Origin of the sequence: Pseudoalteromonas shioyasakiensis, assembly GCF_022398475.1 — a bacterium.
Taxonomy (GTDB): Bacteria; Pseudomonadota; Gammaproteobacteria; order Enterobacterales; family Alteromonadaceae; genus Pseudoalteromonas.
On record NZ_JAKEVM010000007.1, the window covers coordinates 1 to 57671 of the forward strand.

Below are 57671 nucleotides of genomic sequence, written 5' to 3' on the forward strand. Positions count from 1 at the left end.
AATCCCACTTAATCCCACTTGGGCTAATCTTATGGCGTGAGGCCCGAAGGTCCCCCACTTTGGTCCGTAGACATCATGCGGTATTAGCAGTCGTTTCCAACTGTTGTCCCCCACCATAAGGCATATTCCCAAGCATTACTCACCCGTCCGCCGCTCGTCAGCAGAGTAGCAAGCTACTCTCTGTTACCGCTCGACTTGCATGTGTTAGGCCTGCCGCCAGCGTTCAATCTGAGCCATGATCAAACTCTTCAATTAAAAGCTTTTTGAAACCGAAGTTTCGTGCTCAATGAATTCTGTATAAATTGACTATATAGTCACTCATAAGAAATTGAGACTCTAAATTTGTTTGCGTCATCTAGCGAACTAGAATCTGCTGTTAGAACTCAATCTGTACGAGTGCCCACACAGATGATTGCTTTATATTGTTAAAGAACGTTGCGACGATGTCGCTAGGGATGCGTATAATACATCCTTAATTTTTCGAGTCAATACTTAATTTCAAACTTTCTTTCGATTATTTGAAACCGAAGTTTTACTTAACTCTCTGCTACGTTGTTCAGCGCCTTTCGTTGCTGCCCGCCGTGTCAGTGGGGTCGCATTATAGGGAGATGGATTTTTTACGCAAGCACTTTTTTCAATAAAATTTAAAAAAACGTACTGTTCGCTCAGCTTTTGAACTAAACGCCCTAAAACTGGGTGTTTTGCAGTCAATTTAGGCCTGTTTTGGTGTATTTATTTGCTTCGCTGTTACACTAGACTGAGCGCATTTTAAAATTAAAAGGTGAATTTATGACTATCCGTTCTTATAAAGGGATCACTCCGACATACGATAATAGTGTTTATATTGATGAGTCATCGGTTTTAGTGGGTGATATTACGCTTGGTAAAGATTCAAGTGTTTGGCCTCTTGTTGCTGCGCGAGGTGATGTTAACTATATACGTATTGGTGAACGTACGAACATTCAAGATGGCAGTGTTTTACATTTAACTCGTGCCTCTAAGTCAAACCCCGATGGCTACCCTCTTATTATTGGTGATGATGTCACTGTTGGTCATAAAGTTATGCTACACGGCTGCCAACTTGGTAATCGTATACTTGTTGGTATGGGCGCAATAGTAATGGATAACGCAATTGTTGAAGATGATGTGATCATTGGTGGTGGTTCACTGGTACCACCTAACAAGCGTTTAGAGTCTGGTTACCTCTATGTAGGAAGCCCTGTTAAACAGGCTCGCCCTTTAACAGAGCAAGAGCGCGCCTTTTTAAAAATCTCTGCTGATAATTATGTTCAGCTTAAAGATGAATACTTAGCTGAGGGCTAAAACACTTCGGTTAATTCAATTTGTCCTGCCGAGTTATACTGCTCATCTTCGATCAGTTGCTCGGCGAGTTCTTCGTAATCGAAACGATAAGATTCAAAGTAATTTACTGCACTGCTTTGATCTGCAAAATCATACTTGCTGGTATTAATAACACACTCCACCATCAAGCCACTTACTTGTGCGAAGAATACCAACTGCTTTTCTTCAGGCTTAAATTCGAGTCTGTCTATAAATTGAATAGCTTGATTCACGCAATTTCTCCTGCTTTAAGCGCGATAACAACGGGAATAATTTCTGGCATTTTATTGCGCCATACAAAATAAGCTTGTGCTGCTTGGCCAACTAGCATGCCACAACCATCGAGTGTTAAACATGTTGTGTTAATCGACTTAACCCAACTAATAAATGCGGTATCGTCATTAGCGTAAAACATATCGTAAGCGCACTGACACGTAGCAACATGGTCTTCAGCTATACCCGGCAGGTCTCCAGTTACACTACTTGAGGTTGAATTAATCACCACATCATAGTTGTTTGCTGGGATATCATTTAAAGCAAAGCCCTGTACATCTATTTCACCATTAAAATGACTCGCTAGCGCCTTTGCTTTTTCGGCGGTACGGTTGGCTATTGTTAAGCTTTCGATATGCTCATTCAATAATGGCTGAATGACACCTCGCGCTGCACCACCGGCGCCAATAAGAAGAACTCGCTGCCCTTTTAAGGTGACATTATTAGCTAAAAGATCTTTAACAAGTCCTACACCATCGGTGTTATCACCCAGTAGGCTGCCATCTTCAAGCTGTTTAATAGTATTTACGGCTCCGGCAATTTTCGCTTGCTCTGTTAGTTCATCGACCATAGCAAACGCTTGCTCTTTAAACGGCAAAGTGACATTAGCCCCTTTACCACCAGCAGCGAAAAACTCAGCGACAGTTTTTTCAAATGCATCTGTTGGTGCTAAAATGGCGCTGTATTGTATTTGCTCGTTTAATGATGCAGCAAATTGTGCGTGTATTGCGGGTGATTTCGAATGTTTTATTGGATTTCCAAAAACCGCGTATTTGTCCATAGTGAAGCAACCTCTTCGCCCTGTAGAGCTTTATTAATATTATGATTAAACGACTTTTTTCTAAATCGAAACCAACGCCTGAAACACCTACCCCAGAAAAAACACCTTACGAAATTATTGGCGGTGAAGCAGGAGCTCGAGCAATTGCAAATCGATTTTACGACATAATGGCCACAGATGAATACGCCAAACCATTATATGATATGCATCCGCAGCCTTTAGATAGAATTCGCCAAGTCTTCTTTGAGTTTTTATCTGGCTGGCTGGGCGGCCCTGACCTATTCGTTGAAAAATATGGTCACCCAATGCTAAGAAAGCGTCACATGCCTTTCCCTATTGATCAAGACCTACGTGACCAATGGATGCATTGTATGAATAAAACGCTTGATATCGAGATTGATAACCCACTACTTCGCGAAGGGTTAAGACAGTCGTTATCGCAACTCGCCAGCCATATGATCAATCAAAACTAACTAAGCTTTGCGCTATATCAATGTACGCTTTTTCTAAATAAAGATAATAAATTTTCCTTAATTTAGAAAAAGCGTCGTCGAATGAAGTCTATCCAATTTAAAATTTATGCTTTGTTAGCACTAACAGGCGTATTGGTATTATTTGCCAGTATATTTAGTAGTGCCCAGCAACAACATGAATTAGCAAGAGATACCGTTGAAAGTAACATAAAACTGCTTGCCGATAATTACTTTGATTCTATTAATACCATGATGCTGACAGGCACTATGGCTAATCGTGAAATTCTAAGTACTAAATTAAGAAGCCACCCTAATATTGAAGACGCTCATATCATACGTAGTCCAATCGTTAATAAAATTTATGGGCCTGGAAATGCCAACCAAGTTGTGACTAACGATGCTGAGCGAAAAGCACTAACAGGCACTGAAGCACTATTTATTGATAATCAAAAAAGTACGATGACTTATCTAAAGCCTATGTTTGCTCGCAGTGATTATAAAGGAACAAACTGCTTAGGCTGCCATCAAGCACAAGAAGGCGATGTGTTAGGTGTAGTAAAAATTAGTTATTCGTTGGCTGATATTGAGCAAGAAGTATCGCAAAACACCTTAATGAACACGCTACTATTAGCGGCTATTTTCATTTCGGCTTTCTCACTACTAGCAGTGATGTTTAGAAAAATTTTCATCAAACGCTTAAAAGTCATTAGCCATACCATGCACTTGGCAACCACCAATAAAGATTTAAGCCTCACGGTAGATGACAGTAATAATGACGAGCTTAGCTCTCTTGCCACCAGCTTTAATCACATGATTGGTGCGTTTAAAGATAATATTGCTCAAGTTTCTCATTCTTCTAAGGTATTGATCCACTCTGCCGAAAGCATTTATGCCTCAGCGGATGCAACCGAGCAAGCGATCTTAAAGCAAAAGCAAGGGACAGATTCGGTCGCTGCCGCCATCAATGAACTAGAAAGCTCATCAAGCGAAGTTAAAAACACCACCCATTTTGCATCTGAAAAGTCAGAGCACAGTAATCAACTTGCACAACAAAGCTTACATGTTGCTGAGCACACTGAGCAAAGTATTAATCAACTTGCGGCAGATGTTAGAGCAGCTGCCGAGCAAGTAAGTCAACTGCAAACCCAAACGTTAGATGTTGGTAAAGTACTCGAGGTGATCAGTAGCATTGCCGAACAAACAAACTTACTTGCACTTAATGCTGCGATTGAGGCGGCTCGTGCTGGTGAAGCTGGCCGAGGCTTTGCTGTGGTAGCCGATGAAGTACGTACTTTAGCGACCCGCACCCATGACTCAACCGACGAAATTCGCCGCACTATCGACAAGCTACAAAGTGAAGCGGCACAAACCGTTAATACGATGAATAATTCTTGCGAAGAAGCAGACGAAAGAGCTGTGCAAGTTAAGCAAGTAGCTAAAGCATTACGTGATATTTCTTCACAAATGAGTGAGATAAACCAACTTAACGTGCAAATTGCTGATGCCACTGAACAGCAAAACCTCGCGGCTGAAGAAATTAACCAAAGCGTTATCGCGATTAGTGACAATGCCGAGCACTCATTAGTCGACGCCCATGAAAACCAAAAAGTCAGTGAAGAGCTGTTGTCGTTAGCTCGTTCACTTGATGAGCAAGTAAGACGCTTTAAATTAAGCTAAATTGCGCGCTTTTCGTGCAACTGCTAGAGTTGTTATATGTATTTCATAGTAAATAAGGATGTTTAAATGAAATTTTTAACAACTCTTTTAGTCTGTATTGGGATTATTGCAGCGTTACTATTTACCTATCAACACAGCGTGAATGAATCTGCGGATCAAATAAGCACTGTTAATGAATATATACATCGTGATGATATTCAGCAGATTGCTCAATCTCTTCTCAGCCAAGATAAAACCTCACAAAGCGATAAGTATGAACAAAGTATTGTTGGTGGTTTTGATAAGCTTATTCAGCACCCTGAATATTTTGAGGTGAAACTTGATTTCTATGCCTGTGATATCAGTCAATGCTTAACACAGGTTAGCGCACCTATTGATACAACACCTGATAAGCTAAAAATATTAAAAGCAGAAGTGCTATTTAGTGTCTTGGCAGAGCTGCCTAGCAGTGACAGTGTTGCCACCCTCGTAGAGGGTGACAACGCAATGTTGGTTCGAGTGTTTTCAATACTTGATTAAAGCTGCCATTGACGTGCAACTAAATCAGATTCTTTGCTATTTAACCAATCTTGCGGGCGTAAATAGTACTGATACAACTTAGCCTCAGGGCTATCTGCAGCAGGTACATAGTTATATTCCCAACGAGCTAATGGTGGCATCGACATCAAAATTGATTCAGTACGTCCACCTGTTTGTAAGCCAAATAATGTGCCGCGGTCCCAAACAAGATTAAACTCAACATAACGACCACGACGATACAATTGAAAGTCGCGTTGCTGTTCGGTTGTTGGCGTGTCTTTACGGCGCTCAATTATAGGAAGGTAAGCATCTAAATAGCCATTTCCTACCGCCTGCATAAAGGCAAAGCTTTGTTCAAAGCCAAGCTCATTTAAATCATCAAAGAATAAGCCACCAACACCACGTGTTTCACTGCGGTGTTTTAGAAAAAAGTAATCATCACACCAGTTTTTATATTTATCGTAAACCTCTGCACCGAATGGCTGACATAAATCGCTAGCCACCTGATGCCAATGTTGTACATCTTCAAAAACAGGGTAATAAGGGGTTAAATCAAAACCACCACCAAACCACCAAATTGGCTCTTCGCCTTCTTTTTCGGCAATGAAAAAACGCACATTGGCATGGCTAGTTGGAATATGTGGATTATTAGGGTGGATCACTAATGACACACCACATGCATGAAAACTACGACCAGCGAGCTCTGGACGATGCGCTGTTGCTGATGCTGGCATTGAAGCACCAAATACATGCGAGTAGTTTACCCCACCCTGTTCGATGACATTACCACCTTGGATAACACGAGTACGGCCACCGCCGCCTTCTGCACGCTGCCAATTATCTTCAACAAATTTTGCTTTGCCGTCAGCATTTTCAAGGCCCTGACAAATTGTATCTTGTAAGGCCATTAAATAGGTTTTAACTTGTTCGAGTAGCTCGCTTTGCATGTTTATCCTCTAAATACTTTACCGGTCGCTGCGTCTTTGATCACACTTGGTTGGCTGTTGCCACCTAACGGCTCATCAACATAAAAATCTACCGTGTCTGAAAATTCGCTTTTCGCTTGTGCGATAGTCATTACCGTTTCTTGACCGGTTAAGTTTGCACTTGTTGACACCAACGGCTTACCAAATTGCTGACACAGGGCTTTTACCGTTGGATGATCAGTAACACGTACCGCAATAGTATCAAACTGGCCTGTTAGCCACTTTGGAGTTTCTTTTGCTGCTGGCATCACCCAAGTGATAGCACCTGGCCATTGTGAAAAGATATCAGCTCGTTTATCCATCGGGATTTTGGCATCATCTACATACTTTAATAACTGGCCATAATTGTCAGCAATTAAAATTAAGCCTTTTTCTACAGGGCGTTGTTTGATGGCTAAAAGCTTTTCAACCGCAGCTTGGTTATCAGGATCGCAACCAAGACCAAAAACAGCTTCGGTTGGGTAAACGATTACACCGCCTTGCTGCAAAGCGTCAATTGCATTGGCTGGTTGTGCAACAGGATCAGACAAAGAAACTCTCCTAAATAAACAAATTACAAGTGCATTAAGATTCGACTAACTTATGCATACACGACTTCTGCGGGCATTGTAACACAACACCTGAGGCAGTTTTCTTTTCGGTCATAATTGGCCACTGGCAGGCCGGGCACTCGGTCGGCACAGGTTTGTGGTTAAGGGTATATTTACAGCGCGGATAGCCATCACAAGAATAAAAGGTTTTGCCAAACTTATTACTACGCGCAACCAACTGGCCTTTTTTGCATTTAGGACAAGCAGGTAATTGAGGGGCATCGTCAGGCTCTTCATCATGAGCAATATAGTGGCACTCAGGATAGCCAGTACACCCAATAAACATACCGTAGCGGCCATTTTTAATTACTAATGGCTTACCACACTCTGGGCAGGCACTGTCTTCGAGTACTTTTATTTGTTGGCTATCGTGATGAGCTAATGGGCGGATAAAGTCACACTTTGGGTAACTGGCACAGCCTAAGAACGGCCCTGACTTTGAGTTGCGCATAACCAATTCAGAACCGCATTTAGGGCAAACCTCATACTCTTTTTCGAGTGCATGTTTATCTGCAGAAAAAAGAGAATGGTCGATTTTACTCATAAGATTCCTGTGGGGTTGGCTAATTTTCGCCTAATATACCCAAACTCAACAAAGATACAAGCAAAGTCTACTTAGTGTAATACATCAGCTGGCTCGTCAAATATTAAGTCTTCCATTTGTGCGTAAGCTTGCTCTGACCCCGGTACATTAAATAACACCATTAGCACCACCCACTTTAGGTCTTCCAAAGAAATAAATGGTTTATCTAGAGCACAAAGTCTATCTATAACCATTTCGCGGGTTACAGTGTTAATTACACCTATTTGCTCGATAAACATTAAAAAACCGCGACACTCAACACTTAACATTTGGCATTCACTATCAGTGTAAATACGCATAGCATGTTGTGGTTGGGCATTAAGGTACGGGTAGATATCGCTTTGTTGTAAGTCAGCAAGTTGCTCTAGCCAATCAAGGGCTTTGTAGATTTCAGGTTTATTGAAGCCAGCACGAACCAACTCATCGGTAAGTTCGTTCTCTTCAGTAAAGATTTCAGCTTCACTATGGATATAGTTTTCAAAAAGATACATGAGGATGTCAAACATGTTTATGTCCTCCAAGTCTTATATAACCATCTAGTACTCGTTCGATTTTATCTGCGAGCTCTAGGTCGAGTAACCGAGCTTGTACTTCGTCTACAGGTAATTGGCTGCGCTGTGTTATTTGATCAACACTTGTTACCTCATACCCTATACTTTTAAACACTGGGCAGTCGGGTTCATCTGCAATAGGCTGTTCTATACTATATAGACTGTTTTCACAGAAAAAGCTCACTTCATCAAGAATATCAGTAATATTTTCTGTCAATTTAGCGCCTTGCTTAATTAAAAAATGGCTTGCCTCTGAAAGTGGGCTTTTTATTGAACCTGGCACGGCAAACACCTCTTTATTTTGCTCAAGTGCATAGCGTACGGTAACCAATGAGCCACTTTTAATTTGCGCTTCGACAATCAATACACCTAATGACAATCCAGAGATAATACGGTTTCGGCGCGGGAAATTAGCGGCATTAGCAGCCGTTCCCGGTAAGAACTCAGAAACCAACAAGCCCCGCTCAGCAACCTGTTTAATGAGTAAGCGATGACGTTTTGGATAAGCTATATCGATACCCGTACCAAGTACGGCAATGGTGTTTCCTGACCCTGCTAATGCGCCTTTATGGGCTGCACCATCAATACCCATAGCCATGCCTGATGTCACCGTCATGCCAACAGCAGAAAGTTGATGGGCAAACTCAGCAGCTACTTCAAGCCCTGTCGGTGTGGCATTACGACTACCGACAATTGCTATTTGCGGTGACAGTAATAGTTCTGTGTTACCTAAACAAAATAATAAGATAGGTGCATTGGCTATTTGCTTGAGTAAGGGCGGATAGCTGCTATCAAAGTAGCTTATGACTTTGATTTTAAGTCTTGCTATTAACTCTTGGTAGTGGGCTACTAACTGCCAGTCAGTATTCACTAAGTTATCGGCTTGGCTTTGTGATAAGCCCAGCTGCTGAAGCTCTAAACTAGATAGCTTAAATAGCTCATCCAGTTGCTGTTTTTGACTTAATGCAATAAGGCTTTTTATTCCAAGCCCTTTACATAAATAAAAGGCAAGCCAATGGGATAGCTTGCCTGAAACCTGTGCCATGCTCCCTCCTTAGAGCGCCCAAATTGTGAGTTAGTTTATAACTGCATAATCTCCAACTCGGATCGGGTGCTGATTCTTCACAATCAATGCGTAGCTAACGTTGTCATATACCTTAAACACCATTAACTCACCGACTTTTTCCTTTGGCATGTGCCATACATTGCTGTCTTCATCGCTTTCAATTCCTAACACATCATTTGCATCAGTCATGAATTTCTCAAGACTGTTAGAATCTTCGCGGTAACGCGGACCATTGCGGCCGTCATACACTTCAGGTGATTGACGCTGAATATCAAGTACAAAACCTGGTTTCACTTGGTCGGAACCTAAGTTTAGTACAACAATGTCCATGGTACTAAATTCACGCATTTCATTAGCTGCGGCGATAATAGTGCCATCTAAAGTAGCTTCAGGGCGTTTCATAGTGAAATAGGCTGGCAACATTTGCCCTTCCATCGCCGGCATTAAAAAGTCATGCGGCTTAATTTCTTGTTTTACCAGTTCAACTTTAACTGAGGCAGGTACGCCGTTTTCTACGTCACCGCTTCTAAATGCGCGAACAATCGCCACTAATTCCGCTTTATTCGCTAGTACTTCATTGGTATTTGGATCAACAAGATCATTGCCTTTACGGTATACGCCATAAGCTTCGTTAAGTGTTAAGTCACCTTTAACGTAAAGCGTATGGCCCATAGTATTCATTTTGGTATTAACACTGGCACCCAAAATATATGGTTTTTGTGCAATAACATCGGCGCTAATCGCTTGCTCATAACTCAAATATGGGCGCAGCAACTCCAAAGGCAACGTCGGCACTGCTTGCTTGCCTTTTGGTGTAATTCGCCCTTCTGGCGAGAGTTTTTTATAACGCGCATTTTTAACTAAACGAGGATTTCCGTCTTTATCGTAAATTAAAGTGAGCGCATCACCCGGGTATATTAAATGCGGATTCGCAATTTGCGGGTTCATTTGCCATAAATCAGGCCATTGCCAAGGTTCATCAAGATACACGCCCGAGATATCCCAAAGCGTATCGCCTTTTTTGACAACATATTGTTTTGGTGCATCTTTTTTAATTGTTAAAACATCAGCAGCTACCGGAAAAGCACAGCTAATGGCTAACAAAGCCGCAACTAGTGGGTATCTCATTTGGCTTCCTTGAGTTGTTTTTAGATTATTATCGACCAAAACCTGTTAAAGGTGAACACGAATGGCTAAAATAAGAGCATACAATACCCTAAATGAATCACAAGTGTAAAAGGTAACTATGGCTAGGTTAGAAGTTTTGAGATTTCCGGATGAGCGTTTACGTACAATCGCGAAAGAAGTACCAGAAGTAAACGATGAAGTTCGTCAAATCGTCAAAGACATGCTTGAAACTATGTATGACGAAAACGGTATCGGCTTAGCAGCGACGCAAGTAGATATCCACCAGCGAATTGTGGTGATCGACGTATCTGAAGAGCGCGACCAACCGTTAGTGTTAATCAACCCAGAAATCACCAAAAAAGATGGTTCAACTGTGAGTGAAGAAGGCTGTTTATCTGTTCCTTACTCATACGCAAAAGTTGACCGCGCAGAAACAGTTACTGTTAAAGCGCTTAATGAAAACGGTGAAGAATTCAGCCTTGACGCTGACGAGCTATTAGCAATTTGTATTCAGCATGAGCTTGATCACCTTAAAGGCACCCTATTTATTGATTATCTATCGCCTTTAAAGCGCCAACGTATCCGTAAAAAGCTTGAGAAAGAAGCTAAGCTGGCTGCTAAATCATAAGTTAATCAATAGGAATATCTGTGACACAACCATTACGCATTATTTTTGCTGGTACGCCGGATTTCGCTGCGCGCCATTTACAAGCACTGATTGACTCAGAGCACGACGTTGTTGGTGTATATAGCCAACCTGATCGCCCAGCGGGCCGAGGTAAAAAGCTAAAAGCCAGTGAAGTTAAAGAACTGGCACTTGCTCATGATTTACCTGTATTTCAACCGCAATCACTAAAATCAGATGAAGCGCTTGCAGAGCTTACCAGCCTGAACGCCGATATTATGATTGTGGTGGCGTACGGCTTACTGTTACCAAAAGCGATTTTAGAAGCACCGCGCTTAGGCTGCTTAAACGTGCATGGCTCTATTTTACCGCGCTGGCGTGGTGCTGCACCGATCCAACGTGCTATTTGGGCTGGTGACAATGAAACCGGTGTAACAATAATGCAAATGGATGAAGGCTTAGATACCGGCGATATGCTGCATATCAGCCGTTGCCCGATTGATAGCACAGAAACCAGTAGCTCTTTATACGATAAATTAGCTGCACTTGGTCCTGATGCACTGATCAGTACAATCAATCGTCTTGCTGCAGGTGAAATCACCCCAGAAAAGCAAGATGACGCACAAGCAAATTACGCCAAGAAGCTATCAAAAGACGAAGCCAATATTGATTGGTCAATGGATGCTGCGCAAATTGAGCGTAATATCCGTGCCTTTAATCCATGGCCTGTTTGCTTTACTGAAATGGCAGGACAAACGGTAAAAATTTGGCAAGCCGAAGTTGTATCGCAAACTGCACAAGCCGGTAAAATCATTGCTGCTGATAAGCAAGGTATTACCGTTGGCTGTGGGCAAGATGCACTTAAAATCACCCTTCTTCAACCACAAGGTAAAAAACCAATGGCTGTTACTGACTTTTTAAATGGTCGCAGTGATTGGGTTGAACCTGGCTCAGTATTAGGTCAAAGCAATGAGTAATGTAAGAGCACTTGCTGCTGAAACCCTCTATAACGTGGTCGATAAAGGTGCATCGCTAAATCAAGAACTACCTTTTGCAAGCCAAGGATTATCGCCGAAAGATAAAGCCCTACTACAACAAATTTGCTACGGTGTGCTGCGCTATTTACCTAGCCTAGAAAATTATTGTCAGCAACTTTTAGATCAACCACTAAAAGGTAAGCGCCGTATTTTTCAGTTCTTGTTGTATGTGGGTATTTACCAACTTCAACACATGCGTGTACCGCCTCATGCAGCAATCAGCGAAACGGTTAATGCGCTTCAGCAAATGCGCGCACTGGGTTTAAAAGGCCTGATTAACGCTATTTTACGCAGTTTCCAACGTGAACAAGTTGAGCTTGAAGAAAAAGCAAAGCAAATTCCTGTTTGCAAATTTAACCACCCAGGTTGGTTTATCAAACAAGTTACTGCAGCTTACCCTGATAACTGGCAAGAAATTCTTGAAGCGAATCAGCTACAAGCACCTATGTGGTTACGTGTAAACCAAGCGCAATACAGCACCCAAGAATACAGCGAAATGCTTAAAGCAAATGATATTGAGCATACCCTTAATGCTGATTTTCCTGATGGTATTAAACTAGCTAAACCATGTGATGTATACGCATTACCAGAATTTGATACCGGAGCCTGCTCAGTTCAAGATGCAGCGGCACAATTAGCTGCACGCTTTTTAGATCCTCAAAATGATGATGTCATTTTAGATGCGTGTGCAGCGCCAGGTGGTAAAACGTGCCATATCCTAGAGCTTGCTGACGCCGACGTATTAGCACTTGATAGCGACAGCGAGCGCCTAGAACGCGTTAAACAAAACTTAGTGCGTATTGGTTTAGCTGCCGATTTACAATGTGCCGATGCTTCACAACCGCATATCTGGTGGGATGAGCAGCAATTTGACCGTATTTTGCTTGATGTGCCTTGTTCAGCAACAGGCGTAATCCGCCGTCACCCTGACATTAAATGGTTACGTCGTGCATCTGATATTGAAGATCTGGCTAATTTACAAGGCGATATCCTAAATAGCATCTGGCCTCTACTTAAGCCTGGTGGTACGTTAGTTTATGCGACCTGCTCTGTATTACCGCAAGAGAACCAACAACAAGTTGCCAAGTTCCTTGCCAATAATCCAAGTGCTGAACACATACCTTTGCATGAAAACGACACCCCTACTTTACCTGGCCTGCAATTATTGCCTGGTGAAAGTGACGGTTTCTATTATGCAAAGCTAGTTAAAAAACACTAATAAGAACAAGCTATGAAAATAATCATACTCGGTGCCGGACAAGTTGGTGGCACACTGGCAGAAAACCTCGTTGGTGAGCAAAATGAGATCACCGTTGTCGATATCGACGGTAACCGTTTGCGAGAGCTACAAGATAAGTACGACTTACAAGGTGTTACTGGCCACAGTGCGCATCCCGATGTATTGCGTCGCGCAGGCGCAGAAGACGCCGATATGATTATTGCCGTGACCAGTTCAGATGAAGTGAACATGGTTGCTTGCCAAGTTGCTTATAGTATTTTTAACACACCAACCAAAATTGCCCGTATTCGCTCAGAGCAATACTTAAAGTACCGTGAAAAGCTATTTCATAACGACGACTTACCTGTTGACCACTACATTGCTCCTGAAGCGCTGGTAACTAAGTATATTCGTCGCTTAATCGACTATCCGGGTGCTTTGCAGGTATTACAATTTGCCGATGGCATGTTATCGCTGGTTGCGGTGAAAGCCTATTACGGTGGTTTGCTGGTGGGTTATGCACTTTCAGCCTTGAAAGAGCACATCCCGAATGTCGAAACCCGTGTCGCGGCTATTTATCGTCAAGGTAAAGCGATTAAACCGCTTGGCACAACGGTTATCGAAGCGGACGATGAAGTGTTCTTTATCGCTGCAACAAAGCATATTCGAGCAGTCATGAATGAGCTTCAAAAGCTCGAACGTTCTTACAAAAAGATCATGATTGCTGGTGGTGGTAATATCGGTGCGGGCCTTGCGCGTTCACTTGAGAAAAACCACAGCGTGAAGCTGCTTGAGCGCAATAAAGAGCGCGCAGCACAGCTCTCAGAAATGCTTGATAACACCGTGGTATTTTGTGGCGATGCCTCTGATCAAGAGCTGCTATCTGAAGAACATATTGAACAAGTGGATGTATTCATCGCAGTGACTAACGACGATGAAGCAAACATTATGTCTGCGATGCTGGCAAAGCGTATGGGCGCACAAAAAACCATGGTGCTTATTCAGCGTGGCGCTTATGTTGACCTAGTACAAGGCGGTGAGATTGATATTGCTATTTCGCCTCAGCAAGCCACTATTTCAGCGCTGTTAACACACGTACGTCGTGGTGACATCGTTAATGTTTATTCGTTACGTAAGGGTGCAGCAGAAGCCATTGAGGCTGTCGCTCACGGTGATGAGCATACTTCTAAAGTTGTTGGCCGCGCAATTGCTGATATTAAGCTACCAGCAGGAACAACCATTGGTGCAATTGTGCGTAACGATGATGTATTGATTGCCCATGACGATACAGTTATTCAGTCGGGTGACCATGTAATCATGTTCTTGATTGATAAAAAGCACATTACGGTTGTTGAAAAGCTGTTCCAAGTAAGCGCTATCTTCTTGTAAAAAGTTTATAAACGAAAAAAGCAGCCATGACAGCTGCTTTACGACTCTTGAAGTGAAAGTACCTAACTTTTCTAAAAGATTCTATTGAATTTGAGCGAACTCTTCTTTTGAAAGTTCGCCATTACCATCGCTATCTAGCTCTGGAAATAGCTTTTCAAGCTGCATATTTGCAGACGCTTCTTCTTTGCTGATCACACCATCACCGTCGGTATCGAATGTTGAAAAGCTTACGCCTTGTGCAAAGGCTGCTGATGATGTTGCTAGTGCTAAAATTGCGATTGTTGTGCTTAACTGTTTCATAATAACTACCTTGAATTTGAAAAGAGTGAAATCCGTTTCTGAGATCCCTGTTTAGTGGAAATTGGTATAACTACGTATTAATTCAGTTATTCGGCTTCAGAGAACTCTGCTTCAGTAAGAACGCCGTCGCCATTCACGTCTAATGTTTTAAACTGCGACATAATTTTTGCGTCAACGGCTGCTTCACTTTTGCTAACCACGCCGTTACCGTCTACGTCTAGAGTGTCAAAATCAGTTGCTGCAAAAGCTGCTGAAGAAGATGCAAGTGCGATTAAAGCTAATGTTTTGTTTACTGTTTTCATAATCATATTCCTTCAATTTTAAGAGTGTTAGCTGATCACACTTCCAGTGTTGTCCTTTGTCATGGATTCCCTTATCCATTTAGGCTGTCTTTGGCAGCTCAGAACTAATCAGCTAAATAAACTGGTTTTGCTTAATCACATTAAGCTTTTGAAAATTCTTGTTTCGATAACTCACCGTTACCGTCAGTGTCTAATTCACTGAATTTGCTCATTAGCTCTGCATCTACCGATGCTTCGCTTTGGCTGATAACACCATTGCCATCAACATCTAGAGTATCGAAATCACTCATCGCAAATGCTGCTGATGAAGATACAAGTGCCATAAGTGCTAGTGTTTTATTTACTGTGTTCATAATGTCATTCCTTCAAAATGTGTTGTCTTGAGTTAGAAGTCCTTTTCAGTGTGTCCTTACAATGAAATTAAGCTTTTGAGTACTCTTGTTTAGACAGCTCACCGTTGCCGTCTGTATCAAGCTCTTTAAATTGGCTCATTAACGTTTCGCTTACTGATGCTTCGCTTTTGCTGATAGCGCCATCGCCATTAACATCCAGTGTGTCAAAGTCAGCGGCAAACGCTGCTGATGAAGTTGCAAGAGCTACAAGTGCTAAAGTTTTGTGTAACGTTTTCATAATCACTATTCCTTCAATGTTGTCTCAACTGTGATAAAGGATATGTTCCTGAATCAGTTTTTCTCTGTGTTCGCTAAGACTATTTCAACTTCGATGCCAAAGTTAAAAAGAACAATAAAATCAATGCATTAAACTATAACATCGATAATTAGGGGGAAATAACGCTATTTGTTTGTTGCTGTTTTGCAACAAGCTCGGTGGTTGGTTTTTTGTCACCTTTAAAATCAATAAGTTACAAAGATTAAAATGGAGACAATAGCGATTAACTCGGATTAGAAAACAGAAAAATTAGAAATTTGAAAATAAACTCTATCTGAACAACAAAACTTGAAGAAAAAAATCGAAATTAATTTAATTGATAACATATTGATTTAATTGGTTATTTAAATTTATTTATAAATTAATTTTAATATTTATAGGGCTAAATCGGTGAAAATAGCCATTTTGTTGCAAAATGGCGAATTGGTATTAGATATCCAACACAGAAAGGTCAATTAAGTGCTCTTTCATAAACGCTTTCATTTCATCTTCACTCGTATCAAGCTGTACACCGAACATAAAACCGCCTGCTCTTTTGCGCACGCTACATACTGTGCCATTAAACTCACGTTTACTAAGTGTGATTTGGCAGCTTTGCCCTTTAAAAGCGCTTAAGTCCTCCTTGCTATTAAGATCAAACTGCACGCCTGTGAGTGAAATATCTTTGATAAGCCCTGCCAGTTTTTGCTCTGCAATGATTAAGTTTGCAGGGAATAACGTAGGTATACGCGCTTCACTACGTAAGCTATAAAGCTGCACTTGCTTAGGAAACTCGAGAAAAATTAAACGGTGAGGATGCGATGCCAAGGCGCTTATTTGCTGACGAAAAGCAATTACTTGCCCACCACCCGCTTCAAGTACCGCGCGTATAACGACCATCACCCCATCTTTGATGAAATCACTACCATTTGCTAAACGCTTTGCTGATGGGTAATTGATAATGATGTACTGATCATTCATCAAACCAATAAATTCTGTTTTTACGCGTTTACTGTCGGTTGGTGTAGTAATTTCAACATCTACCAAACTACCCGCAGGGATACAGGTTAGCTTTTCAAGATTACGTTGTTTTTGAGTTTTTGGCACAGTAATGCCTCCACTTCTAGATAATCACCTTACTTTGATTAGCCTCGCCAGAAGGTTGGCGTAAATAACACTAATAGGGTGAATATTTCTAAACGACCAAATACCATTGCAATAGTAAGTAGCCATTTTGCCGTATCAGAAATCGCTCCGTAATGAGCAGCGACTTCACCTAAACCTGGGCCTAAGTTATTTAAGCAAGCAGCTGTTGCTGAGAATGCACTGATGTTATCCATGCCGGTGCCCATCAGCGCCAACATAATAATGACAAACACCAAAGCATACGCAGAGAAAAAGCCCCAAACAGCTTCTACAACTTTATCTGGGAGTGCTTTTCGGCCTAATTTAATTGAATAAATAGCCCTTGGATGCACAAGACGATTGAGCTCACGAATACCTTGTAAATAAAGTAAGAACACCCGCACGACCTTCATACCACCACCGGTAGAGCCGGCACAGCCGCCAATAAAACTTGAGAAAATAAGTAAAATAGGTAAGAACAGCGGCCATGCTGAGAAGTTGTCTGTCGCAAAGCCCGCGGTAGTACTCATTGATACCGCTTGGAACATAGCTTGATCGAGAGTCTCATCACCATCAGCATAAATATTATTTGAAGACAGTACAGTAAAACAGACAATGACCAATGCTAATTGAATCAATAAGAACACTTTAAATTCAGGGTCGCGTAAATAAACACGAATATTGCGTGAAGCTACCGCCGCATAATGCAGCGAGAAGTTAATGGCTGCGATCAGCAAAAACACTACGCAAATAAAGTTAATTAATGGGCTATCAAACTGCCCCATTGATGCATCGTAGGTAGAGAAGCCGCCTATCGCAATCGTAGAGAACGCATGACAGATTGCATCAAACCAATCCATTCCTGCAGCCCAATAAGCAAGCGTACAGGCTATCGTCAGCGATACATAGATATACCAAAGATGCTTTGCGGTATCGGCAATACGCGGTGTCATTTTTGAGTCTTTAACCGGACCTGGTGTTTCTGCACGGTATAGCTGCATACCACCGACCCCTAGCATAGGCAGTACCGCGACTGCTAGTACGATGATCCCCATACCACCTAGCCATTGCAGTTGCTGGCGATAAAAGAGGACTGATTTAGGTAGGTATTCTATGCCCGTAAGTACGGTAGCCCCTGTGGTTGTCAGCCCTGAAAAGGCCTCAAATACGGAGTCAGCTAAGGAAAGATTAGGCTCTTGTAAGAACACTAAAGGCACCGCAGCGAAGGTACCTAGTACCAACCAGAACAAGACTACAATCAAGAAGCCTTCACGGGCTTTAAGATCACCATGCTCATGACGGTTTGGATAATAAGCTGCTAAACCAATAACAACACTAAAAATGAAAGCGAGAACGAATGGCACACCACCACCGTCTTTGTAGATCAAAGACACCAGTGCCGGTGGCACCATAGTGATACTAAATAACGCCACCAGCTGGCCGAGAATTTTTATTATGGTACGAAATTGCATCTAGGCGTATCGCTTTCTTATTAAATGTTTAGCTAATACAGTTTATTGTCTTACAGCCTTAATTGTAAGTAAACGGAATGTATTATTTTTACATTTCAAATTTTTCTGACTTTTAGGCTAACTCCGCCATGAGTCAATTCATGGATATCATCAATCGCTTGCTCTGCCTGACGGCTATCGATTTCAATTTGCCATGTGATGTTCTCTGCAAATTGTTTTTCGATATTAAGCACCTGATACTGATTTTTTAATAACTGCTCAATTGCACCTTGTACGCTGTAATCACTTTGGCCAACCAGCTCAACACTCGGTACCTTGGTAATGGTTTTAAGCTCTCGCATGGCATTATTTAAACTACCGCCATAGGCGCGAACTAGCCCACCTGTACCAAGCTTGATGCCCCCGAAATAACGGGTTACCACCGCTGTAATTTCACCAATACCAGAGCCTGTTAATACATTAAGCATTGGCTTACCTGCTGTACCATTGGGCTCACCATCATCAGAAAAGCCATACACATGACTACCACCGGGGTTACCCGCAACATGTGCCCAGCAATTATGACGAGCATCGCTGTATTTATCTTGAATTTCTTTGATAAAGGCTTTTGCTGACGCAAGATCTGGGGTGTGGGCAATATGCACAATAAAGGTGCTTTTTTTGATTTCTTCTTGGTAAAAAACCGGCTCAGCCGGATATTGGTATTCAGACATAATTGCTTATCTAAAAAAATGGGGCCTATTGGCCCCGATATTCACTAACCTTTATCGTTAATCTAAGTGTAGATCACGAGTCATGTTTTCTAGGCTATCTTCATGAACGATAATATTATCTTCAATACGGATACCGCCAAATGGCTTAAACTCTTCAACTTTTTCCCAGTTAATAAACTGTTTGTTGTCAGTTTGCGCAAGGTCACCTAATAACGAGTCGATAAAGTATAAACCAGGTTCAATAGTAAATACTTGGTTCTTTTCGATTAAGCGAGTGCAACGTAGGAACGGATGACCTTCAGGTGGTGCTTGGTGCGCACCTGTATCATCAGCCATGAAGCCACCCATATCGTGAACTTGTAAACCAAGGTGATGACCAAGACCATGCGGGAAGAACGTCGACGTAATACCACGCTCAACAATTTCAGCGGCTGGTAACTTCACAATATTAAAGTCGCTTAGTACTTGCGCTACACGCTGGTGACAATCTAAATGCAATTCACCGTATAACAAGCCAGGTTTTAATGCTTTACCTAAAGCGATTTGATGCTCAGTCATTTCTTTAATTAAATCGCTAAACTCACCTGACTTTTTAAAATCATAAGTACGTGTGATATCAGCAGCATAACCATTAAAGTTTGCACCTGCGTCAATAAGGAAAGAGTGATGCGTTTGCGGCGCTTTAGGTTCAAAATGCGTGTAATGTAAAATTGCACAGTTCTCATTTAGTGCAACGATATTGCCGTAAGGCATCTCGTTTTCACTCTGGCGGGTAGCCATAAGGTAAGCTTGCTGAATATCAAACTCTGAACCACCAGCAAAAAACGTATCACGTGCTGCTTTGTGGCCATCTACCGCGATACGGTTAGCTTGGCGTAAACACTCAAGCTCGTACTGTGTTTTATAAGCACGATGAAAATGAAGGTAGTTCATAACTGGCTCTGGGTTCATAATACTAAAGCCCAGCGCTTGCGCTACTTCTAGGTATTCACCGATATAGGCATATTTAGCTTTATCATAAGGAAGCAGTTTTTCTACCTGATCTGGCTGTACTAATAATTCAATATCAAAATACTCAGCCCAAAAATCACGTGGTTCGTCAGGTACTTTATGCCAAAAGTCGACAGGACGATAAAAAATCAGTTTCGGCTTAGATGCACCATCAACCACAATCCAACAATGTGGGTTGTCGATCACTGGTAACCAAGCTTTAAATTGCTGATTCACCTTAAACGGATAATACATGTCATCTAAAAACTGACGTTTAGCCTGACCTGAGTGAATTACTAACCCTTCTAAACCTTCACGCTCTGTAATTGTTCGAGTGCGTTGTTGCAAGGTTGCAATATGTTCGGCATATAACACCGCTAATTTATCCATAGTAAACCCATCTTTAGTAAATTTAACTTGTTAGCAGTCTATCATAGCCAGCACCATCCCCCAACTGAGGGAGGATAGTGTGACAAATCGAGTTTAACCACCCATCGACATATCAAGAATTGGCGCTAGAACATTGCCATCGCGTCCTAATCGTGTGTGATAAACCTGCCTGTAAGCAAATACATTCTTAACGTAGTTTCGTGTTTCTGTATAAGGAATTAACTCAATCCACAGTTCAGCTGGCATAGCTTGCTCTGGGATCCAACGTTTAATACGATGATAACCCGCATTATAAGAAGCCGTTGCAAGGATTTCGTTGCCGTGGTTTTTCTTTTTCAAATACTGCAAATACTCACTACCAAGGCGAATATTAGTACGAGGCTGGTATAACTGCTTTCGTGATACAGAGCTTTTATTCATATACTTAGCAGTGCTTGGTAACAACTGCATCAAACCATGGGCATTGGCATGAGAACGTGCATCGGGCGCAAAAGAACTTTCACGACGTGAAATTGCAATGCTCCAAGCAACATCAATATGGCTGCGACTGCTATATGTTGCAAATACATCTTTGAACGCAAATGGGAAACGTAAGTCGACATAGTCCCACTCTTTTAACTGCGCCAAAGTGTAGATAGTACTGTCGTACCAATCAAGTTCAGCAGCAAGCAAAGACGCGGCGAGCTTTTCTTCTTTGGTTGATGTACCCGTTAAATAATTCCACTCACGACGCGCAGATGTAAAGCGCTCAAGCTCATATAAAGCACGAGCTCGCTTAAAGCCTGGAGCATTCGCCACTTCAAGCTTTAGCTTATTACTAATATTTATCTCTTTATTATTTAAGCTAACCGGAATACCTAAGCGTGCAGATGCTAAAAAGCCGTAATAATCACGCTCTTTAGCTACTGTTTGCCAGATTTCACGAGCACGCTCGACTTCACCACGTTGGTTTAAGCTATATGCTAACCAATATTGTTGACCTAGGCTCAGGTTTTCTTTGCCTGTAAAAAACGCCACAATGCCAGACCAATCTTGTCTCTCTAACATATTGCCAAGTTGCCATTGCATTAACTTTCTAGTTTGACGGTCTTTAGGCACTTTATTTAACCAAAAGCGCGCTTGTTGGTGGCCACTTGAAGCAAGCGACAAGGCAAAGCTGTAGTAAACATCCGCTTTTTGCTCGTCTGTATAATCGAACATGGTTTCGAGCTTTTCCCAGGCACGCAGTGCAAGGTCTTTATCTCGCCATACTAGGCGCTTAACTCCATAAATCGCAATCTGCCCTTCTTTAGCTGATTTTTTCTTGTAGCGATAAAGGCCCGCTGAAGCACTCGGATCTTTGCGTACCTTTAGATATAAATCAGCTAAATATTGGTCAGCACGAGGCAGTAGTGTTTTTAAGTATGGGATTAAACTTGATGAGCCCCCTTCGGCAGCCAAGCTAATGCGCTGCCAAACCCGCTCTTCGGTCTGGTAACCTTTTTTCTTCCAAAGAGAGAACAACTTATCGCACTCTTTTGGTTGTGATTTTCCTACCACCCATAAATCAGTAACTTGATTCATGATGGCTTTTTCAGGCGCACCTAAGTCCAATTGAAAACTTAAATAAGGACAGGTCAATTCGTTATTGCTTGTTTCGCGATAGTTACGAATATAAGCCGCTTTTTTGTTGTACTTTTTTAAGTAATTTAGCCATGCCTTACGTACAGGCCACTCTAGTGGCGTGTTTTGGTAAACATTGAGGTAGTTTTCGATTTCTGTCTGGTGTTTTAAGCTCGGATTACGTTGCCAATAAGCCTTTTCGACATAAGGCTTCAAAGGGTGATCAAGCCCACTTGCTGCCTCTTTCATGTCTTGATAATCACCGTAACGCGCCTTTTTTTCTGCTTTTAAAAAAGCGTCATGTTTATCGTTGGCTTCAGCTGCAAAAAAAGGAAAAAGTAATGCGGCAGCTGTCCAACCAAGGAGTTGTTTTTTCATGATGACCTTTAACAAAAATTAAAGAATTAATAACAAAAAACTTCTCCTACACCTTAGCACCAAACCAGCTATATTTTAACCAATCGCGATAAAGCGCAGTAAATTTTTCGTTGCATTTTCATTTTAAAGCAAGCACACTGATTGAAATGCAAACTCATCGTACCAGTCTTAGTTAATAAACTAGGGAGAATAATAATGTTATATAAAAGCGATTCATTTGAAGTTGCTTTCATCAAGGACAACATCGCCGAGTTTAAGTTCTGTGCAGACGGCTCAGTAAATAAACTTTCGCAGCAAACCTTGCAAGATTGCGCTTTAGCATTAAAAGAATTGGCAACAAACTCAGATATCAAAGGCATGGTGTTCACCAGCGATAAAGATCATTTCATTATCGGTGCCGACATTTTCGAATTTTTACCTACCTTCACTAAACCTCAAGAAGAACTTGTTGCATGGATCAAAAATGCAACTGACGTTTTTGATGCAATTGAAGATTTACCTTTCCCAACGCTAAGTGCTGTAAACGGCATGGCGCTTGGCGGTGGATGTGAGTGGGCACTTGCTACCGATTACCGCGTTGCTAGCTCTAACGCTAAAATTGGCCTACCTGAAGTTAAACTAGGCATCATGCCTGGTTTTGGTGGTACAGTTCGCCTTCCGCGCCTTATTGGCGCTGATAATGCGATGACATGGATCACTACAGGTAAAGAAAACCGCGCTGCTGATGCCTTAAAAGTAGGTGCTTTTGACGCAGTAGTTAGTGCTGACAAACTTTTAGAGTCAAGTATTGCAACACTTGAGCAAGCAATTGCTGGCAAGCTAGATTGGCAAGCAAAACGACAAGTAAAATTACAGCCACTGAAAATGAACCGTGTTGAGCAAGGTATGAGCTTTGCGATGGCTGAAGGCATGGTAATGGGTCAGACAAAAGGTCACTACCCAGCACCTGTTATGGCTGTAAAAACAATCAAAGCTGCAGCAAACTGTGAACGCGCTGAAGCAATGGCGATTGAAAACGCTAACTTTGCTAAATTAGCAGCAACAAGCGAAGCTGCTGCACAAACAGGTATTTTCTTAGCTGACCAATACATTAAAGGTAAAGCGAAGAAGCAAGCTAAACACAGTGAACTTGAGATCAAACAAGCAGCTGTATTAGGCGCAGGTATTATGGGCGGCGGTATTGCATACCAGTCTGCTTATAAAGGCACACCTATTATCATGAAAGACATCAACCAAGATGCACTTGATTTAGGAATGGGCGAAGCATCTAAGCTACTTGGCAAAAAAGTACAACGTGGCCATATGGCGATGGATAAGATGGTTGCTACCTTAGGCAAGATCAAGCCAACGCTAAACGATTCAGACTTACAAAGCGCAGACATCGTTGTTGAAGCCGTAGTTGAAAACCCTAAAGTGAAGCAAGCCGTTCTTGCTGGTCTTGAAAAAGACTTACCAGCGGGCACTATCCTAACTTCAAATACCTCAACAATTCGTATTGACGAGTTAGCATCGGCACTTGAAAAACCAGAAAACTTCTGTGGTATGCACTTCTTTAACCCAGTGCCAAAAATGCCATTAGTAGAAATCATTCGTGGTGAAAAAACATCAGAAGCGACAATTAATGCGGTTGTTGATTACGCATTAAAACTTGGTAAATCACCAATCGTTGTAAACGACTGCCCTGGTTTCTTTGTAAACCGCGTACTATTCCCTTACTTTGCAGGTTTCAGCAAACTTGTTGTTGAAGGTGCTGACTTCACTAAAGTTGATAAAGTGATGGAAAATGTATTTGGTTGGCCAATGGGTCCTGCATATCTTCTTGATGTTGTAGGTATCGATACGGCTTACCACTGTACAGGTGTAATGGCTGACGGTTTCCCTGAGCGTATGGCTCGCCAAGATAAAGACCCAGTTACTGTATTTGCAAACGAAAAACGCTTTGGTCAGAAAAATGGTGCAGGTTTCTACCAGTACGCACCAGACCGTCGTGGTCGCCTGAAAAAAGCAAAAGATGCAACAGCAACTCAGTTACTAAGTGCTATCACTGATGCACCTAAAGATTTCGACAAACAAGAAATCATTGACCGTTGTATGATCCCGATGATCAACGAAGTACTACTTTGTTTACAAGAAGGTATCGTAGCGTCTCCACAAGAAGCTGACATGGCGCTAATTTACGGCATTGGTTTCCCTCCATTTAGAGGCGGTGCATTCCGTTACTTAGATCAAACTGGTTTAGCGAACTTTGTTGCGACAGCAGACAAGTACGCTCATTTAGGTGCGATTTACCAAGTATCAGATGAAACTCGCAAGTGGGCCGAAGAAGGCCGTGTATTCTATAAGGTGGAAGGATAAGAAACATGAATAATCCAGTAATCGTAGATTGTATCCGCACACCAATGGGTCGTTCAAAGAACGGCGTATTCAAAAACAAGCGTGCGGAAGATTTAAGTGCTCACTTAATGAAAGGTTTGTTAGACCGTAACCCAGCCGTTGATCCAGCATCAATTGATGATATTTACTGGGGCTGTGTACAACAAACTTTAGAGCAAGGTTTTAACATTGCTCGTAACGCATCACTACTAGCCGGTATCCCTCACTCAGTACCAGCTGTTACAGTTAACCGTTTATGTGGTTCATCAATGCAAGCATTACACGATGCAGCACGCGCTATTATGACTGGCGCTGGTGATACCTACATCATTGGTGGTGTTGAACACATGGGTCACGTACCTATGACTCACGGTAATGATTTTCACCCAGGTTTATCAACGTCTGTAGCACAAGCTGCTGGCGTAATGGGTTTAACTGCAGAATACCTTGCTACGCTGCACGGCATTAGCCGCGAGCAACAAGACGAATTTGCTTACCGTTCACACCAACGTGCACACGCAGCAACTGTTGAAGGTCGTTTCCGTCGTGAAATCCTGCCAATGGAAGGTCACGATGCAGATGGTTCTTTAATCTTAGTTGAAGACGATGAAGTAATCCGCCCAGAGACAACTGTTGAAGGCTTATCGCAACTACGCCCTGTATTCAATCCAGCATCAGGTAGCGTAACGGCAGGTACTTCTTCTGCACTTTCTGACGGCGCGTCAGCAATGCTTGTAATGAGCGAAGAGAAAGCAAAAGAACTTGGTTTACCAATTCGTGCGCGTATTAAATCAATGGCTGTTGCAGGTTGCGATCCATCAATCATGGGTTACGGCCCAGTTCCAGCTTCGCAAAAAGCACTTCAACAAGCAGGTATCACCATCGACGATATCGATGTTGCTGAGCTTAACGAAGCGTTCGCAGCACAATCTCTACCAGTGTTAAAAGACCTCGGTCTGATGGATGTGGTAGATGAGAAAGTTAACCTAAATGGTGGTGCAATTGCACTTGGTCACCCACTTGGTTGTTCTGGTTCACGTATTAGCACAACGCTTGTTCATCTAATGGAAGACAAGAACGCTAAATACGGTCTAGCAACTATGTGTATTGGTTTAGGCCAAGGTATTGCAACTGTATTTGAGCGCGTAGAATAACGAGCTCACACCAAACATCTTGGTGATAAAAAGGCGCACTGACTTGCTCAGTGCGCCTTTTTTATTTGCTTTGCTTTCGGTTATTGAAACTGGCGGCAATAGAAAGTTAAAATAGCTGCTTATTAATCGTCTCTTTCACCTAAAAGGTCAGCCATGAGTTTTGATAATCCCGATCACCAATTAGATGCACTTGGCCTACGTTGTCCAGAACCTGTTATGATGGTGCGTGGCGCAGTACGTAAAATGAAAGATGGCGAAACATTACTTATCATCGCCGATGACCCATCAACCACCCGCGATATCCCAAGCTTTTGTACTTTTATGGATCACACACTTGTGGCTAAAGATGTAGAACAAGCACCCTATCGATACTTGGTGAAGAAAGGGTTGTAACAACGAGTTTCGAGTTTCGAGTTTCGAGTTTCGAGTTTCGAGTTTCGAGTTTCGAGTTTCGAGTTTCGAGTTTCGAGTTTCGAGTTTCGAGTTTCGAGTTTCGAGTTTCGAGTTTCGAGTTAATCAATTAAAATTAAAAGTGAGCATTTATCAATATTAAACGCTCACTCGAACGGCTTAAAACTGACAGCTGAAAGCTTAAAGCTATTTCTTCGTTACTGTCACTTTTGGTTGATTACTATTGCGGTAATCAAAGCTCACGACATACACGCCTTTTGCAGCGGGTTTAAAGCTGAAATAATTGTAGATGGTATTACAGTCTGCATTGGCGGCTTGGCCTAGCACTAATGATTGCCCTGCTGGGTCCATATCACTGTAACCACAGTTATAGCCTTCGCTAAAATCTGCATCCGCTACTTTGAATTCATAAACCTTACCTGGTGTTGAAAACTTAACGTCGGTTTGGAATATGCCCGGTGCAACTTGCTCTAATTGATACTGCGGCTCGGCATCCCATAAGGTGAAATCACCACGTAAATACATAGTACGGTCAAGCTCTTTGCTAGGCAGAATATCGTCGATGCTTGGCATTTGCATTTGGCTAGAACAGGCCGTTAATAAGCCTGCTAATGCTAAAGTAATTACACGTTTCATTACTGTTCCTTTTGCTACAAAAAAGCCAGCACTGAGCTGGCTTTTATTAATTGGCTACTGCTTACTTCTGAAGTACAGAAATATCAGCAATATCTAAAAACAGACGGCTTAGTTGGCTTAATAATGCTAAACGGTTTTGTTTAACCGCTTCGTCATCGGCCATTACCATGACGTTATCGAAGAAGTTATCAACACTCTCACGGATACCCGCAAGTTGTGACAATGCTTCTTGGTAATCGCCATTTGCATATAAAGGTGCAAGCTCAGTTGCAAACTTAGCAACGTGTGACGCTAATACTTTTTCTGCGTCATCGCTTAATAGGCTCTCATTCACATCACCTTGTGTTGTGATGTCATTCTTAGCCAAGATATTGCTTACACGTTTATTTGCTGCTGCAAGCGCTTCTGCTGCGTCTAATGTACGGAAGTGACTTACTGCTTTAACACGGCGGTCGAAATCAACTGGTTTAGTTGGGCGACGTGCTAGCACTGCTTGAATGACATCAACTTCGATACCTTCATCTTGATACCATGCGCGGAAACGACCTAACATAAACTCAAACACATCTGTTGATACGTTTAGGTTCGTTAGCTTTTCACCGAATAGCGTTTGTGACTTAGCAACAAGGTCTAAGATATCTAGCGGTAATGATTTTTCAACCATGATGCGTAATGCACCGATAGCTGCACGGCGTAGTGCAAATGGGTCTTTGTCGCCTTTTGGCGCTTGACCAATACCAAAAATACCCACCAGCGTATCAAACTTATCAGCAATTGCTACCGCACAGCTGATCACATTTGTTGGTAAGTTATCACCCGCGAAGCGAGGCATATATTGTTCGTTTTGCGCTAGTGCCACTTCTTCTGCTTCACCGTCGTGACGGGCGTAATGCATACCCATTACACCTTGTACGTCGGTAAACTCCATAACCATTTCGGTCATTAAGTCTGTTTTACTTAATAAACCTGCTCGCTTAGCCAGCTCTGCATCAGCACCTAATTGCTCAGCAATATAACCGGCAAGTTCACTAATACGTTCAGATTTATCTTTCAGCGTACCAAGTTGCTTTTGGAATAAAACGGTATCTAGCGATTCTAAACGGCTCTCTAGCGTTTTCTTCTTATCTGTTTCGTAGAAGAACTGCGCATCCGCTAAACGAGGACGAACAACTTTTTCGTTACCAGCAATTACCACGCTTGGATCTTTACTTTCGATATTTGAAACAAATAGGAACTTGTTTAGTAAGTTGCCATCTTGGTCTAATAACGGGAAGTACTTTTGGTCGTCCTTCATAGTATAGATAAGCGCTTCTGAAGGAACATCTAAAAATGCTTCTTCGAATGTTGCTGTCAGCGTTACTGGCCATTCAACCAAGGATGTTACTTCTTCAAGTAAGTCTTCATCCATCGCTACTTTTGCATTTACAGCGCTAGCTGCTGCTTCAATTTGTTCGCGAATTTGTGCTTTACGCGCTTCGAAGTCAGCGACAACGTAAGCAGATTTAAGAACATCAAACACATCATCAGCGTGGTTGATTGTTACTTTTTCTGGATGATGGAAACGGTGACCTTGTAATTGGTTGCCAACTTGCTTACCAAGGATTTCACCTTCAATTAGCGTGCTACCAAATAAGATAGTCGCTGTGTGCACAGGGCGAATAAATTGTGTTTTATTTGCACCCCAACGCATTGGTTTAGGGATAGGTAATTTAGTAAGTGCTTTGTTTACAGCATCACTCATAAGTGATGTAGTTGCTTGACCTTCAACCTGTGCCTTATGTAATAACCAAGCGCCTTTATCTGTCTCAAGTGTTTGTGCATCGCTTACATCGATACCACAACTACGAGCCCAACCCATTGCTGCTTTAGTTGGATTACCATCGGCATCAAAAGCTGCTGCAACTGCAGGACCACGCTTTTCTACAACCTTGTCACTTTGCTTAGCCTCAAGTGCAGTAACACGCAAACCTAAACGACGTGGTGATGCGTACCAGTTAACGCCTTGGTGATTTAATTCTAAGCTTGCAAGCTCTGTTGCTAAGTTCTCAGCAAACGACTCAGCAAGTTTACGAAGTGCTTTCGGTGGCAACTCTTCTGTGCCAATTTCTACTAATAAATTTTCTGCTGACATGCTAATTCTTAATCCTTACAAAGCGGGAAACCAAGAGCTTCACGGGCATCATAGTAACTTTGCGCACATGCTTTAGATAAAGCACGAACACGTAAGATATAACGTTGACGTTCTGTTACTGAGATAGCGTGACGAGCGTCTAATAAGTTAAACGCATGTGAGGCTTTCATTACTTGCTCATAAGCTGGTAATGGTAAGCCTGCTTCAATTAGCTTTTCGCTTTCTTTTTCACAGTGATCGAACTGTGCAAATAAGAACTCAACATCCGCTTGTTCGAAGTTATAAGCTGACTGCTCTACTTCGTTTTGATGGAATACATCACCGTATGTCACACGACCCATAGGACCGTCTGCCCATACTAGGTCATAGATACTATCTACGCCCTGAATATACATTGCTAAACGCTCAAGACCATAAGTGATTTCACCGGTTACAGGTGAGCACTCTAAGCCACCTACTTGTTGGAAGTAAGTAAACTGAGTTACTTCCATGCCGTTTAACCAGATCTCCCAACCTAGACCCCATGCACCTAATGTAGGAGACTCCCAGTTGTCTTCTACGAAGCGAACTTCATCAGTTAGTGTATCGATACCAACGGCAGCTAAAGAGCCTAAATAGAGCTCCTGGATGTTTTCTGGTGATGGCTTTAATACTACTTGGAATTGGTAGTAATGCTGTAAACGGTTCGGGTTTTCACCATAACGACCATCAGTTGGACGGCGGCATGGTTGAACATACGCGCTCGACATTGGCTCTGGGCCAATCGACTTTAAGAAAGTTAACGGATGAAATGTCCCTGCTCCCACTTCCATATCAAGTGGTTGAGCAATCACACAGCCTTGCTGTGCCCAATAGTCCTGTAAAGCCAGGATCAAACCTTGAAAGGTTTTAACGTCATATTTTTGCATATTTGGCTTATAGTATCTGGTGCGTTTAGTCTGAAAATTGCTCTCAGTATACCTTGTGTGCAGTAAGGTTTTAAGCAGTTTGTGCTTTTTCAGCAATAAAAAAAGGAGCCTGTAGGCTCCTTTTTAATTCTTAATTTAGCGTTATACGTCTAGGTTAACTACACGTAGCGCATTCGTTTCGATGAAGTCACGACGCGGCTCAACTTGATCACCCATTAGAGTCGCGAACAATTGGTCTGCAGCTACGGCATCTTCAATTGTTACTTTCAACATACGACGAGCATCTGGGTCCATAGTGGTTTCCCAAAGCTGATCAGGGTTCATCTCACCGAGTCCTTTATAACGTTGGATATAAAGACCACGCTTCGACTCATTGATTAGCCACTCTAATGCATCCACAAAGTTATCAACAGCTAGAGTTTTCTCACCGCGTTGAACATATGCCCCTTCTTCAAGTAAGTTAGCAATGTTTACGCCTGTCGCTGCAATGCGTTTGTAGTCACGCGATGTGATGAAGTCATGGTTAAGTACATGTGCTTTATCCACACCATGCTGACGAATATTCACAACAGGATAATACATGTTGCGCTCAGTATCGTGCTCAGTACCCGCATGGAAGATAGTTGCATCTTCATCACGTGCAATTAAGTCGTCAACAAGGGTGTTAGTCCACTCTTTAACTTTTGCTTCATCTGCTAAATCAGCTTCGGTAATTTCACTTTGATAAATTAAACGTTCCATAACCGAATTTGGATATTTACGTTTTAAGCGCTCAATCACTTTAACTGTATTTTGATAGTCGTGAACAATTCTTTCTAGTTCTTCACCTTCAAGTGCAGATGCACCTTCGCTTGTATAAAGTGCAGCATTGTTTAATGCTAATGATGTTAAGTAATCAACAAGCGCTGGGTCATCTTTAATGTAGCGTTCTTGCTTACCTTTTTTCACTTTATAAAGTGGTGGCTGCGCAATATAGATAAAGCCTTTTTCTACAATCTCTGGCATTTGACGGTAGAAGAAAGTCAGTAGCAAGGTACGAATGTGAGAACCATCCACGTCCGCATCGGTCATGATAATGATACGATGATAGCGTAGCTTTTCTGGGTCATATTCATCACGACCAATACCACAACCTAATGCAGTGATTAGAGTTGCTACTTCTTGAGAAGAAAGCATCTTATCAAAGCGTGCTTTTTCAACGTTAAGAATCTTACCTTTAAGTGGCAAAATTGCTTGGTTTTTACGGTTACGACCCTGCTTAGCTGAACCACCTGCAGAGTCACCCTCCACTATGTATAGTTCAGAAAGTGCTGGATCTTTTTCTTGGCAGTCTGCCAATTTACCTGGTAAGCCAGCTAAATCCATTGCACCTTTACGGCGTGTCATTTCACGTGCTTTACGTGCTGCTTCACGAGCTCGTGCTGCATCAATAATTTTGCCAACAACTGTTTTAGCATCAACTGGGTTTTCTAATAAGAACTCTGTTAATTTTTCTGCCATTGCTTGTTCTACAGCAGACTTAACTTCACTTGATACTAGTTTGTCTTTAGTTTGTGATGAGAACTTAGGATCAGGAACTTTAACACTTACAACCGCAGTTAAGCCTTCACGAGCATCATCACCCGTTGCATTGCTTGTTGTTTTAGCTTTCTTATTAAAGCCTTCTTTTTCCATGTAGTTATTTAGCGTACGTGTTAGTGCTGCTCTAAAGCCAGCTAAGTGCGTACCACCATCACGTTGTGGAATGTTGTTTGTGAAACAGTAAATGCTTTCTTGGAAGCCATCGTTCCATTGCATTGAAACTTCTACACTAATACCGTCTTCTTCACGCTCATGGGTAAAGTGGAAAACACTTTTATGTACAGGTGTTTTGTTACGGTTTAGATATTCTACGAATGCTTGGATACCACCGTCATATTTGAAGTGGTCATTTTTAGATTCTTCGCGCTCATCAGTAAGAATGATACTTACACCAGAGTTTAAGAACGAAAGCTCACGTAAACGCTTTGCTAAAATATCGTAGTGGAAGTTAAGGTCAGTGAATGTTTCACCACTTGGCCAGAAACGTAATTCAGTACCTGTGTCTGTTGCGTCACCAATTATAGCTAATGGCGCATCTGGTACACCCATAGTATATGTTTGTTGGTGAATTTTGCCTTCACGACGAATGGTCAGTTGCAGCTTTTCAGATAGTGCATTTACTACCGAAACACCTACACCGTGTAAGCCACCAGATACTTTATAAGAGTTATCATCAAACTTACCACCAGCGTGAAGTACCGTCATGATAACTTCAGCCGCAGAAACACCTTCTTCTTCGTGAATAGATGTAGGAATACCACGACCGTTATCTCTTACAGAGACTGAACCGTCTAAGTGAATCGTTACAAAAATATCATCACAATGACCAGCTAAGGCTTCATCGATAGAGTTATCAACAACCTCAAACACCATATGGTGAAGGCCTGTACCGTCATCGGTGTCCCCTATATACATTCCTGGACGCTTTCTTACTGCGTCTAATCCTTTAAGTACTTTAATACTCGACGAATCGTAATTCTCAGACATGGTTAATCCCACTTATCTTGTTATTAGGTTGCCATGTTTCACGTGGAACATTTTTAGTTCTCGTTGCATGGGTTCCACCACAGCAGAAATACTTTCAGATAAAATTGATGAGATAAAAAGTTGCGAATCGCAATGAGTCAAAAGTTGACCCACTTTTTCTTTTGTATCTTCACCTAGTTCTGAAGGTAAGTCATCTATTAGCAATATAGATTGCTTATCTGTTTCTGACTCAATTAAGCTATTTTGCGTTACTTTTAACGCATAAAGCAAGAGCTTCAATTGACCGCGAGAAAAGGTATTTTCTACACTGTTACCAGAAACGCTAAAACTAAAATCAGCTTTATGCGGACCTTTACTTGTGAAACCTTGTTTGGCATCACGTTCAAAGCTTTGCTCAAGCGCCTCTGAGAGCGTTTCACTCTCTTTCCAGCCCGCATGAAAGTTAATTTCTAAATCGCTTACAAGCGTTAATTCTGCACACATTTTATCAAAAAACTGCTGCTTAAACCTACTTATATACGCGATTCTTAGATTATTTATTTGTTCAGCTAGTCTAACAAATTCTTTATCCCAAAACTTGATCTGTTCGAAATAATCTCTAGGTTTACTTTTTAATAAAGCATTACGTTGTTTCAGTACTTTATTAAAAGACTGCCACAAGTAAAAAAAGTCATGTTCCACGTGGAACAATCCTAAATCGAGAAATTTTCTACGCTCTTTTGGGCCACCAAAAAACAATGAGTAGCTTTCTGGAGTAATAACTTGCACCGGCACTAGTTGAGCTAATTCAGAGATTTTACGGCTCGTTTTGCCCTGAATCTTTAAAGATGTTTCACCCGCTTGGTTTTTGCTTATACCAATCGGAATAGACAAATCATGCAGCGCTTTGCGCCCATGAATCACAAACTTGTCTTGTTGATGCTGAATGATATTTTTATGTTTGGCGGTACGAAATGATTTACCGTGAGAAAGGAAATATATCGCCTCAAGGAGACTGGTTTTTCCGCTGCCATTTTCGCCATAAATAATGTTAATGCCATTAACCGGCTCAAGTGTCAGCGCCTCAATATTTCGAAAATTATTGAGGCTTAAATGACTTAAACTCATATAAGCTTATAGGCGCATCGGCATAACAACGTACATAGCTTCTTCGTCACCTGCACCTTCAATTAGCGCACTGCTATTAGAGTCTGCAAGTGTAAAGGTTACATCTTCTGTTTTTAATGTATTAAGTACATCAAGTACATAAGAAACGTTAAAGCCAATTTCAAGTTCGCCGCCTTGGTACATTACTTCAACGACCTCTTCAGCTTGTTCTTGCTCAGGGTTGTTTGCTGTAATTTTTAATAAACCTTCAGACAGGTTTAAACGTACACCACGGAATTTTTCATTCGATAAAATAGACACACGTTGGAAAGCACTGCGCAACCATTCACGATTAGCTGTAATTACTTTGTCACCACCACGCGGCAATACTCGACGATAATCAGGGAAACGACCATCAACTAGTTTACTAGTAAATGTAAACTCAGTATCAATAATACGAATATGGTTAGCACCAAATTGAATGGTTACTAGCTCATCATCAGCCACCATTAGGCGCATAATTTCTTGCACACCTTTACGTGGAATAATTAACTGACGCTGTGTATTTAAAGACTGTGGTAATTGCTTTTGTGCAATTGCCAAACGGTGGCCATCTGTAGCCACTGTTTTGATATCTGCGTTATCAACTTCAAATGACATACCGTTTAAGTAATAACGTACGTCTTGATTCGCCATAGAAAAGTGCGTGCTTTCTAAAAGTTTACGCAATTCTAAACGCGTTAGTTGAAATTCAACTTCACCATCCCACTGCTCAAGATTCGGAAAATCTTCAGCGGCCAGCGTAGTTAAAGAAAAACGGCTTTTACCACTTGTTAATAGTAACTGATGATCTTGGCTACTTAACGTTAGGTCTGAGCCATCAGGTAAACTTTTACAAATATCGAGTAACTTTTTAGCTGGTAAAGTGAGTTGCGTATCTGTGGTATCTTCACCGACAAACACACTCGCCACTAACTCAATTTCAAGATCAGTACCCGTCATCGAAAGTTGCCCGTTTTCAACAACTAACAGTACGTTCGATAAAATCGGTAAGGTGTGCTTACGCTCAATCGCACCAGACACTTGAACTAAAGGTTTTAAAAATTGCTCTCTTGATATTGTTATTTGCATAATAAAGTCGGCCTTAAGATGACAAGGTTCTTATTAAGTTTTGATAATCTTCTTTCACTTCGTGGCTTTCGTCACGTAGTGATTTAACTTTACGACAAGCGTGTAATACAGTTGTGTGATCACGACCACCAAAGGCGTCACCAATCTCAGGTAAACTGTGATTTGTAAGTTCTTTTGATAATGCCATGGCCACTTGACGTGGTCTTGCTACTGAACGGCTACGACGTTTAGATAGTAAATCTGACACACGAATACGGTAATACTCAGCAACAGTGCGTTGAATATTATCTATCGTTACCAGTTTATCTTGCAGCGCAAGTAAGTCACGTAGCGCTTCTTTTACAAAGTCGATTGAAATCGGACGACCAGTAAAGTTTGCATTAGCAATAACGCGGTTTAACGCCCCTTCTAATTCACGCACATTTGAACGCAACTTTTTAGCGATAAAAAAGGCAACTTCGTGAGGTAAATTGATTTTACTTTGCTGCGCTTTTTTCATCAAAATAGCAACGCGCGTTTCAAGTTCTGGTGGCTCAATAGCAATTGTTAAGCCCCAACCAAAACGTGATTTAAGGCGGTCTTCAACCCCTTCTATCTCTTTAGGATAGCGGTCTGAAGTTAAGATAATCTGTTGATTTCCTTCAAGTAAAGCATTGAAGGTATGAAAGAACTCTTCTTGTGAGCGTTCTTTATTAGCGAAAAATTGAATGTCATCGATCATCAATGCATCAACACTTCGGTAATAACGTTTAAATTCTTCTATGGCATTATTTTGTAGCGCTTTAACCATGTCTTGCACAAATCGCTCAGAGTGCATATAAACAATTTTCGCGTCTGGCTTATTAGCCATAATACCGTTACCAACAGCGTGTAATAAGTGAGTTTTACCTAAGCCAGTACCACCGTATATAAATACAGGGTTAAATGCTGAACCTGGGTTATCTGCAACTTGAGTCGCTGCAGCTTTTGCTAATTGGTTTGATTTACCCTCAACAAAGCTATCAAAGGTGTAATTTTCTTTAATGTTTGATTTATAGCCTGATTTTGGTGCAGGTTCGACCGCTGCTTTTTCAGGTTTTGGCTGTTGTTTTTCGGCAGTTTGTTGTGGAACAGATGCGCTTGCTTCTGTTGCAGCCGGTGCAGATGCCACTTGGGCATTTAAAATAGGTTTACTACCAACATCAAAACGTAATTCAGGTGCTTCATCACCACAAATTTCAACGAGTAGTTCATTAATACGGTTTAAATACTTTTCTCTCACCCAATCCAAAACAAAACGGTTAGGTGCATATATAGTCAACGTATCTTCGGTACTTTCTGCTTGAAGTGGTCTTACCCACATACTGAATTGCTGTGAAGGCAATTCATCTTGCAATACATATAAACAACTTTGCCAAACCGACAGATACACAGTTAAACTCCCAGAGATTTAATTTTTATTCCCGTTCATCTTTAATGATGGAAAATCAAACATTTATTGCTAATCTTTGACCAACTTTCTTGGCCCAGACCGACTATTATGAAGGTACTTTATCCACAAGTACAAGATTGATTTTTATGAAAAATATGATCTCAGCAACATAAAAGAATAAAACACTGATTTTTAAGAAAATTATTTTTTAAGTTCGAACAGTGATCATAACAAATTTACAGCCAGATCGCGATCAAATTCTACGATCGAATTGGCTTTTCCCAAGCTTTTATTCACTTTTTATACAGAGGCTGTGGAAAACTTCTTATTTATGATGATCCTATATGATCAGCTAAAAGGATCCTTTATAATTACGGCCTCTGCAGCGTTTTAATGATTGACTTTTGTTGTCTTCATCTATAATATCTCGCGCTCGCAATGGCACCTGTGCCAGGATCGCGACCTGCATAGGATGTTTTAACCTTAACCGATCGGATGGAATTGTTATGAAAAGAACTTTTCAACCTAGCGTTTTAAAACGCAAACGTACACACGGTTTCCGTGCTCGTATGGCAACAGCAAATGGCCGTAAAGTATTAGCTCGTCGTCGTGCTAAAGGCCGTAAAGTTCTTTCTGCTTAATATATAAGTGGAAGACTTTAGCTTCAGCAGGGAGTTACGTCTGTTAACTCCCTCGCATTACTCTCGAATCTTTAATGAACCAGCACGCGCTGCGACTCCTTTCTTTACCCTATTAGCTAAACGCAATGACCAAACTAATCCTCGATTAGGTCTTACGGTCGCAAAAAAACGCGTTAAAAAAGCCTGTCAACGTAATCGAATTAAACGACTTGCTCGCGAAAGTTTCCGTTTAAATCAACATAAACTCGATAACATTGATATTGTGCTTATGGTTAAAAGTGGTATTGATGAACAGTCAAACGAAGAGCTAACAAAGCAACTAAATAAATTGTGGCGAAAAATTAACGAACGCTGCAAGCCTGGTGCACCTAAACCACCACCATTTAAAAAACGCCCGAATAAATCAGCTAAATCTAATAAACAAGCCTGATAGCAATAGAATTACAGGCTTAATTAAGGTATCTTTAGCTCACCTTTTAATCATGCATTTAAAATTCTACGATGGGAATTTAAATTCATGGTATCCATTGACTAAATTAACGCAGGGGCAGACACATCATGAGGTTACTTAAACCACTTGTTGCTATTCCAAAGCGCTGTTTAGTCATGCTAATACGCGGCTATCAAAAATGGATAAGCCCATTATTAGGCCCGCATTGTCGTTTTAATCCAACCTGCTCTAGTTACGCTATTCAAGCAATTAATTTGCATGGAAGTGTAAAAGGCAGTTGGTTAGCTGTTAAACGCATATTAAAATGCCACCCTTTACATGCTGGTGGGGATGATCCCGTACCGGCAAAAAATCATATTAACCACCAACACGAGAAATAAGAGCTGTTATGGAATCGCAACGCACGTTTTTATTAATCGGCTTGATGCTTGTGTCGTTTTTATTATTTCAAGAAAGGAATAACGACTACAACGCACCAAAGGCTGATCCAAGTGCCACAACACAAACACTAGGCGCAACAACACCAGAATCTGATGACTTTATTCCAGCATCATCTGACGGTGAAGTTCCAGCTGTAACGACAGCAAAGCGCTCAGTTATTGATGTAACAACTGACGTATTCACTGTTAAAATTGACACCCGTGGTGGTGACATCATTGAAACAGACTTACTTCAGTACGAAGAAGAAAAAGGCAGTAACACACCTTACATGCTATTAGGTGAGTTCGATGGTAAGCAATACTTCTCGCAAAGTGGCTTAATTGGTTTAAATGGTCCTGACGCAACTGTTGCTGGTCGCCCTGTTTATAAAACCACACAAAAAGCATTCACTTTAACGGGTGATGAGCTACGTGTACCACTTGAGTTTACTGACAGTAAAGGTGTGACGTTTACTAAAACTTATATCTTCAAAAAAGGCGACTACGCTGTAGATTTAGAGTACACAGTAAACAACGTAACAGCTGATCCAATTCAAGTTCAGTTATACACGCAAGTAAAACGCACAGTACAAGAAAAAGGTAGCTTAGTAGATCAAAACTACTTAGGTGGCGCTTATGGCTCAGATGAAGAGAAGTATGAAAAATACAGCTTCTCAGACATGGCTGATAAAAACCTTAATATCACCACATCTGGCGGCTACATTGCATTTATTCAACACTACTTTGTAAGTGCGTGGGTACCAAAGCAAGATCAACAAAATACTCTTTACAGCAAACTTGTATCAGGTAATGCAGCAATTATTGGTGTTAAAGGTGAAGCAGTTAATGTACAAGCTGGTTCGCAAGCAACGCTTGGCTCAACTTACTATATGGGCCCGAAAGAGTCTGATGTACTAGAAGCAATTCACCCAGACTTAGACCTAACTGTAGACTACGGTTGGTTATTCTTTATCTCACAACCATTATTCGTATTACTTAAGTGGTTATACGGTATCTTAGGTAACTGGGGTCTAGCTATCATTGCAATCACGGTTATCGTTAAAACGGCAATGTACCCACTTACTAAAGCACAATACACGTCAATGGCGAAGATGCGTGCACTTCAGCCTAAAATGGCTGCCCTAAAAGAGAAGTATGGTGATGACCGTCAAAAATTCGGTCAAGCTATGATGGAAATGTACCGCAAAGAAAAAGTGAACCCTATGGGTGGCTGTTTCCCACTGTTACTACAAATGCCAATCTTCTTAGCGTTATTCTACGTATTCTTAGAGTCAACTGAGCTACGTCATGCTGAATTCGTTTTATGGTTAAATGACTTATCAGCAATGGACCCATACTACGTATTACCTGTTTTATTTGGTTTAAGTATGTTCATCACTCAAAAGCTGCAACCTATGACGGTTACTGACCCTATGCAGCAAAAAATGATGACCTTTATGCCAGTAGTATTCTCTATTTTCTTCTTATGGTTCCCATCTGGCCTAGTACTTTACTGGTTAGTATCGAACCTTATCTCAATCGCACAGATGCTAATCATCTACCGCGGTATGGAGAAAAAAGGTATTAAGGTAAGAGGCTAAACTCTTAACCCAATAAAAAAGGCGCTAACTGCGCCTTTTTTATTGCCTGGAAAAAAGCTAACCGAGAATAGGAGAATAAACTTGATTAGGCACACTGCGTTCAGTAAAGCTCAAACTTGTTGTTAGTAGCGAAGCAACTACCAAACCGATTGCAACCACCCCAGATAAACCAAGCCACTTTCCAGTCGTTGTTTTACGCTTTACCCTAAGCCAACTCATATAGATGCCAGCAGCGCTTACAAAGCTCATTAATGCACCAAATACACCCCAAATAAGCTTGGTACCAATTCCTGCAAAGTTACCAAAGTGCAGCGGATCAGCGGTGTCTTTAATTCGTGGAAGCAGGTTGAGTTCTTCCCCTTTTTGTACACCAAGAACTTCACCGGAACTTGGATTTAAATAAACCCGGTTAGCACGCAGGCGCAATAAAATATCATCGTTATAACCACGTACTTCAATAGGCTGATCCACTTTACTAGGATAACGAATATAGCGAATATCAAGGCTAGGAAACGCCTGTTGAGCGGCTTCATAAGTAGCAGCTAAACTAATTGGCGATAGACCTTTACGAGGGCTTTGTTTTTTAAACTCACTCAAGGCTGGTGGACTAGAGACATAGTGAGGTACCTTCGCAGTTTGCAGCCCATGTTCTACCAGATACCAAACCCCTGTGATGGCCATCACAGCAATAAACCATAAACTCCAAAGCCCTAACAGCTTATGCCAATCAGACCAACTACTTCGTTTACCAAGGCTTAGCGCAGCAGGCTTTTTCATAAAGCCTTGCCACCAGCGCCGATACACATAAAAACTCGAAACCAATAAAATAACGAGTAAAATACTCAAACTGGTGACGATTAATTTACCCGTCCAGCCCATCGACAAGTTCATATGCCAGTTACGTAAAAACCGCGATATCCGCGCCCACTCTCCTTCACCGAGTAAGCGACCCGTTGCAGCATCTAAATAAACAAAGCGAAATGAGTCACCGACTTTAAGAGCCGCTTCAATGGCAAGGTAATCTTGCTTATGACGTTGGATATAAAGTAACTGAGCTTGCGGATAATGCTTATTAAGGGTGTTTTCGAGAGCTGGGTAGTTAGTCGAAGCAGAAGAAGTTAAAGCACGGTACTTAGCGTCTGTTAAGTACTCGAGTTCATGACTTAACGTAGCGAGTGTTCCCGATACGCAGGTAACAAAAAGCAGGACTCCAACAAAGAGTCCTGCCCAAGAATGTAAGTTAAACCAACTTTTAGCGTTCACACGCCACCATTAAAAGCTGTATTTAGCACTTAAATAAACACGACGTGGTTCACCAGGAAAGTGCCCTGTTCGCTCGATAAAGCCACTGCTTGCGTATTCTTTATCAAATAGGTTCTTAACTGATAGCTGCCATTGCCAGTTATCTACGGTTGTTTGCCACGCCATGTTGTAAACAGTGTAAGGTTTAACACGTTGACCGCCTAAACTAAGCTGTTCATCAACATAATCTAAGCCAGCAGAAATAGATGACGATAAGCTAGGTAGCTCATAGCGTGTCCATATACCTAAGGTATTTTGCGGCGCATTAGCAAATTTATCGCTATCAGGAATTTGGTTACGAATGCTGTCGTTGGCCTTAGTAATACGGGTATCATTATAAGCGTAGCTTGCAGTAACTACCCAGCGCTCAGTGATATCACCAACCACCTCAAGTTCAAAACCCTTACTTTGTACTTCACCAACGGCAACTAGGTCATCAACGCCGTCACCTGCAACATCACCTAATAAGCTAGGCTGCAGGATGTTTTCGCGGACAATATCGTACACAGCCATATTAACAGCAAGCGTATCTGCTAATAGTTTGGTCCTTAAACCTAACTCATTAATACGGCTAGTCTCTGGCGAGAATGGGCCACCCTTTGCTGTATCTTGATTACTCGCACTTTGCGGCACAAAGCCAGTGCCATGTAGCGCATAAGGGAAGAACATATTGTTAATGTTATAGCTAGTACCAATACGATAAGTTAAGTCGCTATCAGAAAACTCGGTTTGATTTAACAAATCTTTATCTTCAAAACGATCATACCTTAAGCCAGCTGTCACACTCCAATTAGCGGTGATATCTAGCTGATCTTGCAAGTAGGCACCAAAACGGGTGCTATTCGTTTTCCCAAGCCTTGGTGTAATACTATCAAGATCATAATCATCAGCAGAGGTTAAACCATACTCAGGGTTGTTAAGATCAAGTCCTGGTACTGGGCCACCTTTACTTTGTTGCGTAGCTGTACGGTAAACGCTTTCAAAATCATGTTCATACCAGTCACTACCAAACAGCACTTGATGCTGCATATTAGCAAATGCAAACTCTGCAATCGCATTAGCTGTTAAGCTAAAACCTTCGTTCTCACGGACTTGATCACGAAACTCGCGATGACTCCAATCAACAATTCCATCACCGTCAGTATCTACCAGACCTCTTGGTTCATGGTAGTTTTGCACTTCTTTGTTATCAAAATAACGTGCTGTGACATCTGTGCGCCAAACATCATTAAACTCATGTTTTAAAGTTGCCTGATAGACATGGGCTTCAACATTTTGAAAGTCTGTCGCCTCGTTATGATTCCAGCTAATATCAGTTAGAAAATTACCGTTATCATCAGCAGGTACACCACGTAAACGTGCCCCACCCAAATCTTGCTCTATATAGGTATACTGAGTGGTCAATTCGGTTGCACTATTTATAAGCCACGTATAACCAAGATCAACAATGGTATTATCGCTGCTAGTATTAGCACGGAATGGCTTTTCAGTATCACGGTAAAGACCAACACGGTAAGCATGATTATCAAGTGATTCACTCAATGTTCCTGTGCTTTCTAATGCACCACTAAAGAAGTCATCATTACCTACTTCAACTTCAATACTGTGTTCACTGGTGAATTTAGGCTTCTTAGTTACATAGTTAATAATACCACCCGGATTACCACTACCGTATATAGCGCCAGCAGGCCCTTTTAAAACCGCAACTTGTTCAATATTAAATAATTGCGGTACAGCAAAACCATTGAAAGGGTCGCCCTTTACGCCATCGTATAAAATCTCATCTTGGCGAAAACCACGGAATGTCACGCCCGAATAACTAAAGGCATTAACACCAGCTATATTGCTATAAAGGTCAGTAATTTGGCGAGCAGCCTGATCACTGATCAGCTCCTGCGGTAAAATTTGAATTGACTGAGGAATTTTCTCTAACGGTGTATTGGTACGAGTAGCAAAGCTAGACTCGGTTGGGCGATATAAAGAAAACGCACGGCCAACAACTTCTATTTTTTCGAGTTCTTTTGAATCACTTTGATCCGAAGTAGTCACTTCAGTTTGAGCATGGGCAACGCCCGAAAAACCAGCAGCAAGTGCAATAAAAACAGCAGAAAGACGCATAATAAAAAACGATAAGATTTAGAATGCGCAACATGGTAATGAATATAATTATCATTTGCAATGGTCGTTTATTATTAATTAAAGCTAAATAAAGTATTACTTACATCAGACTTTTGCTACCTCATTACTCAAACAGCTATTCGCATGAAATTAAGCCATAGGTTACAATAGAGCCAGCATTCATTCTTTTATTGGCATTATTTCATCGCATGATTAATCAAGACACAATTGCAGCACAAGCGACCGCACCAGGACGTGGTGGGGTTGGTATTATTCGCGTCTCTGGCAGCTTAGCTAAAACAGTGGCAGAACAGATTATTGGCCGTTGTCCTAAAACACGTTACGCAGACTATGTACCATTTAAAAGCTTGAACGGTGAACAGCTTGACCAAGGTATTGCTATTTACTTCCAAGGGCCAAATTCATTTACCGGCGAAGACGTACTAGAACTACAAGGTCACGGCGGCCCTGTCGTATTAGATATGCTATTAAAAGAAATTAGCCAAATTGACGGTGTACGTTTAGCAAAACCAGGTGAGTTCTCTGAGCGCGCATTTATGAATGATAAGCTTGATTTAACTCAAGCAGAGGCAATTGCTGATCTAATTAATGCAACCAGTGAACAAGCAGCAAAAAGCGCCCTCCAATCACTGCAAGGTGAATTCTCTAAGCACATCGAAACGCTGGTGGAGAAAGTCATTCACCTACGTATGTATGTTGAAGCCGCAATTGATTTTCCAGATGAAGAAATCGACTTTTTATCAGACGGTAAAGTATCCGCAGATCTCAATGCCATTATTGATCAATTAGAGAATGTAACTCAGCAAGCTAAACAAGGTAGCATCATGCGTGAAGGTATGCGTGTTGTTATTGCGGGTCGCCCTAATGCTGGTAAATCAAGCCTACTTAATGCGTTAGCTGGCCGTGATGCAGCCATCGTTACCGAAATAGCTGGTACAACACGTGACGTATTACGCGAACATATCCACATTGATGGTATGCCACTACATATTATTGATACCGCAGGCCTGCGTGAAAGCCCTGATAAAGTAGAGCAAATTGGTATTGAACGCGCATGGGATGAAATTAACCAAGCCGATCGCGTACTATTTATGTTAGACGGCACAGACACATCAGCCACTGATCCTCATGATATTTGGCCAGAGTTTATGGCCAAGTTACCAGAGGGTATGGGTGTTACTGTGATCCGAAATAAAGCCGATATTTCCGGTGAAAATGTCGGTATGGATGAACATGATCAATATCCGGTGATCCGTTTAAGCGCTAAAAATGCAGAGGGTATAGAGTTAGTTCGTACTCACTTAAAGGCATGTATAGGTTTCCAAGGTGCCACAGAAGGTGGATTCATGGCACGCCGTCGTCACTTAGATGCACTTGATCACGCAGCCTATCATTTAAACACAGGCAAAGAGCAATTAGAGATGCATATTGCTGGTGAGATCTTGGCTGAAGAATTACGCCTAACTCAACAGTTCTTAAATGAGATAACGGGTGAATTTACCTCTGATGACTTGCTAGGGAAAATCTTTAGTTCGTTCTGTATCGGTAAATAAATTCCGGTCATCAATATTATAAAAAAGAGTCGCAAGACTCTTTTTTTGTTTTTACTCCAACTAATCAATTATCGGTTCAGGGCCGAAACCAGCCAGTAATTAACCTCATATCAATTAGTCTAGCGATGTTATTAAACGGAGGACATCATGGACAAATATCAACTCTTTCACCAATTACACCACCAGCAAAGCGGCTTTATACTTGCTAATGCGTGGGATCTTAGTTCAGCACAATTCATCCAAGCTGCGGGAGCTAAAGCAGTAGCAACAACCAGCTGGGGAATTGCTGCCAGTTTAGGGTTAGCTGATGGTGAAAACATCTCTTTTAAAACTCAATTAGCGCTGGTTAAAAGCTTAACCGAACACCTTCATATTCCACTCTCTGTCGATATAGAGTCAGGCTACAGTAACGATCCGCTGCAAATTAGCAAAAACGTTTTAGCGTTAGCAAGATTAGGAGTTGTAGGCATCAACATAGAGGACTCAGATAAAAACACTAACGCACTGAGATCTATCGAACAGCAATGCACTATTATTAGTGAGATAAAAAAAGCACTTAACGAAAGTGGCTTCGGTGGTTTATTTATAAACGCCAGAACCGATACCTACTTTCTACTTGAATACCCTTTTCAAGCAACATTAGAGCGCGCAAAAGCGTATCAAGATGCAGGAGCTGATGGCCTGTTTATACCCGGCTTAACTAACATAGATCACATAACCAGCTTAGCTAACACAATAGATATGCCATTAAATGTTATGGCAATGAGCAATTTTAACTCAGCAAAAGCCGCTTTCGCTGGTGGTGCAAAACGGTTTTCATTGGGTAATTCGCTCTATGAACTAGTCGGTAATACGATAAAAACCAGTTTAACTCAGATCGAAAACTAACTTAGCGAGCTAAAAAATCAGATCAAAACAGCTTTTAAGATCGAATTTAGCTAAAAATGTTATCCACATTTGGGGATTTTTTAGATCTAAAGGCTGATTTGATCATATAAAAACGCGGAAATTTGAATTTATTTTCATACAACAGCCCTTTTTGATAACTAATTTTCTTAAAAACAGCCTTTATTAGCGCTTATTTAAGTTTTTTTCGATCTATTTTATTGATCGCAAATTGCAAACCGATCGTTATCAACAAGCGATCTATCCACAAAACGATCATACTCACTCTTTTTATCAGATCTGAAAATTTAAGCGCTTACACATAATTAAAGATCAACAACTTAGCAAAGTTATACAGTTTCCAATATTTAGCTTGATCAGAACTTTCCCCAAATTTATTAACAGCTTGATCAAAGGGTTTAATTTATGAATAAATATAAAAAACCATTAAAAACAGTAGATTATAAAAAGTATTGAATTAAAGCTGTCATTTTAAGCAGAAAAACTTATTCAGATCGTAATTCAACGCTTTACTCACACCCTAACTTAGTTATCATGTGGCCACTTATTTCTATACATGATCAATCACATGCAATCAGTAAATATCATCGTTGGCAGCCAAATGGGATCTGCAGAATACGTGGCAGAGCAACTAGCAGAAGCCCTTGAACAACAAGGGATCCAAGTGCAGCTTCATGAACAGCCTGTATTTGATGATATTGATCAGCAAGATACTATTTGGTTGTTATGTACTTCTACATACGGCGCTGGAGACTACCCAGAGAACCTACTGCCATTTGTTGAGTCTATTAACCAACAGCCTGATCTTAAAGGATTAAAATACAGTGTGATCGGATTAGGTGACACTAGTTACGACACCTATAACTATGCAGGCCGTAATCTAGATGAGTTATTAGCTATTAAAGGCGCAAACCGCGTGGCAGAACGCTTAGAGCTAAATATTCTTGATGAAGCATTGCCAGAAGACACAGCATTAGCCTGGTTACCAAGCTGGATCGAATCAGTGGGGCTCAATTAAACCGATCGGTGTTGATCGTTGTTATAAAAGTTACCCACAATTTACTGATAATTTAGATCGGATTGTGGATAAACACTGATCTAACTGCGATTTTAACCTAGTTTATCCCTTGGATAAGATCCAATCGATATTGCCCTGTGTATAAATAGCCCTTTTGATCAAAGCTTTTACGCGGGAAGATCCGATCATATTAACACCTTTAGATCTGCGTTAAGATCATGTTTTAAATAGTAAAGCGAACATTATCAACAGATCTAGCCGTTACTAGTAGTAAGAGTAATAAAAGATCTCTTTAAAAGATCCTTTATATTATTAGAGATCACCCACTTAGATCTTGAGCACTGTTTAATCATTTATCTTCTCTAAATTTCTAGGTAGAATACGCTCCCTTTACAAAGTTTTGCTGGTCGATTAAGTAGGATCCCATAAATGATTTTTCACGAACGTTTTGATGTTATTGTTGTAGGTGGTGGACATGCAGGTACTGAAGCTGCATTAGCATCTGCTCGCATGGGCATGAATACCCTATTGCTAACTCATAATATGGATACCCTTGGTCAAATGTCTTGTAACCCGGCAATTGGCGGTATTGGTAAAGGCCATTTAGTTAAAGAGATCGATGCACTTGGTGGTGCAATGGCTCAGGCTATTGATAAAGGCGGTATTCAATTTCGTACTTTAAACTCATCTAAAGGCCCTGCAGTACGTGCTACACGTGCACAAGCTGACCGTGCTTTGTATAAAGCAGCTATTCAACATACTTTACAACATCAAGAAAACTTAAAGATCTTCCAACAATCATGTGACGATCTAATCGTTGAAGGTGATCGAGTAATCGGTGTTGTAACGCAAATGGGTCTTCGTTTTAGCGCGCCTTCTGTGGTTCTTACCGTAGGTACTTTCTTAGGTGGTCAGATCCATATTGGTTTAGAGAACTTCAAAGGTGGTCGTGCCGGTGATCCACCTTCAATTGCACTTGCAGAGCGATTACGTGAATTACCTTTCCGTGTTGATCGCTTAAAAACAGGCACGCCTCCTCGTATTGATGCGCGAACTGTTGATTTTAGCAAGATGCAAGAACAGCCTGGTGATACCCCTACGCCTGTATTCTCATTTATGGGTAAACAATCGGATCACCCACAGCAGATCCCGTGTTACATCACTTATACAAATGAAAAAACACATGATGTGATCCGCAATAACTTACATCGCTCACCTATGTATTCAGGTGTAATTGAAGGTATTGGTCCACGTTACTGCCCTTCAATCGAAGATAAGATCGTACGTTTTGCTGATAAAGACAAACATCAAATCTTTGTTGAGCCTGAAGGTTTAACATCATACGAATTATATCCAAATGGTATTTCAACGAGTTTACCGTTTGATGTACAGCTTGAAATTGTGCAATCAATCACTGGTTTTGAAAATGCACATATTTGTCGTCCTGGTTATGCTATTGAGTATGACTTCTTTGATCCGCGCGACTTAAAGCAATCATTAGAAACTAAGTTTATTAATGGTTTATTCTTCGCAGGCCAAATCAATGGTACAACCGGTTACGAAGAAGCTGGCGCACAAGGTTTAATTGCGGGTATGAACGCGGCATTACAAGTACAAGGCAAAGAGTCTTGGACACCTCGCCGTGATGAAGCATACACAGGTGTACTAATTGACGACCTAGCAACATTAGGTACTAAAGAACCGTACCGTATGTTTACTAGCCGTGCTGAATACCGTTTATTACTTCGTGAAGATAATGCCGACATTCGTTTAACTGAGAAAGGCCGTGAACTTGGCTTAGTTGACGATGCTCGTTGGGCTGCCTTTAACGAAAAAATGGAAATCATCGAAAAAGAAACGCAACGTTTAAAAGAAACATGGATCCACAAAGATCACGTTGCTGTTGATCAAGTAAACGCGTTATTAAAAACACCACTGACTCGTGAAGCGAGCCTTGAAGATCTGATCCGCCGTCCTGAAATTCGTTATAACGACTTAATGGCAATCGATGGTTTAGGTTCTGAGTTTGATAACCAAGCTGCACTTGAGCAAGTTGAGATCCATACTAAGTACGCAGGCTATATTGCTCGTCAGCAAGATGAGATCAATAAACAGCTACGTCATGAACAAACTGTATTACCAAAAGACTTTGATTATTCAACTGTTTCTGGTTTATCGAATGAGGTTATTGCAAAGCTTACTGATAGTCGTCCAGATACAATTGGTCAAGCGTCACGTATTTCAGGTATCACCCCTGCTGCTATTTCGCTATTATTAGTCTATCTGAAAAAGCAAGGCTTACTGCGCAAGACTGCGTAGTTGGTGAGGAATACAGTGTTACAACAACAATTAACTTCGCTGTTAGCGCAAACTGATATTGCGCTAACAGAAAAACAGCAACAACAACTTGTGCAATATGTTGAATTATTAGACAAGTGGAACAAAGCGTATAACTTAACCTCTGTTCGTTTACCTGAAGAAATGATGGTTAAACATATTATGGATAGCTTAGTTGTTGCACCACACCTTAAAGGCAAACATTACATTGATGTAGGTACGGGTCCTGGTTTACCGGGTATCGTATTAGCCATCGCTTTACCTGATACACAATTTGTATTGTTAGATAGTTTAGGTAAACGCGTACGCTTTTTGATGCAGGTAAAACATGCACTTGGTCTTGAAAATGTAACCCCAGTGCAGTCTAGAGTTGAAGAATATCAACCAAGTGTTAAATTAGATGGTGTATTAAGTCGTGCATTCGCCTCTTTACAAGATATGGTTGACTGGTGTGCGCACTTGATTGATCATTCAGGTAAATTTATCGCCTTAAAAGGCGTATTTCCGAGCGAAGAACTAGACTCATTACCTAAAGGTATTAAGTTTGATGAAAAAATCAGCTTGGAAGTACCTGAGTTAGATGCGCAAAGACATCTAATCATTCTATCTAAAGACTAGGGATCAGAGCACTGTGGCAAAAGTCATCGCATTAGCAAACCAAAAAGGTGGTGTTGGTAAAACAACCACCGCTGTGAATCTCGCGGCATCGATGGCCGCGACGAAGCGTAAAGTGTTATTAATCGATCTTGATCCGCAAGGAAACGCTACCATGGGTAGTGGTGTCGATAAATACGGTGATGTTGCGACTATTTACGATTTATTGATTGAAGAAACACCAATCGATGAAGTGATCAATAAAGAAACCTCAGGTGAGTATCACTTAATTGCTGCTAATGGCGATGTGACTGCCGCTGAAGTTAAACTAATGGAATTGTTTGCTCGTGAAGTGCGTTTACGTAATGCGCTTGAACAAATTCAAGATCAATACGATTTCATTTTTATCGACTGCCCGCCTTCACTTAACATGCTTACTGTTAATGCAATGGCTGCCGCAGATTCGATTTTAGTTCCGATGCAATGTGAGTATTATGCCCTTGAAGGTTTAACGGCATTAATGGATACCATTACTCAGCTATCTAAGCTAGTAAATCCAGCGTTAACAATTGAAGGGATTTTGCGCACCATGTATGATCCGCGCAATCGCCTTGCAAATGATGTATCAGAACAACTCAAACAACATTTTGGCGATAAAGTATATCGTACCGTTATCCCACGTAATGTCCGTTTAGCAGAAGCGCCGAGTTTTGGTGCCCCTGCCATGTATTATGACCGTGCATCAAGTGGTGCTAAAGCTTACTTAGCCCTAGCCGGCGAAATGTTACGTAGAAAAGAGAAAACATCTTCAGCAGTAGCCTAACTTCGAGGTAAAAAAATAACATGTCTGCTAAAAAACGCGGTTTAGGCCGAGGACTCGACGCTTTATTAAGTTCATCAAAACCTGCCCCAAGTGCAAATAATCAGCAACAAGCGACAGCAACACCAGAGCAAGTCTCTGAAGTTGTTGCAGAGCAAAGCAAAGGTGAGCTGCAAAAATTAGCGATTGAGTTTTTACAATCGGGTAAATATCAACCGCGTAAAGACATGTCTGAAGAAGCGCTAGAAGAGTTAGCCAGCTCAATTCGTGCCCAAGGCATCATTCAGCCAATTGTTGTGCGCCAAATTGGTGCAGACAAATATGAAATTATTGCTGGTGAACGTCGTTGGCGTGCTGCTCAACTTGCAAAATTAGATGCTGTTCCATGTATCATCAAAGATGTGCCAGATGAAGCAGCCGTTGCAATCGCATTGATTGAAAATATCCAACGTGAAGACCTAAACGCGATGGAAGAAGCGATTGCATTGAATCGTTTACTTAACGAATTTGAACTCACTCATCAACAAGTCGCCGAAGCTGTTGGTAAATCGCGTACGACTGTGACTAATTTACTACGTCTAAATAACCTTAACGAAGATGTTAAAATCTTGTTAGAACATGGCGACATCGAAATGGGTCATGCACGCTGTTTATTGGCACTTGAAGGCGAAGCGCAGTCAGATGCTGCTAGATTAGCGGTTGCTAAAGCGTTGACTGTTCGTGAAACTGAGAAATTAGTTCGCTCTATCTTAGAACCAGCTCCGAAAAAAGAAGTGCAAGAAAAAGATCCGGATGTCAAACAGTTAGAACAAAAACTTGCTGAAAATTTAGGCGCCAAAGTAGAAATAAACTACAATAAAAAAGGCAAAGGAAAACTGGTTATCTCTTATACAACTCTTGATGAGTTGGATGGCATTTTAAGCCGTATAAATTAAGACTATTCCCGTCATTAATTAATAACATGTCCAAAAAGAGACATTTGTGGTGTTTTTGCACTACAAAGGGTCGACTCAAGTTGCAAAACTGGTAGGAATCAGTATAATTTCGCCAGTTTTCATACCCTGACAATTTAACGTTCTAAAGGTTAACAAAACGTGACTAATAGGTTAGCAAAGCCGTATAGGCTTGCCGCATTTAAATTAATTTGTCTTCAGGGTATCGTAGCATTAATCGCTGCAGTAATTGTTTTTATAGGTTGGGGAGTCAATGCCGGCCAGTCAGCGCTTGCTGGCGGAGCTGTTGCACTACTCCCTAATTTTGTATTTGCTGTCTATGCATTCCGTTATATGGGTGCAAGTCGAGTAAATCAAGTGTATGCCTCGCTAAAGCGCGGCAACGGATTAAAATTTATGCTAACAATCGTTTTGTTTGCACTGATACTGAAGTCTTACACGGTCGTTTTATTACCGTTTTTCTGTGTTTATGTATTGGTGTTATTTAGCGGATTGTTTGCGCCCGTTTTTTTTAATCATTAACTTTTGGGATATAACATGGCTGCAGAAGAAGTAACTCTATCAAGCCATATTCAGCACCACTTAACTAACGCTAAGATGTGCTCGACCGACGCTGGTCTTGCCTTCAACAAAGCGTGTGCAGACAGTGGTTTCTGGACATGGAATATAGATACCCTCGCATGGTCAATCGGTCTAGGTCTTGTATTTTTATGGATCTTCCGTAGTGCCGCTAAGAAAGCAAATACCGGTGTACCTGGTAAATTTCAGTGTTTCATTGAAATGATCGTTGAGTTCGTTGGCGACAACGTACGTGACACATACCACGGTAAAAGTGCATTAATCGCTCCATTAGCTCTAACGATTTTCGTTTGGGTGTTCTTAATGAACTTAATGGACTTGATTCCGGTTGATTTCCTACCTGCATTAGCTGGCTTCGTTGGCGAGCAAGCATTTGGTATGGATTCTCACGATGTTTACATGAAGATTGTACCTACAACAGACATCAACATGACTGCTGCACTTGCTATTGGTGTATTCATTCTGATGATCGGTTACGCAATCAAAATCAAAGGGATTGGCGGATTCTTAGCTGAATTAACGCTTCACCCGTTCAGCTCTAATAACAAGCTAGCGATGGTGTTCTTAATCCCATGTAACTTATTACTAGAAACAATCGCTTTAGTTGCTAAGCCGTTCTCGTTAGCACTGCGTTTATTCGGTAACTTATATGCTGGTGAGTTGATTTTCATCTTGATCGGCGCAGTTGGTTTAATGCAACTACCGTTGCACTTTATTTGGGCTGTATTCCACATCTTAGTAATCGTACTGCAAGCATTCGTATTCATGATGCTTACAATCGTATACCTAAGCATGGCAAGCTCAGATAATCACTAATTTTTTACACTTTTAAATTTTAACTTTAATTTACAATTGAAACTTTGGAGAAAAAAATGGAACTAATGATTGGTCTTAAGTACATCGCTGTTGCTCTACTTATCGGCTTCGGTGCAATCGGTACTGCTATCGGCTTCGGTAACATGGGTGGTAAATTCCTTGAAGCTTGTGCACGTCAACCTGAACTTGCACCTTCATTACAAGTTAAGATGTTCATCCTTGCTGGTCTAATCGATGCCGTAGCTATGATCGGTGTTGGTATCGCAATGGTATTGTTGTTCGTACTTTAATATTATTTTTTGAACAGCTTACTATTTTAAGGAGGAGCGGTCGTGAACTTAACAGCCACTCTTATCGGTGAATTAATTGCATTTACGGTTTTCGTACTTTTCTGTATGAAATACGTATGGCCACCACTAAATGGTGCAATTGAAGCTCGCCAGAAGAAAATCGAAGATGGTTTAGCTGCCTCTGATAGAGCCGAAAAAGACTTAGAACTTGCGCAAAAGAAAGCTGCTGAGCAGCTTAAAGAGGCAAAAGCTCAAGCGGCTGATATCATTGAACAAGCTAAAAAGCGTGCCACGCTAATCGTTGACGAAGAAACTGTTCGTGGTCAACAAGAGCGTGAAAAAATTATTGCTCAAGGGCACTCTGAAATCGAAGCAGAGCGTAACCGTGTAACAGAAGAACTACGTAAACAAGTAGCGACGCTGGCAGTGGTTGGTGCTGAGAAGATTTTAGAGCGCGAAATCAATCAAGCCGCACACAGTGACATCGTTGAAAAACTTGTCGCTGAGCTGTAATTAGGAGGGTATGAGCATGTCTGAATTGGCTACTATCGCTCGCCCATACGCTAAAGCGGCTTTTGAACTTGCCGTTGAAAAAGGCACTGTTGAAAGTTGGAACGACATGCTGTTCTTTGCTGGCCACGTTGCCAGCAACGAGCAAGCCGCTGCCGCGCTAGCTGGATTGCCTACTGCTACTGAACAAGCAGATCTGTTTATCAAGATCTGTGCAGAGCAGCTCAACGAACAAGGTCAGAACCTAATCAAGGTGATGGCTGAAAATGGACGTTTAGTTGCACTGCCTGCTGTTGCTGAGTTATTCGCTGAATTTAAAGCGGACTACGACAAAGAAATCGACGTTGACGTGATTTCTGCAACACCGCTTGCTGCTGAGCAGCAAGCAACATTGGTAGCGGCACTTGAAAAACGTTTCGCACGCAAAGTTAAGCTGAATTGTAGTGAAGATACTACAGTTGTTGGCGGTCTTATCATTAAGGCGGGTGACACTGTAATCGACGGCTCAGTACGTGGCAAATTAGCCCGCTTAGCTACATCACTACAATCGTAATTGGGAAAAAGAGCATGCAACTTAATTCCACTGAAATTTCAGATCTGATCAAACAACGTATTGAGCAGTTCGAAGTTGTAAGTGAAGCTCGTAACGAAGGTACTATCGTATCTGTTACTGACGGTATCATCCGCATCCACGGTCTTGCTGACTGTATGCAAGGTGAGATGATCGAGCTTCCTGGCAACCGTTATGCTATCGCACTAAACCTTGAGCGTGACTCAGTAGGTGCTGTAGTAATGGGTCCTTACGCTGACCTTAAAGAAGGCGTAAAAGTTAAATCAACTGGTCGTATTCTAGAGGTTCCTGTTGGTCGTGGTCTACTTGGTCGTGTTGTTAACACACTAGGTGCACCTATCGACGGTAAAGGCGCTTTAGATAACGACGGTTTTGAACCTGTTGAGAAAATCGCACCAGGCGTTATCGAACGTCAATCAGTAGATGAGCCAGTACAAACTGGTTATAAATCTATCGATGCGATGATCCCAGTAGGTCGTGGTCAACGTGAGCTTGTGATCGGTGACCGCCAAACTGGTAAAACTGCATTAGCAATCGATGCTATCATCAACCAAAAAGGTACAGGCGTTAAGTGTGTGTACGTTGCAGTTGGTCAAAAAGCATCTACTATCGCTAACGTAGTACGTAAATTAGAAGAGCACGGTGCATTAGAAAACACAATTGTTGTTGTTGCATCTGCTTCTGAATCTGCGGCACTTCAGTACCTAGCACCATTCTCTGGTTGTACTATGGGTGAATACTTCCGTGACCGTGGTGAAGACGCGCTAATCGTATATGATGATTTATCTAAGCAAGCTGTTGCTTACCGTCAAATCTCATTACTACTTAAGCGTCCACCAGGCCGTGAAGCATACCCAGGTGACGTATTCTACCTTCACTCACGTCTTCTAGAGCGTGCATCACGTGTAAACGCTGATTACGTTGAGAAGTTCACTAATGGTGAAGTGAAAGGTAAAACAGGTTCATTGACGGCATTGCCAATCATTGAAACTCAAGGCGGCGACGTTTCTGCGTTCGTACCGACAAACGTTATCTCTATCACCGATGGTCAGATCTTCTTAGAAACTGACTTATTCAACTCAGGTATCCGTCCAGCTGTTAACGCTGGTATCTCGGTATCTCGTGTTGGTGGTGCAGCGCAAACTAAAATCGTTAAGAAACTAGGTGGTGGTATCCGTCTAGCGTTAGCTCAGTACCGTGAATTAGCTGCGTTCTCGCAGTTCGCGTCTGACCTTGACGATGCAACACGTGCTCAATTAGAGCATGGTGAGCGCGTAACAGAGCTAATGAAGCAGAAACAGTACGCACCAATGTCTGTTGCTGAAATGTCTCTGTCGCTATTTGCTGCTGAAAAAGGCTACCTAAAAGACATCGAAATCGCGAAAATCATGGATTTCGAAGCTGGCCTAATTTCATACGCAAACAGCACATACGCAGAGCTAATGGCTCAAATCAATGAAACTGGTAACTACAACGCTGAGATTGAAGCTCAACTTAAAGAACTTCTAGAGAAGTTCAAGTCGACGCAAACTTGGTAATTTAGTTATGAATGGTGAGCTTTAGGCAACTAAAGCCCACCTGATTCGGAGAGAGAGTCATGGCCAGCGGAAAAGAGATTAAAAGCAAGATCGGGAGTATCAAGAATACTCAGAAGATCACCAGCGCAATGGAAATGGTTGCTGCGTCTAAAATGAAAAGAGCGCAGGAACGTGTGGCGTCAAGCCGTCCATACGCTGAAAACTTACGCCAAGTGATTGGTCGTGTTGCTCAAGCAAATCTTGATTTTACTCACCCTTTCTTAGAAGAGCGTGAAGTAAAACGAGTTGGTTATATTGTTATCTCTACTGACCGTGGTCTATGTGGTGGCTTGAACTCAAACGAGTTCAAAAAAGTTGCCCTAGATGTTAAAGCGTGGAAAGAAAAAGGCGTTGAAGCTGAATTTACTACTTTAGGTAGCAAAGCAGCTGGCTTTTTCCAACGTTTTGGCGGTAAGTTAGTCGCTAAAAAAGCGAACTTAGGAGATACACCTTCACTACAAGACGTTATTGGTCCTGTAAAGACAATGCTAGATGCATACTCTGAAGGTAAAATTGACCGCTTATACGTAGTATTTAACAAGTTCGTTAATACTATGAAGCAAGAGCCAACAATCGATCAGTTACTCCCTTTGCCAAAAGCTGAAGAAGAAGTATCTCAACATTCTTGGGATTACTTATATGAGCCAAACCCAGAAGCAATTTTAGAAGCTCTGTTAGTACGCTTTATTGAGTCTCAAGTATACCAAGGTGTAGTTGAGAACGCTGCCTCTGAACAGGCTGCCCGTATGGTTGCAATGAAAGCTGCAACTGATAACGCAGGCGACCTTATGGATGAGTTACAGCTTGTTTATAACAAGGCTCGTCAAGCTGCAATCACACAAGAAATTAGTGAGATTGTTGGCGGTTCGGCAGCAGTTTAACGCTTCGGCAAAGTTTAATGAGAGGAATAGACATGAGTTTAGGTAAGGTCGTCCAAATTATCGGCGCCGTTGTGGATATCGAATTTCCACAAGACAACGTGCCAGCCGTATATGACGCACTAAAAGTAACAGATGGCGACTTAGCTGGTTTAACTTTAGAAGTTCAACAACAGCTAGGTGGCGGTGTGGTACGTGGTATCGCACTTGGTACTACTGACGGTTTACGTCGTGGTACTGCAGTAGAAGGTACAGGTCAGCCAATCCACGTTCCTGTAGGTACGAAGACACTAGGTCGTATCATGGACGTTTTAGGTAACCCTATTGATGAAGCAGGTCCAATTGGTGAAGAAGAGCGTATGTCTATTCACCGTGCAGCACCTTCTTATGAAGAACAATCAAGTTCAGTAGAACTTTTAGAGACTGGTATCAAGGTAATCGACCTTGTATGTCCATTCGCTAAAGGTGGTAAAGTTGGTCTATTCGGTGGTGCCGGTGTTGGTAAAACCGTAAACATGATGGAACTTATCCGTAACATCGCAATCGAGCACAGCGGTTACTCAGTATTCGCAGGTGTTGGTGAGCGTACTCGTGAGGGTAATGACTTCTACCATGAGATGAACGACTCAAACGTACTAGACAAAGTATCTCTAGTATACGGTCAAATGAATGAGCCACCGGGTAACCGTTTACGCGTAGCGTTAACTGGTCTTACTATGGCTGAGAAGTTCCGTGACGAAGGTCGTGACGTACTTTTCTTCGTTGATAACATCTACCGTTATACTCTAGCGGGTACAGAGGTATCAGCACTTCTAGGTCGTATGCCTTCAGCAGTAGGTTACCAACCAACTCTTGCTGAAGAAATGGGTGTACTTCAAGAGCGTATCGCATCTACTAAGACGGGTTCAATCACTTCAATCCAAGCGGTATACGTACCTGCGGATGACTTAACTGACCCATCTCCAGCAACAACGTTTGCTCACTTAGATGCAACAGTAGTACTTTCTCGTGATATCGCTTCACTTGGTATCTACCCTGCGGTAGACCCACTTGATTCATCTTCACGTCAACTTGACCCACTAGTAATCGGTCAAGAGCACTACGATACAGCGCGTGGCGTTCAAACAGTTCTTCAACGTTATAAAGAACTTAAAGACATCATCGCAATCCTAGGTATGGACGAGCTTTCTGACGAAGATAAGCAAGTTGTATCTCGTGCACGTAAAATCCAGCGTTTCCTATCTCAGCCGTTCTTCGTTGCTGAGGTATTCACAGGCGCGCCTGGTAAATACGTGTCACTTAAAGACACAATTGCTGGCTTCAAAGGTATCTTAAACGGTGAGTTTGATGATATGCCAGAGCAAGCGTTCTACATGGTTGGCTCTATTGAAGAAGCTCAAGAAAAAGCCAAAAGCATGTAATTAGGAGGGTAGTATGGCGGCTATGACTGTACATCTTGACGTAGTAAGCGCAGAAGAGAGCTTGTTCTCTGGTCTGGTTGAATCGATTCAAGTGAGTGGTAGTGAAGGTGACCTTGGTGTTAACTATGGTCACGCTCCATTATTAACTGCCCTAAAACCTGGTATGGTACGTTTAGTTAAGCAATTTGGTCACGAAGACGTGATGTATATTGCTGGCGGCACGCTAGAAGTTCAACCGGATCGCATCACGATTCTTGCAGATACTGCAGTACGTGGTGAAGACCTAGACGAGCAAGCGGCTGAAAAAGCTAAACGTGATGCTGAAGAG

Annotated in this window: 57 protein-coding genes and 1 rRNA gene (1 of these 58 running past the window's edge); 31 read left to right on the forward strand and 27 right to left on the reverse strand. The window is 41.6% G+C overall.

From position 1 onward, the window contains the following. Positions 1–255: ribosomal RNA gene (locus tag L1D51_RS02695) — 16S ribosomal RNA — on the reverse strand; the annotation flags it as partial. Between the two features lie 534 nt (positions 256–789). On the opposite strand from L1D51_RS02695, the gene L1D51_RS02700 reads away from it, so the two are divergent. Then, positions 790–1323: a gamma carbonic anhydrase family protein gene (locus L1D51_RS02700; protein WP_054563788.1), complete on the forward strand. Its 534-nt coding sequence runs from the start codon at positions 790–792 to the stop codon at positions 1321–1323. On the opposite strand, the gene L1D51_RS02705 is transcribed toward L1D51_RS02700, so the two are convergent. Together L1D51_RS02705 and aroE are read right to left on the reverse strand one after the other, a co-directional pair. Next, complete coding sequence (locus L1D51_RS02705) at positions 1320–1574, reverse strand: DUF1488 family protein (protein ID WP_055022178.1); 255 nt, start codon at positions 1572–1574, stop codon at positions 1320–1322. The two genes, L1D51_RS02700 and L1D51_RS02705, sit on opposite strands and share 4 nt — an antisense overlap. Continuing rightward, positions 1571–2395 carry a shikimate dehydrogenase gene (gene aroE / locus L1D51_RS02710; RefSeq protein WP_055022179.1) on the reverse strand — a complete coding sequence of 275 codons (825 nt, stop codon included), beginning with the start codon at positions 2393–2395 and terminating at the stop codon, positions 1571–1573. Before aroE ends, L1D51_RS02705 begins: the two co-directional genes overlap by 4 nt. A gap of 41 nt (positions 2396–2436) precedes the next feature. Here aroE and L1D51_RS02715 point away from each other — a divergent pair, with 41 nt between their 5' ends. From L1D51_RS02715 to L1D51_RS02725, 3 genes are all read left to right on the forward strand, one after another. Beyond that, positions 2437–2868: a group II truncated hemoglobin gene (locus tag L1D51_RS02715; protein WP_054554758.1), complete on the forward strand. Its 432-nt coding sequence runs from the start codon at positions 2437–2439 to the stop codon at positions 2866–2868. Positions 2869–2949: 81 nt separating this feature from the next. Further along, positions 2950–4545, forward strand: a complete 1596-nt coding sequence (locus tag L1D51_RS02720; protein WP_239962544.1) for a methyl-accepting chemotaxis protein — start codon at positions 2950–2952, stop codon at positions 4543–4545. 66 nt (positions 4546–4611) lie between these two features. Next, complete coding sequence (locus tag L1D51_RS02725) at positions 4612–5064, forward strand: hypothetical protein (RefSeq protein ID WP_239962546.1); 453 nt, start codon at positions 4612–4614, stop codon at positions 5062–5064. On the opposite strand, the gene hemF is transcribed toward L1D51_RS02725, so the two are convergent. The 6 genes from hemF to L1D51_RS02755 form a co-directional block, all read right to left on the reverse strand. Further along, positions 5061–6011, reverse strand: a complete 951-nt coding sequence (gene hemF / locus L1D51_RS02730; RefSeq protein ID WP_239962548.1) for an oxygen-dependent coproporphyrinogen oxidase — start codon at positions 6009–6011, stop codon at positions 5061–5063. The two genes, L1D51_RS02725 and hemF, sit on opposite strands and share 4 nt — an antisense overlap. Before the next feature lie 2 nt (positions 6012–6013). Then, a complete protein-coding gene (gene tsaC / locus L1D51_RS02735; RefSeq protein WP_055022182.1) occupies positions 6014–6580 on the reverse strand; it encodes an L-threonylcarbamoyladenylate synthase type 1 TsaC in 567 nt (188 codons plus the stop codon). A 34-nt stretch (positions 6581–6614) separates the two neighbouring features. After that, a complete protein-coding gene (locus L1D51_RS02740; RefSeq protein ID WP_054563781.1) occupies positions 6615–7184 on the reverse strand; it encodes a DNA topoisomerase family protein in 570 nt (189 codons plus the stop codon). A 71-nt stretch (positions 7185–7255) separates the two neighbouring features. After that, positions 7256–7729: a DUF494 family protein gene (locus tag L1D51_RS02745; RefSeq protein ID WP_054563780.1), complete on the reverse strand. Its 474-nt coding sequence runs from the start codon at positions 7727–7729 to the stop codon at positions 7256–7258. Further along, positions 7722–8819 (reverse strand): DNA-processing protein DprA, encoded by a 1098-nt coding sequence (dprA, locus tag L1D51_RS02750; RefSeq protein WP_054563779.1) that lies wholly within the window; start codon positions 8817–8819, stop codon positions 7722–7724. Before dprA ends, L1D51_RS02745 begins: the two co-directional genes overlap by 8 nt. 30 nt (positions 8820–8849) lie before the next feature. Further along, entirely contained in the window at positions 8850–9968 is a 1119-nt protein-coding gene (locus L1D51_RS02755; protein WP_054563778.1) for a LysM peptidoglycan-binding domain-containing protein, read from the reverse strand. A gap of 118 nt (positions 9969–10086) precedes the next feature. On the opposite strand from L1D51_RS02755, the gene def reads away from it, so the two are divergent. Genes def through trkA form a run of 4 tightly spaced genes read left to right on the forward strand, consistent with a single transcriptional unit; the run spans position 10087 to position 14238 of the window. After that, complete coding sequence (gene def / locus L1D51_RS02760) at positions 10087–10596, forward strand: peptide deformylase (protein ID WP_054554770.1); 510 nt, start codon at positions 10087–10089, stop codon at positions 10594–10596. Positions 10597–10616: 20 nt separating this feature from the next. Beyond that, positions 10617–11570, forward strand: a complete 954-nt coding sequence (gene fmt, locus L1D51_RS02765) for a methionyl-tRNA formyltransferase (protein WP_054563777.1) — start codon at positions 10617–10619, stop codon at positions 11568–11570. After that, positions 11563–12849, forward strand: a complete 1287-nt coding sequence (gene rsmB, locus L1D51_RS02770; protein WP_054563776.1) for a 16S rRNA (cytosine(967)-C(5))-methyltransferase RsmB — start codon at positions 11563–11565, stop codon at positions 12847–12849. The genes fmt and rsmB overlap by 8 nt, the downstream gene beginning before the upstream one ends. A gap of 12 nt (positions 12850–12861) precedes the next feature. Then, positions 12862–14238: a Trk system potassium transporter TrkA gene (gene trkA, locus L1D51_RS02775; protein WP_054563775.1), complete on the forward strand. Its 1377-nt coding sequence runs from the start codon at positions 12862–12864 to the stop codon at positions 14236–14238. 81 nt (positions 14239–14319) lie between these two features. Here the strand turns inward: trkA and L1D51_RS02780 are convergent, their stop codons facing one another. The 9 genes from L1D51_RS02780 to L1D51_RS02820 form a co-directional block, all read right to left on the reverse strand. Next, the gene (locus L1D51_RS02780; protein WP_054563774.1) at positions 14320–14538 is read right to left on the reverse strand and encodes an EF-hand domain-containing protein; all 219 of its coding nucleotides are present in this window, start codon (positions 14536–14538) and stop codon (positions 14320–14322) included. Between the two features lie 86 nt (positions 14539–14624). Then, positions 14625–14840: an EF-hand domain-containing protein gene (locus L1D51_RS02785; RefSeq protein WP_055022185.1), complete on the reverse strand. Its 216-nt coding sequence runs from the start codon at positions 14838–14840 to the stop codon at positions 14625–14627. A gap of 140 nt (positions 14841–14980) precedes the next feature. Beyond that, a complete protein-coding gene (locus L1D51_RS02790; protein WP_054554776.1) occupies positions 14981–15193 on the reverse strand; it encodes an EF-hand domain-containing protein in 213 nt (70 codons plus the stop codon). 67 nt (positions 15194–15260) lie between these two features. Continuing rightward, entirely contained in the window at positions 15261–15470 is a 210-nt protein-coding gene (locus tag L1D51_RS02795) for an EF-hand domain-containing protein (protein WP_054563772.1), read from the reverse strand. Positions 15471–15938: 468 nt separating this feature from the next. Continuing rightward, positions 15939–16595, reverse strand: a complete 657-nt coding sequence (locus L1D51_RS02800) for a flagellar brake domain-containing protein (RefSeq protein WP_054563771.1) — start codon at positions 16593–16595, stop codon at positions 15939–15941. Between the two features lie 38 nt (positions 16596–16633). Further along, positions 16634–18085 carry a TrkH family potassium uptake protein gene (locus L1D51_RS02805; RefSeq protein WP_054563770.1) on the reverse strand — a complete coding sequence of 484 codons (1452 nt, stop codon included), beginning with the start codon at positions 18083–18085 and terminating at the stop codon, positions 16634–16636. Positions 18086–18180: 95 nt separating this feature from the next. After that, on the reverse strand, positions 18181–18798 hold the full coding sequence (locus L1D51_RS02810) for a YigZ family protein (protein WP_054563769.1): 618 nt from the start codon (positions 18796–18798) through the stop codon (positions 18181–18183). Between the two features lie 57 nt (positions 18799–18855). Beyond that, positions 18856–20178 (reverse strand): Xaa-Pro dipeptidase, encoded by a 1323-nt coding sequence (gene pepQ, locus L1D51_RS02815; protein ID WP_239962551.1) that lies wholly within the window; start codon positions 20176–20178, stop codon positions 18856–18858. A gap of 93 nt (positions 20179–20271) precedes the next feature. Continuing rightward, positions 20272–22158 carry a transglycosylase SLT domain-containing protein gene (locus L1D51_RS02820; protein WP_054563767.1) on the reverse strand — a complete coding sequence of 629 codons (1887 nt, stop codon included), beginning with the start codon at positions 22156–22158 and terminating at the stop codon, positions 20272–20274. A 195-nt stretch (positions 22159–22353) separates the two neighbouring features. Here L1D51_RS02820 and fadB point away from each other — a divergent pair, with 195 nt between their 5' ends. The 3 genes from fadB (at position 22354) to tusA (ending at position 26078) form a co-directional block, all read left to right on the forward strand. Beyond that, on the forward strand, positions 22354–24513 hold the full coding sequence (fadB, locus tag L1D51_RS02825; protein WP_054563766.1) for a fatty acid oxidation complex subunit alpha FadB: 2160 nt from the start codon (positions 22354–22356) through the stop codon (positions 24511–24513). A gap of 5 nt (positions 24514–24518) precedes the next feature. Continuing rightward, positions 24519–25685 carry an acetyl-CoA C-acyltransferase FadA gene (fadA, locus tag L1D51_RS02830; protein WP_054563765.1) on the forward strand — a complete coding sequence of 389 codons (1167 nt, stop codon included), beginning with the start codon at positions 24519–24521 and terminating at the stop codon, positions 25683–25685. Between the two features lie 153 nt (positions 25686–25838). After that, positions 25839–26078, forward strand: a complete 240-nt coding sequence (gene tusA, locus L1D51_RS02835; protein WP_054554785.1) for a sulfurtransferase TusA — start codon at positions 25839–25841, stop codon at positions 26076–26078. A 204-nt stretch (positions 26079–26282) separates the two neighbouring features. Here the strand turns inward: tusA and L1D51_RS02840 are convergent, their stop codons facing one another. The 7 genes from L1D51_RS02840 to dnaA all read right to left on the reverse strand — a co-directional run bounded on the left by L1D51_RS02840 (position 26283) and on the right by dnaA (position 35967). Further along, positions 26283–26732: an early set domain-containing protein gene (locus tag L1D51_RS02840; RefSeq protein WP_054563764.1), complete on the reverse strand. Its 450-nt coding sequence runs from the start codon at positions 26730–26732 to the stop codon at positions 26283–26285. 61 nt (positions 26733–26793) lie between these two features. Beyond that, positions 26794–28863, reverse strand: coding sequence for a glycine--tRNA ligase subunit beta (gene glyS / locus L1D51_RS02845; protein ID WP_239962553.1), 2070 nt, complete (start codon positions 28861–28863; stop codon positions 26794–26796). A gap of 8 nt (positions 28864–28871) precedes the next feature. Next, complete coding sequence (glyQ, locus tag L1D51_RS02850; protein ID WP_054554789.1) at positions 28872–29771, reverse strand: glycine--tRNA ligase subunit alpha; 900 nt, start codon at positions 29769–29771, stop codon at positions 28872–28874. Between the two features lie 141 nt (positions 29772–29912). Next, a complete protein-coding gene (gene gyrB, locus L1D51_RS02855; protein ID WP_054563762.1) occupies positions 29913–32339 on the reverse strand; it encodes a DNA topoisomerase (ATP-hydrolyzing) subunit B in 2427 nt (808 codons plus the stop codon). Positions 32340–32351: 12 nt separating this feature from the next. After that, positions 32352–33446, reverse strand: a complete 1095-nt coding sequence (gene recF, locus L1D51_RS02860; protein ID WP_054563761.1) for a DNA replication/repair protein RecF — start codon at positions 33444–33446, stop codon at positions 32352–32354. A gap of 6 nt (positions 33447–33452) precedes the next feature. Further along, positions 33453–34556, reverse strand: a complete 1104-nt coding sequence (gene dnaN / locus L1D51_RS02865; RefSeq protein WP_054563760.1) for a DNA polymerase III subunit beta — start codon at positions 34554–34556, stop codon at positions 33453–33455. A 13-nt stretch (positions 34557–34569) separates the two neighbouring features. Continuing rightward, positions 34570–35967, reverse strand: coding sequence for a chromosomal replication initiator protein DnaA (gene dnaA, locus L1D51_RS02870; protein ID WP_055022065.1), 1398 nt, complete (start codon positions 35965–35967; stop codon positions 34570–34572). Between the two features lie 506 nt (positions 35968–36473). Between dnaA and rpmH the strand changes: the two genes are divergently transcribed. From rpmH to yidC, 4 genes are all read left to right on the forward strand, one after another. Then, positions 36474–36608, forward strand: a complete 135-nt coding sequence (gene rpmH, locus L1D51_RS02875) for a 50S ribosomal protein L34 (protein ID WP_008488847.1) — start codon at positions 36474–36476, stop codon at positions 36606–36608. Between the two features lie 7 nt (positions 36609–36615). Further along, positions 36616–37038, forward strand: a complete 423-nt coding sequence (gene rnpA / locus L1D51_RS02880) for a ribonuclease P protein component (RefSeq protein ID WP_058583673.1) — start codon at positions 36616–36618, stop codon at positions 37036–37038. Positions 37039–37166: 128 nt separating this feature from the next. Next, positions 37167–37439 carry a membrane protein insertion efficiency factor YidD gene (yidD, locus tag L1D51_RS02885; RefSeq protein WP_054563758.1) on the forward strand — a complete coding sequence of 91 codons (273 nt, stop codon included), beginning with the start codon at positions 37167–37169 and terminating at the stop codon, positions 37437–37439. A gap of 8 nt (positions 37440–37447) precedes the next feature. After that, entirely contained in the window at positions 37448–39079 is a 1632-nt protein-coding gene (yidC, locus tag L1D51_RS02890; protein ID WP_239962555.1) for a membrane protein insertase YidC, read from the forward strand. A gap of 57 nt (positions 39080–39136) precedes the next feature. On the opposite strand, the gene L1D51_RS02895 is transcribed toward yidC, so the two are convergent. Together L1D51_RS02895 and L1D51_RS02900 are read right to left on the reverse strand one after the other, a co-directional pair. Next, positions 39137–40342, reverse strand: a complete 1206-nt coding sequence (locus L1D51_RS02895; protein ID WP_239962558.1) for a PepSY-associated TM helix domain-containing protein — start codon at positions 40340–40342, stop codon at positions 39137–39139. A gap of 9 nt (positions 40343–40351) precedes the next feature. After that, on the reverse strand, positions 40352–42499 hold the full coding sequence (locus L1D51_RS02900; protein ID WP_239962560.1) for a TonB-dependent siderophore receptor: 2148 nt from the start codon (positions 42497–42499) through the stop codon (positions 40352–40354). Positions 42500–42708: 209 nt separating this feature from the next. On the opposite strand from L1D51_RS02900, the gene mnmE reads away from it, so the two are divergent. From mnmE to L1D51_RS02980, 16 genes are all read left to right on the forward strand, one after another. After that, positions 42709–44073 carry a tRNA uridine-5-carboxymethylaminomethyl(34) synthesis GTPase MnmE gene (gene mnmE / locus L1D51_RS02905; RefSeq protein ID WP_175083285.1) on the forward strand — a complete coding sequence of 455 codons (1365 nt, stop codon included), beginning with the start codon at positions 42709–42711 and terminating at the stop codon, positions 44071–44073. 147 nt (positions 44074–44220) lie between these two features. Then, positions 44221–44961, forward strand: coding sequence for an isocitrate lyase/PEP mutase family protein (locus L1D51_RS02910; RefSeq protein WP_239962562.1), 741 nt, complete (start codon positions 44221–44223; stop codon positions 44959–44961). A gap of 586 nt (positions 44962–45547) precedes the next feature. Next, positions 45548–45997, forward strand: a complete 450-nt coding sequence (gene mioC / locus L1D51_RS02915; protein WP_239962564.1) for an FMN-binding protein MioC — start codon at positions 45548–45550, stop codon at positions 45995–45997. A 429-nt stretch (positions 45998–46426) separates the two neighbouring features. After that, positions 46427–48316 (forward strand): tRNA uridine-5-carboxymethylaminomethyl(34) synthesis enzyme MnmG, encoded by a 1890-nt coding sequence (gene mnmG / locus L1D51_RS02920; protein WP_054554801.1) that lies wholly within the window; start codon positions 46427–46429, stop codon positions 48314–48316. 15 nt (positions 48317–48331) lie between these two features. Beyond that, on the forward strand, positions 48332–48952 hold the full coding sequence (gene rsmG, locus L1D51_RS02925) for a 16S rRNA (guanine(527)-N(7))-methyltransferase RsmG (protein WP_054554802.1): 621 nt from the start codon (positions 48332–48334) through the stop codon (positions 48950–48952). Between the two features lie 13 nt (positions 48953–48965). Continuing rightward, on the forward strand, positions 48966–49751 hold the full coding sequence (locus tag L1D51_RS02930; RefSeq protein WP_054554803.1) for a ParA family protein: 786 nt from the start codon (positions 48966–48968) through the stop codon (positions 49749–49751). 20 nt (positions 49752–49771) lie between these two features. Continuing rightward, the gene (locus tag L1D51_RS02935; protein WP_054554804.1) at positions 49772–50683 is read left to right on the forward strand and encodes a ParB/RepB/Spo0J family partition protein; all 912 of its coding nucleotides are present in this window, start codon (positions 49772–49774) and stop codon (positions 50681–50683) included. 159 nt (positions 50684–50842) lie between these two features. Further along, on the forward strand, positions 50843–51223 hold the full coding sequence (locus L1D51_RS02940; protein ID WP_055022070.1) for an ATP synthase subunit I: 381 nt from the start codon (positions 50843–50845) through the stop codon (positions 51221–51223). 15 nt (positions 51224–51238) lie between these two features. Continuing rightward, positions 51239–52096, forward strand: coding sequence for a F0F1 ATP synthase subunit A (gene atpB, locus L1D51_RS02945; RefSeq protein ID WP_054563741.1), 858 nt, complete (start codon positions 51239–51241; stop codon positions 52094–52096). A 56-nt stretch (positions 52097–52152) separates the two neighbouring features. Beyond that, positions 52153–52386, forward strand: a complete 234-nt coding sequence (gene atpE, locus L1D51_RS02950; protein WP_010561330.1) for a F0F1 ATP synthase subunit C — start codon at positions 52153–52155, stop codon at positions 52384–52386. Between the two features lie 42 nt (positions 52387–52428). Next, positions 52429–52899 (forward strand): F0F1 ATP synthase subunit B, encoded by a 471-nt coding sequence (atpF, locus tag L1D51_RS02955; protein ID WP_054554807.1) that lies wholly within the window; start codon positions 52429–52431, stop codon positions 52897–52899. Between the two features lie 16 nt (positions 52900–52915). Next, positions 52916–53449: a F0F1 ATP synthase subunit delta gene (gene atpH / locus L1D51_RS02960; RefSeq protein WP_054554808.1), complete on the forward strand. Its 534-nt coding sequence runs from the start codon at positions 52916–52918 to the stop codon at positions 53447–53449. A gap of 14 nt (positions 53450–53463) precedes the next feature. Continuing rightward, positions 53464–55005: a F0F1 ATP synthase subunit alpha gene (atpA, locus tag L1D51_RS02965; RefSeq protein WP_054554809.1), complete on the forward strand. Its 1542-nt coding sequence runs from the start codon at positions 53464–53466 to the stop codon at positions 55003–55005. A gap of 59 nt (positions 55006–55064) precedes the next feature. Then, on the forward strand, positions 55065–55925 hold the full coding sequence (gene atpG / locus L1D51_RS02970; protein ID WP_054563740.1) for a F0F1 ATP synthase subunit gamma: 861 nt from the start codon (positions 55065–55067) through the stop codon (positions 55923–55925). 32 nt (positions 55926–55957) lie between these two features. Next, positions 55958–57343, forward strand: a complete 1386-nt coding sequence (atpD, locus tag L1D51_RS02975; protein ID WP_054554811.1) for a F0F1 ATP synthase subunit beta — start codon at positions 55958–55960, stop codon at positions 57341–57343. 13 nt (positions 57344–57356) lie between these two features. Beyond that, positions 57357–57671: the 5' portion of a F0F1 ATP synthase subunit epsilon gene (locus L1D51_RS02980; RefSeq protein ID WP_054554812.1), read on the forward strand. 108 nt of this gene lie beyond the right edge of the window; only the first 315 of its 423 coding nucleotides appear in the window; its start codon is at positions 57357–57359; the stop codon falls past the right edge of the window.

Excerpts from the sequence above, each read along its gene's own strand:
- yidC (WP_239962555.1), top strand. The coding sequence starts at position 37,448 with ATGGAATCGCAACGCACGTTTTTATTAATCGGCTTGATGCTTGTGTCG.
- L1D51_RS02840 (WP_054563764.1), bottom strand. The coding sequence starts at position 26,732 with ATGAAACGTGTAATTACTTTAGCATTAGCAGGCTTATTAACGGCCTGT.
- rpmH (WP_008488847.1), top strand. The coding sequence starts at position 36,474 with ATGAAAAGAACTTTTCAACCTAGCGTTTTAAAACGCAAACGTACACAC.
- pepQ (WP_239962551.1), bottom strand. The coding sequence starts at position 20,178 with ATGGATAAATTAGCGGTGTTATATGCCGAACATATTGCAACCTTGCAA.
- atpA (WP_054554809.1), top strand. The coding sequence starts at position 53,464 with ATGCAACTTAATTCCACTGAAATTTCAGATCTGATCAAACAACGTATT.
- L1D51_RS02790 (WP_054554776.1), bottom strand. The coding sequence starts at position 15,193 with ATGAACACAGTAAATAAAACACTAGCACTTATGGCACTTGTATCTTCA.
- dnaN (WP_054563760.1), bottom strand. The coding sequence starts at position 34,556 with ATGCAAATAACAATATCAAGAGAGCAATTTTTAAAACCTTTAGTTCAA.
- atpB (WP_054563741.1), top strand. The coding sequence starts at position 51,239 with ATGGCTGCAGAAGAAGTAACTCTATCAAGCCATATTCAGCACCACTTA.
- L1D51_RS02805 (WP_054563770.1), bottom strand. The coding sequence starts at position 18,085 with ATGCAATTTCGTACCATAATAAAAATTCTCGGCCAGCTGGTGGCGTTA.
- L1D51_RS02740 (WP_054563781.1), bottom strand. The coding sequence starts at position 7,184 with ATGAGTAAAATCGACCATTCTCTTTTTTCTGCAGATAAACATGCACTC.
- yidD (WP_054563758.1), top strand. The coding sequence starts at position 37,167 with ATGAGGTTACTTAAACCACTTGTTGCTATTCCAAAGCGCTGTTTAGTC.
- mioC (WP_239962564.1), top strand. The coding sequence starts at position 45,548 with ATGCAATCAGTAAATATCATCGTTGGCAGCCAAATGGGATCTGCAGAA.
- L1D51_RS02900 (WP_239962560.1), bottom strand. The coding sequence starts at position 42,499 with ATGCGTCTTTCTGCTGTTTTTATTGCACTTGCTGCTGGTTTTTCGGGC.
- L1D51_RS02755 (WP_054563778.1), bottom strand. The coding sequence starts at position 9,968 with ATGAGATACCCACTAGTTGCGGCTTTGTTAGCCATTAGCTGTGCTTTT.
- dprA (WP_054563779.1), bottom strand. The coding sequence starts at position 8,819 with ATGGCACAGGTTTCAGGCAAGCTATCCCATTGGCTTGCCTTTTATTTA.
- mnmE (WP_175083285.1), top strand. The coding sequence starts at position 42,709 with ATGATTAATCAAGACACAATTGCAGCACAAGCGACCGCACCAGGACGT.
- glyQ (WP_054554789.1), bottom strand. The coding sequence starts at position 29,771 with ATGCAAAAATATGACGTTAAAACCTTTCAAGGTTTGATCCTGGCTTTA.
- L1D51_RS02745 (WP_054563780.1), bottom strand. The coding sequence starts at position 7,729 with ATGTTTGACATCCTCATGTATCTTTTTGAAAACTATATCCATAGTGAA.
- recF (WP_054563761.1), bottom strand. The coding sequence starts at position 33,446 with ATGAGTTTAAGTCATTTAAGCCTCAATAATTTTCGAAATATTGAGGCG.
- atpH (WP_054554808.1), top strand. The coding sequence starts at position 52,916 with ATGTCTGAATTGGCTACTATCGCTCGCCCATACGCTAAAGCGGCTTTT.
- L1D51_RS02725 (WP_239962546.1), top strand. The coding sequence starts at position 4,612 with ATGAAATTTTTAACAACTCTTTTAGTCTGTATTGGGATTATTGCAGCG.
- atpG (WP_054563740.1), top strand. The coding sequence starts at position 55,065 with ATGGCCAGCGGAAAAGAGATTAAAAGCAAGATCGGGAGTATCAAGAAT.
- L1D51_RS02935 (WP_054554804.1), top strand. The coding sequence starts at position 49,772 with ATGTCTGCTAAAAAACGCGGTTTAGGCCGAGGACTCGACGCTTTATTA.
- L1D51_RS02810 (WP_054563769.1), bottom strand. The coding sequence starts at position 18,798 with ATGTCTGAATACCAATATCCGGCTGAGCCGGTTTTTTACCAAGAAGAA.
- def (WP_054554770.1), top strand. The coding sequence starts at position 10,087 with ATGGCTAGGTTAGAAGTTTTGAGATTTCCGGATGAGCGTTTACGTACA.
- L1D51_RS02700 (WP_054563788.1), top strand. The coding sequence starts at position 790 with ATGACTATCCGTTCTTATAAAGGGATCACTCCGACATACGATAATAGT.
- fadB (WP_054563766.1), top strand. The coding sequence starts at position 22,354 with ATGTTATATAAAAGCGATTCATTTGAAGTTGCTTTCATCAAGGACAAC.
- tusA (WP_054554785.1), top strand. The coding sequence starts at position 25,839 with ATGAGTTTTGATAATCCCGATCACCAATTAGATGCACTTGGCCTACGT.
- L1D51_RS02720 (WP_239962544.1), top strand. The coding sequence starts at position 2,950 with ATGAAGTCTATCCAATTTAAAATTTATGCTTTGTTAGCACTAACAGGC.
- hemF (WP_239962548.1), bottom strand. The coding sequence starts at position 6,011 with ATGCAAAGCGAGCTACTCGAACAAGTTAAAACCTATTTAATGGCCTTA.
- rsmB (WP_054563776.1), top strand. The coding sequence starts at position 11,563 with ATGAGTAATGTAAGAGCACTTGCTGCTGAAACCCTCTATAACGTGGTC.
- aroE (WP_055022179.1), bottom strand. The coding sequence starts at position 2,395 with ATGGACAAATACGCGGTTTTTGGAAATCCAATAAAACATTCGAAATCA.
- L1D51_RS02820 (WP_054563767.1), bottom strand. The coding sequence starts at position 22,158 with ATGAAAAAACAACTCCTTGGTTGGACAGCTGCCGCATTACTTTTTCCT.
- atpE (WP_010561330.1), top strand. The coding sequence starts at position 52,153 with ATGGAACTAATGATTGGTCTTAAGTACATCGCTGTTGCTCTACTTATC.
- atpD (WP_054554811.1), top strand. The coding sequence starts at position 55,958 with ATGAGTTTAGGTAAGGTCGTCCAAATTATCGGCGCCGTTGTGGATATC.
- L1D51_RS02785 (WP_055022185.1), bottom strand. The coding sequence starts at position 14,840 with ATGAAAACAGTAAACAAAACATTAGCTTTAATCGCACTTGCATCTTCT.
- mnmG (WP_054554801.1), top strand. The coding sequence starts at position 46,427 with ATGATTTTTCACGAACGTTTTGATGTTATTGTTGTAGGTGGTGGACAT.
- L1D51_RS02910 (WP_239962562.1), top strand. The coding sequence starts at position 44,221 with ATGGACAAATATCAACTCTTTCACCAATTACACCACCAGCAAAGCGGC.
- glyS (WP_239962553.1), bottom strand. The coding sequence starts at position 28,863 with ATGTCAGCAGAAAATTTATTAGTAGAAATTGGCACAGAAGAGTTGCCA.
- fadA (WP_054563765.1), top strand. The coding sequence starts at position 24,519 with ATGAATAATCCAGTAATCGTAGATTGTATCCGCACACCAATGGGTCGT.
- L1D51_RS02780 (WP_054563774.1), bottom strand. The coding sequence starts at position 14,538 with ATGAAACAGTTAAGCACAACAATCGCAATTTTAGCACTAGCAACATCA.
- L1D51_RS02715 (WP_054554758.1), top strand. The coding sequence starts at position 2,437 with ATGATTAAACGACTTTTTTCTAAATCGAAACCAACGCCTGAAACACCT.
- gyrB (WP_054563762.1), bottom strand. The coding sequence starts at position 32,339 with ATGTCTGAGAATTACGATTCGTCGAGTATTAAAGTACTTAAAGGATTA.
- L1D51_RS02795 (WP_054563772.1), bottom strand. The coding sequence starts at position 15,470 with ATGAAAACGTTACACAAAACTTTAGCACTTGTAGCTCTTGCAACTTCA.
- trkA (WP_054563775.1), top strand. The coding sequence starts at position 12,862 with ATGAAAATAATCATACTCGGTGCCGGACAAGTTGGTGGCACACTGGCA.